General features: G+C 63.8%; 46 protein-coding genes and 1 tRNA gene (1 of these 47 running past the window's edge). 33 read left to right on the top strand and 14 right to left on the bottom strand.

All coding sequences use genetic code 11. The annotated features are described in order from the left end of the window. The 19 genes from C0Z19_RS09725 to lpxC all read left to right on the top strand — a co-directional run. Positions 1-332 (top strand): molybdopterin dinucleotide binding domain-containing protein (locus tag C0Z19_RS09725; protein WP_332882210.1); only part of this gene is annotated, 332 nt, incomplete at its 5' end. Positions 333-453: 121 nt separating this feature from the next. Further along, positions 454-2166, top strand: coding sequence for a long-chain fatty acid--CoA ligase (locus C0Z19_RS09720; protein WP_102609593.1), 1713 nt, complete (start codon positions 454-456; stop codon positions 2164-2166). 197 nt (positions 2167-2363) lie between these two features. Next, entirely contained in the window at positions 2364-3005 is a 642-nt protein-coding gene (coq7, locus tag C0Z19_RS09715) for a 2-polyprenyl-3-methyl-6-methoxy-1,4-benzoquinone monooxygenase (protein ID WP_102609619.1), read from the top strand. Between the two features lie 377 nt (positions 3006-3382). After that, positions 3383-3811, top strand: a complete 429-nt coding sequence (gene mraZ, locus C0Z19_RS09710) for a division/cell wall cluster transcriptional repressor MraZ (RefSeq protein WP_102609592.1) — start codon at positions 3383-3385, stop codon at positions 3809-3811. Between the two features lie 25 nt (positions 3812-3836). Next, entirely contained in the window at positions 3837-4778 is a 942-nt protein-coding gene (gene rsmH, locus C0Z19_RS09705) for a 16S rRNA (cytosine(1402)-N(4))-methyltransferase RsmH (RefSeq protein ID WP_102609591.1), read from the top strand. Beyond that, the gene (gene ftsL, locus C0Z19_RS09700; protein WP_102609590.1) at positions 4775-5185 is read left to right on the top strand and encodes a cell division protein FtsL; all 411 of its coding nucleotides are present in this window, start codon (positions 4775-4777) and stop codon (positions 5183-5185) included. The genes rsmH and ftsL overlap by 4 nt, the downstream gene beginning before the upstream one ends. Beyond that, positions 5182-7035, top strand: a complete 1854-nt coding sequence (locus C0Z19_RS09695; RefSeq protein ID WP_102609589.1) for a peptidoglycan D,D-transpeptidase FtsI family protein — start codon at positions 5182-5184, stop codon at positions 7033-7035. The genes ftsL and C0Z19_RS09695 overlap by 4 nt, the downstream gene beginning before the upstream one ends. Then, entirely contained in the window at positions 7032-8573 is a 1542-nt protein-coding gene (locus tag C0Z19_RS09690) for a UDP-N-acetylmuramoyl-L-alanyl-D-glutamate--2,6-diaminopimelate ligase (protein WP_102609588.1), read from the top strand. The genes C0Z19_RS09695 and C0Z19_RS09690 overlap by 4 nt, the downstream gene beginning before the upstream one ends. Next, positions 8570-10033: a UDP-N-acetylmuramoyl-tripeptide--D-alanyl-D-alanine ligase gene (locus C0Z19_RS09685; RefSeq protein ID WP_102609587.1), complete on the top strand. Its 1464-nt coding sequence runs from the start codon at positions 8570-8572 to the stop codon at positions 10031-10033. The genes C0Z19_RS09690 and C0Z19_RS09685 overlap by 4 nt, the downstream gene beginning before the upstream one ends. 15 nt (positions 10034-10048) lie before the next feature. Continuing rightward, on the top strand, positions 10049-11218 hold the full coding sequence (gene mraY / locus C0Z19_RS09680; protein WP_102609586.1) for a phospho-N-acetylmuramoyl-pentapeptide-transferase: 1170 nt from the start codon (positions 10049-10051) through the stop codon (positions 11216-11218). Between the two features lie 47 nt (positions 11219-11265). Further along, positions 11266-12795: a UDP-N-acetylmuramoyl-L-alanine--D-glutamate ligase gene (gene murD / locus C0Z19_RS09675; RefSeq protein WP_233196070.1), complete on the top strand. Its 1530-nt coding sequence runs from the start codon at positions 11266-11268 to the stop codon at positions 12793-12795. Then, a complete protein-coding gene (gene ftsW, locus C0Z19_RS09670) occupies positions 12792-14072 on the top strand; it encodes a putative lipid II flippase FtsW (protein WP_102609585.1) in 1281 nt (426 codons plus the stop codon). Before murD ends, ftsW begins: the two co-directional genes overlap by 4 nt. Beyond that, positions 14069-15175 carry an undecaprenyldiphospho-muramoylpentapeptide beta-N-acetylglucosaminyltransferase gene (gene murG, locus C0Z19_RS09665; protein WP_102609584.1) on the top strand — a complete coding sequence of 369 codons (1107 nt, stop codon included), beginning with the start codon at positions 14069-14071 and terminating at the stop codon, positions 15173-15175. Before ftsW ends, murG begins: the two co-directional genes overlap by 4 nt. Continuing rightward, positions 15172-16563, top strand: coding sequence for a UDP-N-acetylmuramate--L-alanine ligase (murC, locus tag C0Z19_RS09660; RefSeq protein ID WP_102609583.1), 1392 nt, complete (start codon positions 15172-15174; stop codon positions 16561-16563). The genes murG and murC overlap by 4 nt, the downstream gene beginning before the upstream one ends. 1 nt (position 16564) lies before the next feature. Then, on the top strand, positions 16565-17509 hold the full coding sequence (locus C0Z19_RS09655; protein ID WP_102609582.1) for a D-alanine--D-alanine ligase: 945 nt from the start codon (positions 16565-16567) through the stop codon (positions 17507-17509). A gap of 9 nt (positions 17510-17518) precedes the next feature. Then, positions 17519-18280 (top strand): cell division protein FtsQ/DivIB, encoded by a 762-nt coding sequence (locus tag C0Z19_RS09650; RefSeq protein ID WP_102609581.1) that lies wholly within the window; start codon positions 17519-17521, stop codon positions 18278-18280. Between the two features lie 27 nt (positions 18281-18307). Continuing rightward, positions 18308-19540, top strand: coding sequence for a cell division protein FtsA (gene ftsA, locus C0Z19_RS09645; RefSeq protein ID WP_102609580.1), 1233 nt, complete (start codon positions 18308-18310; stop codon positions 19538-19540). 146 nt (positions 19541-19686) lie between these two features. Then, entirely contained in the window at positions 19687-20892 is a 1206-nt protein-coding gene (ftsZ, locus tag C0Z19_RS09640) for a cell division protein FtsZ (protein ID WP_102609579.1), read from the top strand. Between the two features lie 639 nt (positions 20893-21531). Continuing rightward, complete coding sequence (gene lpxC / locus C0Z19_RS09630; RefSeq protein ID WP_102609577.1) at positions 21532-22449, top strand: UDP-3-O-acyl-N-acetylglucosamine deacetylase; 918 nt, start codon at positions 21532-21534, stop codon at positions 22447-22449. 42 nt (positions 22450-22491) lie between these two features. Here the strand turns inward: lpxC and C0Z19_RS09625 are convergent, their stop codons facing one another. Beyond that, the gene (locus C0Z19_RS09625; protein ID WP_102609617.1) at positions 22492-22977 is read right to left on the bottom strand and encodes a DciA family protein; all 486 of its coding nucleotides are present in this window, start codon (positions 22975-22977) and stop codon (positions 22492-22494) included. Between the two features lie 204 nt (positions 22978-23181). Between C0Z19_RS09625 and secA the strand changes: the two genes are divergently transcribed. From secA to C0Z19_RS09605, 4 genes are all read left to right on the top strand, one after another. Then, positions 23182-26001, top strand: coding sequence for a preprotein translocase subunit SecA (gene secA / locus C0Z19_RS09620; protein WP_102609576.1), 2820 nt, complete (start codon positions 23182-23184; stop codon positions 25999-26001). A gap of 14 nt (positions 26002-26015) precedes the next feature. Next, a complete protein-coding gene (gene argJ, locus C0Z19_RS09615; RefSeq protein WP_102609575.1) occupies positions 26016-27257 on the top strand; it encodes a bifunctional glutamate N-acetyltransferase/amino-acid acetyltransferase ArgJ in 1242 nt (413 codons plus the stop codon). 97 nt (positions 27258-27354) lie between these two features. Continuing rightward, positions 27355-28224, top strand: a complete 870-nt coding sequence (locus C0Z19_RS09610; protein ID WP_102609574.1) for an ATP-binding protein — start codon at positions 27355-27357, stop codon at positions 28222-28224. After that, positions 28221-28658, top strand: a complete 438-nt coding sequence (locus tag C0Z19_RS09605; protein ID WP_102609573.1) for an NUDIX domain-containing protein — start codon at positions 28221-28223, stop codon at positions 28656-28658. The genes C0Z19_RS09610 and C0Z19_RS09605 overlap by 4 nt, the downstream gene beginning before the upstream one ends. Before the next feature lie 49 nt (positions 28659-28707). On the opposite strand, the gene yacG is transcribed toward C0Z19_RS09605, so the two are convergent. From yacG to C0Z19_RS09570, 7 genes are all read right to left on the bottom strand, one after another. Then, the gene (yacG, locus tag C0Z19_RS09600) at positions 28708-28899 is read right to left on the bottom strand and encodes a DNA gyrase inhibitor YacG (protein WP_102609572.1); all 192 of its coding nucleotides are present in this window, start codon (positions 28897-28899) and stop codon (positions 28708-28710) included. Between the two features lie 3 nt (positions 28900-28902). Then, a complete protein-coding gene (gene zapD / locus C0Z19_RS09595) occupies positions 28903-29658 on the bottom strand; it encodes a cell division protein ZapD (RefSeq protein ID WP_102609571.1) in 756 nt (251 codons plus the stop codon). 193 nt (positions 29659-29851) lie between these two features. Next, positions 29852-30463: a dephospho-CoA kinase gene (coaE, locus tag C0Z19_RS09590; protein WP_102609570.1), complete on the bottom strand. Its 612-nt coding sequence runs from the start codon at positions 30461-30463 to the stop codon at positions 29852-29854. Positions 30464-30467: 4 nt separating this feature from the next. After that, a complete protein-coding gene (locus tag C0Z19_RS09585; RefSeq protein WP_102609616.1) occupies positions 30468-31394 on the bottom strand; it encodes a prepilin peptidase in 927 nt (308 codons plus the stop codon). Between the two features lie 25 nt (positions 31395-31419). Beyond that, complete coding sequence (locus C0Z19_RS09580) at positions 31420-32691, bottom strand: type II secretion system F family protein (RefSeq protein WP_102609569.1); 1272 nt, start codon at positions 32689-32691, stop codon at positions 31420-31422. Then, complete coding sequence (locus C0Z19_RS09575) at positions 32688-33905, bottom strand: GspE/PulE family protein (RefSeq protein WP_102609568.1); 1218 nt, start codon at positions 33903-33905, stop codon at positions 32688-32690. The genes C0Z19_RS09580 and C0Z19_RS09575 overlap by 4 nt, the downstream gene beginning before the upstream one ends. 103 nt (positions 33906-34008) lie before the next feature. After that, positions 34009-35304: an HlyC/CorC family transporter gene (locus C0Z19_RS09570; RefSeq protein ID WP_102609567.1), complete on the bottom strand. Its 1296-nt coding sequence runs from the start codon at positions 35302-35304 to the stop codon at positions 34009-34011. Between the two features lie 176 nt (positions 35305-35480). On the opposite strand from C0Z19_RS09570, the gene C0Z19_RS09565 reads away from it, so the two are divergent. Next, positions 35481-36233: a class I SAM-dependent methyltransferase gene (locus C0Z19_RS09565; protein WP_102609566.1), complete on the top strand. Its 753-nt coding sequence runs from the start codon at positions 35481-35483 to the stop codon at positions 36231-36233. 143 nt (positions 36234-36376) lie between these two features. Here C0Z19_RS09565 and C0Z19_RS09560 read toward each other — a convergent pair. Continuing rightward, positions 36377-36453: transfer RNA gene (locus C0Z19_RS09560), tRNA-Pro, on the bottom strand. Between the two features lie 40 nt (positions 36454-36493). Then, positions 36494-37486 (bottom strand): polyprenyl synthetase family protein, encoded by a 993-nt coding sequence (locus tag C0Z19_RS09555; RefSeq protein WP_102609565.1) that lies wholly within the window; start codon positions 37484-37486, stop codon positions 36494-36496. Between the two features lie 407 nt (positions 37487-37893). Between C0Z19_RS09555 and rplU the strand changes: the two genes are divergently transcribed. The 4 genes from rplU to proB all read left to right on the top strand — a co-directional run bounded on the left by rplU (position 37894) and on the right by proB (position 40952). Next, positions 37894-38205 carry a 50S ribosomal protein L21 gene (gene rplU, locus C0Z19_RS09550; RefSeq protein ID WP_102609564.1) on the top strand — a complete coding sequence of 104 codons (312 nt, stop codon included), beginning with the start codon at positions 37894-37896 and terminating at the stop codon, positions 38203-38205. Positions 38206-38229: 24 nt separating this feature from the next. Further along, the gene (gene rpmA, locus C0Z19_RS09545) at positions 38230-38493 is read left to right on the top strand and encodes a 50S ribosomal protein L27 (protein WP_102609563.1); all 264 of its coding nucleotides are present in this window, start codon (positions 38230-38232) and stop codon (positions 38491-38493) included. 148 nt (positions 38494-38641) lie between these two features. Beyond that, entirely contained in the window at positions 38642-39748 is a 1107-nt protein-coding gene (gene cgtA / locus C0Z19_RS09540) for an Obg family GTPase CgtA (protein ID WP_102609562.1), read from the top strand. Between the two features lie 85 nt (positions 39749-39833). Beyond that, complete coding sequence (proB, locus tag C0Z19_RS09535; RefSeq protein WP_102609561.1) at positions 39834-40952, top strand: glutamate 5-kinase; 1119 nt, start codon at positions 39834-39836, stop codon at positions 40950-40952. Positions 40953-41015: 63 nt separating this feature from the next. Here the strand turns inward: proB and C0Z19_RS09530 are convergent, their stop codons facing one another. Together C0Z19_RS09530 and C0Z19_RS09525 are read right to left on the bottom strand one after the other, a co-directional pair. Beyond that, a complete protein-coding gene (locus C0Z19_RS09530; protein WP_102609560.1) occupies positions 41016-41570 on the bottom strand; it encodes a CNP1-like family protein in 555 nt (184 codons plus the stop codon). A 167-nt stretch (positions 41571-41737) separates the two neighbouring features. Continuing rightward, complete coding sequence (locus C0Z19_RS09525; protein ID WP_102609559.1) at positions 41738-42379, bottom strand: RNA pyrophosphohydrolase; 642 nt, start codon at positions 42377-42379, stop codon at positions 41738-41740. 302 nt (positions 42380-42681) lie between these two features. Here C0Z19_RS09525 and C0Z19_RS09520 point away from each other — a divergent pair, with 302 nt between their 5' ends. Next, positions 42682-44442, top strand: a complete 1761-nt coding sequence (locus C0Z19_RS09520; RefSeq protein WP_102609558.1) for a proline--tRNA ligase — start codon at positions 42682-42684, stop codon at positions 44440-44442. A gap of 54 nt (positions 44443-44496) precedes the next feature. On the opposite strand, the gene C0Z19_RS09515 is transcribed toward C0Z19_RS09520, so the two are convergent. Together C0Z19_RS09515 and ffh are read right to left on the bottom strand one after the other, a co-directional pair. After that, on the bottom strand, positions 44497-45048 hold the full coding sequence (locus tag C0Z19_RS09515) for a hypoxanthine-guanine phosphoribosyltransferase (protein WP_102609557.1): 552 nt from the start codon (positions 45046-45048) through the stop codon (positions 44497-44499). Between the two features lie 91 nt (positions 45049-45139). Next, positions 45140-46507, bottom strand: a complete 1368-nt coding sequence (gene ffh, locus C0Z19_RS09510) for a signal recognition particle protein (protein WP_102609556.1) — start codon at positions 46505-46507, stop codon at positions 45140-45142. An 81-nt stretch (positions 46508-46588) separates the two neighbouring features. Here ffh and C0Z19_RS09505 point away from each other — a divergent pair, with 81 nt between their 5' ends. The 4 genes from C0Z19_RS09505 to C0Z19_RS09490 all read left to right on the top strand — a co-directional run. Further along, entirely contained in the window at positions 46589-47494 is a 906-nt protein-coding gene (locus C0Z19_RS09505) for a cytochrome C assembly family protein (RefSeq protein WP_102609555.1), read from the top strand. Positions 47495-47499: 5 nt separating this feature from the next. Then, positions 47500-47820 carry a PP0621 family protein gene (locus tag C0Z19_RS09500; RefSeq protein WP_102609554.1) on the top strand — a complete coding sequence of 107 codons (321 nt, stop codon included), beginning with the start codon at positions 47500-47502 and terminating at the stop codon, positions 47818-47820. Then, complete coding sequence (gene ampD / locus C0Z19_RS09495; protein WP_102609553.1) at positions 47817-48404, top strand: 1,6-anhydro-N-acetylmuramyl-L-alanine amidase AmpD; 588 nt, start codon at positions 47817-47819, stop codon at positions 48402-48404. The genes C0Z19_RS09500 and ampD overlap by 4 nt, the downstream gene beginning before the upstream one ends. A gap of 476 nt (positions 48405-48880) precedes the next feature. After that, positions 48881-50851, top strand: partial view of a ribonucleoside-diphosphate reductase subunit alpha gene (locus tag C0Z19_RS09490; RefSeq protein WP_102609552.1) — the 5' portion only. 1026 nt of this gene lie beyond the right edge of the window; 1971 of the gene's 2997 nt are visible here — the first part of the coding sequence; the start codon lies at positions 48881-48883; its stop codon lies beyond the right edge, outside the window.

Raw genomic sequence — 50851 nt, 5'->3', positions numbered from 1 at the left:
ACTTCCTGAACAGCACCTTCGTCAATATCGATAGCCTGCGCGACAGCGAGCGCGAGCCGCATCTGGATATTCATCCGACAGACGCGGTCGCGCGCGGCATCAGCGACGGCGAGATGGTGCGGATTCGTAACGATCGCGGCGCTTTCGTCGCGCGGGCGCGTGTCACGGACCGCGCGCGCGAAGGACTCGTCGTCGGCTTATCCATCTGGTGGAAAAAGCTTGCACCGGACGGGTGCAACGCCAACCAGGTCACGAGCCAGGCGCTGACGGACCTCGGCGGCTCGGCCACTTTCTACGATTGCCTCGTAGAGGTGGAGCCCGCAAGCGTCTGAATGTGGTGCAAGCAGTTCTTCAAAGTTCGAGGTCGGTATCTAATTCGGTTGTTTCGAGAGAGGCTACGGGCTAGGATGCGCCTTTTAGCACGACCATTCGAAAATGTCAGGGAGACGCCGCATGGAAAAAATCTGGTTGACTTCGTATCCGCCCGGCGTCCCCGCCGAGATCGATCCGTCGGCTTACACGTCAGTCGGCGAATTGCTCGAGGATAGCTTTCGGAAGTACCGTGCCGCGAAGGCCTTCGTCTGCATGGGCAAGTCGATTACCTACGGCGAACTCGACACGCTTTCGCAGAAGGTTGCTGCGTGGTTGCAATCGAAGGGGCTGGCCCGCGGCGCTCGCGTCGCGATCATGATGCCGAACGTGCTGCAATATCCCGTGGTCCTGGCGGCCGTCTTGCGCGCTGGCTATGTCGTCGTCAACGTCAATCCGCTTTACACACCGCGCGAACTCGAGCATCAGTTGAAGGATAGCGGCGCCGAGGCGATCGTCCTGCTCGAGAACTTCGCCGTCACGCTGCAGGCCGTCATCCGCAACTCAGCCATCAAGCATGTGGTCGTCGCCTCCATGGGCGATCTCATGGGCCTGAAGGGGCACATCGTCAACTTTGTCGTGCGTCGCGTGAAGAAGATGGTGCCGGCGTGGAGCCTGCCCGGTCACATCAGGTTCAACGACGTGCTCGCTCGGGGCGGGCGTCTGCCGTTCGCCCCGGCTGCGCTCACGCGCGACGACGTCGCTTTCCTGCAATACACAGGTGGCACCACCGGTGTGGCCAAGGGTGCCACGCTGACGCACGGAAACATCGTCGCGAACGTACTGCAATCGGCGGCTTGGCACGAGCCCGCTCACGCGCTGCATCCGGAGGTGACGCAGATCATCAACGTGATCGCGCTGCCGCTGTATCACATCTATGCACTGACCGTTTGCGCGCTGTTGACGGTCCGAACAGGCGGCCTCGGCGTCCTGATCCCGAATCCGCGCGACATCAAAGGCATGATCAAGCAATTGCAGGGCTTTCCGATCAATACGTTCCCGGCCGTCAACACGCTCTACAACGCCGTGCTCAATCATCCTGACTTCGACAAGCTCGATTTCTCGAAGCTGATGGTGGCGAACGCCGGAGGGATGGCGTTGCAGGAGGCGGTGGCCAAGCGCTGGTATGACCGCACGCATGTCCCTGTCATCGAGGGATATGGTTTGTCGGAAACGTCGCCGAGCGCTTGCTGCAATCCGGTTACGGCCACCGAATTCAGCGGGACCATCGGGGTGCCGATCCCGTCGACCGAACTTTCGATTCGCGACGACGACGGCAACGAATTGCCGATCGGGCAGGCGGGCGAGATCTGCATCCGCGGCCCGCAGGTCATGGTCGGCTATTGGAATCGCCCGGACGAGACCGCCAAGGTGATGACGGCCGACGGTTTTTTCAAAACGGGCGACATCGGCATCATGGATCAACGCGGCTATTTCAAGATCATCGACCGCAAGAAGGACATGATTCTCGTCTCGGGATTCAACGTGTATCCGAACGAGATCGAGGATGTCGTCGCCAAGCATCCCGGGGTGCTCGAAGTCGCCGCTGTCGGCGTGCCCGACGAGCATTCGGGCGAGGCGGTCAAGCTCGTGATCGTCAAGCGGGATCAGGCGCTTACGCAGGCCGATGTCATCGCCTTCTGCAAGGAACAGCTGACCGGGTATAAGCGGCCCAAGATTGTCGAGTTTCGCACGGAGCTGCCGAAGACCAACGTCGGCAAGATCTTGCGTCGCGAGCTGCGCGACGCCGACGCTGCGCGACCCACGGCGCCCGTCGTTCACGCACGCAGCGCTTAGCGCGCCGGTGCGGCAAAACAGCCGATCGCGTCGGTCGAACGCTATATGGGTCGTACAACATCGTCTAAAATGCACGATTAGCCGTCGTTTGCTCCGCATCAAGCGCGCACGTCACGCAATTCGGAGTGTCGGCGGCAGGTCGTCGCACAATGGCGCTCTCGGCGAGCGCCGCTTTGCTGCGTCGTATGGAGAGGCTGATGACGCTGGACGAGTTGATTACCGAGTTTGACCGTGGGTTGCGTTCGATCGCTGGCGTGAGCCGTATGAGCCGGCCCGTGCCTCAGCCCAGGAGCGGCGACGCGAACGGCGCCGCGACGAGCGAAATGACGCTGCCCGAGCGCGCACATGCGGCAGGGCTGATGCGTGTGAATCACGTCGGCGAGATTTGCGCGCAGGCGCTCTATCAAGCGCAAAAGATCGCCACGCGTTCGCCGCAGCTCAAGGACGCCTTCGAGCATGCCGCGCGCGAGGAGGAGGACCACCTTGCGTGGACAGCGGCGCGCTTGCGCGAACTCGACTCGCGTCCAAGCCTGCTCAATCCCCTCTGGTACACTGGGGCGCTTGCGATAGGGTTCGCCGCCGGCTGTCTTGGCGATAAGGTAAGCCTCGGTTTCATGGCCGAGACGGAGCGTCAGGTGGAGCGCCATCTGGAAGGGCATCTGCAGACGCTGCCCGAAGCCGATCGGCACTCGCGGGCAATCGTCGAACAAATGCGTGACGACGAGCGGATGCATGGCCAATCGGCCATCAATGCGGGCGGTGTGGAACTGCCCATGCCGGTCAAGGCATTGATGCGCGCCGCGTCGAAGGTCATGACGCAAACGGCTTATTACGTCTGAACTTGCAGTGGGAGCGGCGCGCTCGCGTCGCTCGTCGTTCGTTCTCGACCAGTTTCGCTTTTCATCCCACCGACCTCGGGTTCCGGGCTTATAAGCTCGGCGCCTGCCGCGAGCTTCTCACGTATCACATTCACATCACGCAGTAGTTCGTTCTTTTATAACGATTTTCGGTTTTCTGCTCTTACGCGAAAGAGCGCTCGTAAGTCCTTGTTCTTACAAACAAAATTCTCCGAAAAAGTGGTTTTCTCCCTTGACCGGCCTGGGGCGTTACTCTAAAGTGGGAGACAGTGTGAGAAAGTGTATTTTTGTGGATTGTTCGGATCTTTTCGGCCGGTTTTGTTGAGAGCGGGGCGTAGAGCCTCGAAGGGGAGCGAAGGGTGTTTCAAGGGGCGTCGGCGCTGACGCTCGATGCGAAGGGGCGCATGTCCGTGCCCTCTCGATATCGCGAGGCGCTGCAAGGCGAGGCACAAGGACGGGTGACGCTGACAAAGCACCCGGATGGCTGCCTGTTGCTGTTTCCCCGCCCCGAATGGGAAGTCTTCCGCACCAAGATCGCCGCATTGCCGATGGACGCCCATTGGTGGCGACGCATTTTTCTCGGTAACGCCTCCGACGTCGATCTCGACAGCGCGGGACGCATTCTCGTTTCGCCGGAATTGCGCATGGCCGCAGGGTTGGAAAAGGAAGTCATGTTGCTTGGCATGGGAAGTCACTTCGAGCTGTGGGACGCGCAAACCTACGCGGCCAAGGAGCAAGCGGCGATGGCCCAAGGCATGCCGGACGCGTTGAAGAATTTCACGTTTTGATCGCGGTTTGAAATAGGACGCTGCGATGGAAAACGAATTGCAGCACCGCACGGTGCTGTTGGATGAAGCGGTCAATGCGTTGGTCACGCGTGCGGATGGCGTCTACGTCGACGGCACGTTCGGGCGCGGCGGCCATAGCCGTGCCGTGCTTGCGCGGCTCGCGGAGCGCGGTCGCCTGATCGCGTTCGACAAAGACCCGCAAGCGATCGCGACGGCAAGTGCGATTGCGGATCCGCGTTTCGAGATCGTGCATGAGAGTTTCGCGTCGTTGGGGCCCGCGTTGGCGGCGCGAGGGGTCGAACGGGTAGCCGGAGTATTGCTGGACTTGGGCGTGTCGTCGCCGCAACTCGACGACCCGTCGCGCGGTTTCAGCTTTCGCGCCGACGGCCCGCTCGACATGCGGATGGACCCGACGCGCGGCGAATCTGCCGCCGAGTGGCTGGCGCGGGCGAGTCAGCAGGAACTGACGGAGGTCATTCGAGATTATGGGGAAGAACGGTTTGCTGTTCAGATTGCAAAGGCGCTTGTTGCTCGCCGGGCAGAGTCCGACCGTCTTGGGCCTCTCGTCAGCACGGGGGAGCTTGCCGAAATCGTGGCTCGCGCAGTCAAGACCCGTGAGAAGGGCAAGGATCCGGCCACCCGCACCTTTCAGGCTATACGGATTCACGTCAATCAAGAGCTTGCGGAGTTGCAAGTCGTTTTAGAGGCGGCGTTATCGTCGTTGGAGCAAGGGGGCCGGCTGGTGGTCATCAGCTTTCATTCGCTCGAGGATCGAATCGTGAAGCGATTCATGCAGGCGCAATCAGCCGCGCCTGCGGTCGACCGTCGCTTGCCGATTCGTGCCGTCGATCTGCCCTCCGCGCCCATGAAGATCATCGGGCGCGTTTTCGCGAGCGCCGCCGAAGTCGCCGCCAACCCGCGTGCTCGCTCGGCGGTCATGCGCGTCGCGGAGCGCGTCGCGCCATGAACCGCCTCAATATCTTCCTATTGATCGTCCTTTTGGGTTGTGCGCTTTCCGTCGTCAATGCCACGAATCAACAGCGGCAATTGTTCGTGCAACTCGAGCGCGCACAGTCGGAGGAGCGTCAGCTGCAGCAGGACTATGCGCAGTTGCAATATCAACAGAGCGCGCTGTCGAAGACGTCCCGCATCGAGCAGTTGGCTACCGATACCTTGAAGATGCAACCGGCGTCGACGGGCGACACGCAATTCCTGACGCTCGCGCCCGGCGCAAGTGTGGCCGCGAACGCACCGATCCCAACGATGCCGGCAAGCGCGCCCGCGCCAACCACCGCTCGTACGGTCAAGCGCCCCGCCTCTCGTGCCCCGTTGAGGCAGCCGAGCCGCCCCGCCAACCGCGGAGGCACGCGATGAAGCAGGTGTCGAAGACGAAAAGCGTCACGTTCTCGTCGAGCCCGGTCCTGTCCGTGCGCTTGCCGCTATGGCGTTCGAAGCTCGTCGTGTTCATGCTGTTCATGGCGTTCGTCGCGTTGGCCGCTCGCGCGTTCTGGATTCAAGGTCCCGGCAACGCGTTCTATCAAAAGCAGGGCGAAAGCCGTTACGAGCGCACGATCGAGCTGCCTGCCACGCGCGGCAAGGTGCTTGACCGCAACGGACTCGTCCTCGCGACGAGTTTGCCTGTGCGCGCTATCTGGGCGATCCCCGAGTCGGTTCCCGACGATATCGATCAGAGCAAGATCGCTGCACTCGGCAAATTGCTCGGCCTCACGCAGAAGGAGCTTCACGCGAAGCTGTCCGAGGACAAGACGTTCGTCTACGTCAAGCGTCAGGTCCCCCTCGATGTCGCTGAAAAAGTCGCGGCGCTCGATATTCCCGGGATTTATCAGCGTGACGAGTACAAGCGCTTTTACCCCGAAGGCGAAATTACGGCGCATCTGGTCGGGTTCACCAATATCGAAGACGAGGGGCAGGAAGGTGTCGAGCTCAGCGATCAGAAGATCCTGGCCGGTACGCCCGGCATGCGCCGCGTGATCAAGGATCGGATGGGGCACATCATTGAAGACGTGGACGAGCAGGTTGTCCCGCACAACGGCAGGGACGTTGAACTCTCGATCGACAGCAAGATTCAATACATCGCCTATTCGAACCTGAAGGCGGCCGTTGAAAAATCGAAGGCGAAAGCGGGTGCGGCCGTGGTCGTCGACGTGCGCACGGGCAATGTCCTCGCGCTCGTCAACTACCCGACCTACAACCCGAACGATCGCTCGCGACTGACGGGTGAACAGCTGCGCAATCGCACGCTGACGGACGTGTTCGAGCCGGGCTCGATCATGAAGCCGCTTACCATTTCGCTCGCGCTCGATCTGCATCGCGTGACGCCCAATACGCTCGTCGATACGGGCAACGGCCATTTCACGCTCGACGGTGCGAACATCACCGATGACAGCGCATTCGGGGTGCTCACGGTTGGCGGCGTGATTCAGAAGTCGAGCAACATCGGGGCGACGAAAATTGCGATGACGCTCAAGCCCGAAGAGATGTGGAATATGTTTACGAGTGTCGGGTTCGGGCAGGCGCCGAAAGTGGGTTTCCCCGGGGCGGCGGCGGGGCGGCTGCGTCCGTGGAAGAGCTGGCGCCGGATCGAGCAGGCGACGATGGCGTATGGCTACGGTCTGTCGGTATCGCTGTTTCAACTCGCGCGCGCCTACACCGCCATTGCGAACGACGGCCAGCTCGTGCCCGTGTCGATTTTTAAGACGGATCCGAACCAAGCGGTAACGGGCCCGCAAATCTTTTCGCCCACCACCGCGCGCGAAGTGCGCACGATGCTTGAATCGGTCGTGTCGTCGGCGGGGACCTCGCCCGAGGCCGCCGTGCCGGGCTACCGCGTCGGCGGCAAGAGCGGCACCGCCTACAAGCAATCCGGGCACGGCTACGATCATTCGAAGTATCGCGCGTCGTTCGTCGGCATGGCGCCGATGCCGAACCCGCGCATCGTCGTGGCGGTCTCGATCGACGAGCCGACTGCCGGTAGCCACTTCGGGGGCTACGTGGCGGGCCCGGTGTTCGCCGGCATCGTCGGCGATACGCTGCGTTCGCTGAATGTGCCGCCCGATATGCCGGTCAAGCAACTCGTCGTTTCGGATGATCCCGCCCAGGCCCCGGTCAAAGCGGCGGCCGAGACGAAGGCCGCAGCGCCGGTGGCGGCGCGCGCCATGACCATCTCGGCCGATACGCGCACTCATCCGGGGGTGGTTCGATGAGCACGCCGAACTTCGACGAACGCATGCAGCGCCAGGTTGCCGATACGCTCGACTGGTTGCGCCGGCACGCATCGCCGAGCGCCCTCATGCATAGCGATTCGCGCACGCTTGCCGCGGGCGACATCTTCTTTGCCTACGCTGTCGAGGGTGCCGACAACCGATCGTACATCGCGGCTGCGCTCGAGCGCGGCGCCAGTGCGGTGTTGTACCAGCCCGAAGGGTTCTCGGGGAATGTCGACCCCGCCTGCTCGCTCGCGGTAGCCGGGCTCGACCAGCTCGCCGGCGAGATCGCAAGCCGCTGGTGCGGCGCGCCGAGTGAATCGATGCGAATGATCGGCGTAACGGGCACGAACGGGAAGACGTCGTCTTCGCAATGGATCGCAGCCGCACTGACCGCGCTCGGCGAACCGTGCGGCGTGATCGGCACGCTCGGCTCGGGCGTGTGGGGACATCTGACCCATACGGGCTTCACGACGCCCGATGCACCGCAGACGCAGCGCTCGCTCGCGCAGCTCGTCGCGGCCGGCGCGCGCGCGTGTGCCATGGAAGTCTCGTCGCACGCTTTACATCAAGGACGCGTGAATGGAACGGCCTTCGACATCGCCGTCTTCACGAACCTGACGCAGGATCACCTCGACTACCACCACACCTTCGAAGCCTACGAGGCCGCCAAGGCGAAGTTGTTCGATTGGCCGACGCTCAAGACTGCCGTCATCAATCGCGACGACGCCGCGGGCCGGCGTCTCATCGCCCGCACTCAGCCGCGCCTGCCGACGATCGCGTACGGCATTGGCGTCGCCAGCGACGCGCCGAGCGCTCACGCGGCCCTCGTGGCGACGAACGTGCGCGCCACTGCGACGGGAACGGCCTTTCATCTGTCTTCGGATTGGGGCGTCGCCGATGTCGAGGTCGGCACCCTCGGCGAATTCAATGTCAGCAATCTGCTCGGCGTGCTTGGCGCGCTGTTGGCGGCCGACGTGCCGCTGGCCGATGCAATCGCGCAACTCTCGAAGCTCGAGCCCGTGAACGGGCGCATGCAGCGGCTCGGCGGACGGCTTGCCAATGACGAGCCGCTCGTCGTCGTCGACTACGCGCATACGCCCGATGCGCTCGAAAAGACGCTCGAAGCACTGCGCCCGATCGCGCAAGCGCGCGGCGGACAGCTCATCTGCGTGTTCGGTTGCGGCGGCGACCGCGATGCGACGAAGCGGCCGCTCATGGGGGCGATCGCCGAGCGATTGGCGGACGCCGTCGTCGTGACGAGCGACAACCCGCGCAGCGAAGATCCGCGTTCGATCATCGATCAGATCGTGGCGGGCATGGGCCATCCGGAGAGCGCGCGCCGCCTTGAAGATCGCGCGAACGCGATTTTGCAGACGGTGCGCGGGGCCGCGCGTGAGGACGTCGTCTTGCTGGCCGGCAAGGGACATGAAGCGACACAGGAAATCATGGGTAAGAAGCGTGTCTTCTCCGATCAGGATCACGCTCGCCTCGCGCTAGGCGCGCGCGCGACGCATTCGCGAGGGGGCGAGCAATGACGATGTGTGCTTTGCGCGAGGCCGCGCAATGGATTCCCGGCGCGGCGCTGCACGGCGACGGCGACGCCACGGTAGAACGCGTCAGCACCGATAGCCGGACCGTCGGCCCTGGCGATTTGTTCGTTGCACTCAAGGGTGATCGGTTCGATGCGCACGATTTCCTCCACGACGTCGCGGCGCGCGGCGTCAGCGCGGTGCTTGTCTCCCGCCTGCCCGATGGGTGGAAGGGGCCGGCGCTCGTCGTCGCAGACACGCGCGCAGGGCTCGGCGCGCTCGCGCGCGGTTGGCGTGGTCGTTTCAAGGTGCCGCTCGTCGCCGTCACGGGCAGCAATGGCAAGACGACGGTCAAAGAAATGATTTCGTCGATCTTTGCCGAGGCGGTCGGCGAATCGTCACGGCTCGCGACGGCCGGCAATTTCAACAACGATGTCGGCCTGCCGCTCACGCTGCTGCGTTTGAGCGCCGCGCACCGGCTTGCCGTCGTCGAGCTCGGCATGAATCACCCGGGCGAAACCGATCTGCTCGCGAAGATCGCTCTGCCGACGATCGCCGTCGTCAACAATGCGCAGCGCGAGCATCAGGAGTTCATGGCGACGGTCGAAGCCGTCGCGCTCGAACATGCGAGCGTGATTCACGCGCTGCCCGCCGACGGCGTGGCCGTGTTTCCGTTCGACGATCCGTATGCCGGCATCTGGCGCGTGGCCGCGACGGGGAACCGCATCATCGATTTTCTGCTCGAAGACGCTTCGAGTGCGAATGAGTCTTCTGCCGCGGCCGTCGTGGGTAGGCTCGAGGGAAACCGTTTGCACGTGCGTACGCCTGTCGGCGGGTTCGAGGCGACGCTGCAAGTGCTGGGCGAGCACAACGCACGCAATGCGTTGGCTGCCACGGCAGCGGCCATTGCAGCGCAAGTACCGCTCGACGCGATCGCGCGCGGGCTTGAAGCGTTCGCGCCCGTGAAGGGGCGGTTGCAAACGAAGCGGGCGTCGGTCGGTGCGCTCGCCGGCGCGACCGTCATCGACGACACCTATAACGCGAATCCCGATTCGATGCGCGCCGCGATCGACGTGCTGGCGGCACGCGCCGCACCGCGCGTGCTCGTGATGGGCGATATGGGCGAAGTGGGCGACCACGGCCCCGAATTCCATCGTGAAGTGGGGGCGTACGCGCGTGAGCGCGGCATCGATGCGCTGTTTGCGCTCGGCGACGCTGCTCGCGAATCGTGCGCCGCGTTCGCAGGCGCTTCGGCGGCCGGCGCAGGGCCGGGCGCACAGGCGAGCGGTACGCGTCACTTCGGCGAAGTCGCAGAGCTCGTCGAACACTTGCTGCAGGCGGGCTTCGGCGCGAGCGCAACCGTGCTCGTCAAGGGTTCGCGTTTCATGCGGATGGAGCGTGTCGTCGACGCGCTGACCGTTTCGCAATCACCCCAAGCGTCGGGCGGCTCGCCCGGCGCGTATTGAAAGAGAAGGACAAGCATGCTGCTGGTGCTGGCGCAATGGCTGCAGAACGACGCAAGCTTTTTGCGCGTATTCGGCTATCTGACGTTTCGTGCGGTGATGGCCACCATCACCGCGCTCGTGATCGGGCTCGTCTGCGGGCCCTGGGTGATTCGCAAGCTGACCGAGATGAAAGTCGGTCAAGCCGTGCGCACCGACGGGCCGAAGACGCACCTCGTCAAATCGGGTACGCCGACGATGGGCGGCGTGCTGATCCTGATCGGCATCGCCGTGTCGACGCTGCTTTGGGCCGATTTGACGAATCGCTTCATTTGGATCGTGATGCTCGTGACATTCGGCTTCGGCGTGATCGGCTGGGTCGACGATTATCGCAAGGTCGTATACAAGGATCCGCGCGGCATGTCGTCGCGCGAAAAGTACTTCTGGCAGTCCGTGATCGGTGTTTTCGCGGCCGTTTATCTTGCTTTCAGCGTGTCGGAGGCAAGCAACGTGCGCGTCTTCGACCTGTTCATGGCGTGGGTGCGCAGCGGCTTGTCGATGGGCCTGCCCGCCCGCGCCGATCTGATGCTGCCGTTCCTGAAGTCGATCAGCTATCCGCTCGGCGTGTGGGGCTTCATCGCGCTGACCTACTTCGTCATCGTCGGCGCGAGCAATGCCGTCAATCTGACCGACGGCCTCGACGGGCTCGTGATCATGCCCGTGGTGCTCGTCGGCGCTTCGCTGGGCGTCTTCGCCTATGTGATGGGCAGCTCGGTCTATTCGAAGTACCTGCTGTTTCCGCATATCCCGGGCGCGGGCGAGCTGCTGATCTTCTGCTCGGCGATGGGCGGAGCCGGCCTCGCCTTCCTTTGGTACAACACGCACCCGGCGCAGGTGTTCATGGGCGATGTCGGCGCACTCGCGCTCGGCGGCGCGCTCGGCACGATCGCCGTCATCGTTCGTCAGGAGATTGTCCTGTTCATCATGGGCGGCATCTTCGTGGCAGAGACGCTGTCGGTCATGCTGCAGGTCGTCTGGTTCAAGTACACGAAGCGGCGCTACGGCGAAGGCCGGCGCATCTTCAAAATGGCGCCGCTGCACCACCACTTCGAGTTGTCGGGGTGGAAAGAGACGCAGGTGGTCGTGCGGTTCTGGATCATCACGTTGATGCTCTGTCTGTTCGGGCTCTCGACGTTGAAGTTGCGCTGATCGGCTGATGTGCCACGCAAATACACGGGAATAAGGGAAAGCAAGTGATGTTCGGCGAGATGTTTGGAGATCGGCAAAAGCCGATGGTGCTCGTGCTGGGGCTCGGTGAATCGGGCCTTGCGATGGCGCGCTGGTGTGCACGCCAGGGGTGCCGCTTGCGCATCGCCGATACGCGCGAGGCGCCGCCGAAGCTGTCGGCCCTGGCGCAGCACGACATCGACGCCGGGTTCGTCGGCGGTCCTTTCTCGCCGGCTTTGCTCGATGGCGGCGTCGAACTCGTCGCCCTGAGCCCGGGTCTGTCGCCGCTGGCGCAAGACCTGGCGCCGTTGATTGCCGGTGCGCAGGAGCTCGGCATTCCGGTTTGGGGCGAAGTCGAGTTCTTCGCGCGCGCGCTTGCCCATCTGGGTGAAAGCGGCTACGCGCCGAAAGTCATTGCGATCACCGGCACGAACGGCAAGACGACCACGACGAGCATGGCCGGTCAGCTTTGTGAGCGAGCCGGCAAAAAGGTGGCGGTCGCCGGCAATATCAGCCCGACGATGCTCGATCGGCTGATGGATGCGATCGACGCAACCGCGCTGCCCGACATCTGGGTGCTCGAACTGTCGAGCTTCCAGCTCGAAACGGCGCGCACGTTCGCGCCGGATGCCGCGGCTGTGCTCAACATCACTCAAGACCATCTGGATTGGCACGGCGGATTTGACGCCTACGCCGCCGCCAAAGGCCGCATCTTCGGACCGGGCACGGTGCGCGTGCTGAACCGCGACGATGCGCGAACGATGTCACTCGTGCCGGGTTCGGACGGGCAGGCAGAAACGAAAGCGCCATACGTCACATTCGGGCTGAACGAGCCCACGCGCCTTGGCGATTACGGCATCGTGCGCGAGAACGGCATCAACTGGCTCGTGCAGGCGCGCGAGCGCGAGCCCGCCGACGAAACGACGAGCCCGCGCCGCCGCAAGCAGGACGCGGCCGCGCCGGCCGATCTTGCGTTGACGCGCTTGATGCCGGCCGACGCCTTGCGCATTCGCGGCTTGCATAACGCGGCCAACGCGGTCGCCGCATTGGCGCTGGCGCGCGCGATTGGATTGCCCGCGGCGCCGCTGCTGCACGGGCTGCGCGAGTACCGCGGCGAGCCGCATCGCGTCGAGTCGATCGCAGCGATCGACGGCGTCGACTACGTCGACGACAGCAAGGGAACGAACGTTGGCGCGACAGTCGCCGCGCTCGACGGATTGGCCCAGCGCGTCGTGCTGATCGCAGGCGGCGACGGCAAGGGGCAGGACTTCGCGCCGCTCGCCCGGCCGGCGGCACGTTGGTGTCGTGCCGTCATGCTGATCGGTCGCGACGCTCCGCGCATTCGCGAGGCGCTGGCTGACACCGGCGTGCCGCTCGTCGATCAGCCGACGCTCGAGGCAGCGACACGTGCTGCCTGCGCACTCGCGCAACCGGGCGATGCGGTGCTGCTTTCCCCGGCCTGCGCGAGTTTCGATATGTTCGACAACTACGCGCATCGAGCGGCCGTGTTTCGCAGCGCGGTTGAAGAGATCGCGGCCGAGCGGGGGACGATGCTATGAGCTGGACCGATCGCCTTGGTTCGCGACTGATGCCGCAACGACAGGCAGCGGGCGGCAAATCGTCGAAGATGGCCGGCGCGGCGGCGTCGGGCCTGGGCGGGCTGGCCAGCGCCGTCAGCGGCATGCGGCCCACGCGCTCGCGCATGCTCGACTACGATCACGCGCTGCTCTGGGTCGTCATTGCGCTGCTGGCGCTCGGTGTCGTGATGGTGTACTCGGCGTCGATCGCCATGCCCGATTCGCCGAAGTACGCGGCCTATCGCTCGTACGCATTTCTGTTGCGCCATGTGATTTCGCTGGCCGTGGCGATGGTCGTCGCGATCGTGACGTTCCGCATCCCCGTTTCCGTCTGGGACAAATACGCGCCGAAGCTGTTTCTGCTCGCACTCGCCGCGCTCGTCGTCGTGCTGATTCCGCATATCGGTAAAGGCGTGAACGGCGCGCGCCGCTGGATTTCGCTCGGGCTCATGAACATGCAGCCGTCGGAAATCATGAAGCTCGCCGTGACGATCTACGCTGCGAACTACACAGTGCGCAAACAGGAATACATGCAGAGTTTCGCCAAAGGCTTTTTGCCGATGGGCTTTGCCGTCGGCGTCGTCGGTGCGCTGTTGCTGCTGGAGCCCGATATGGGCGCGTTCATGGTGGTTGCGGCGATCGCCATGGGCGTGCTGTTTCTCGGTGGCGTGAACGGCAAGCTGTTCGGTGGTCTCGTCGCAACGGCCGTCGGCACATTTACGCTGCTCGTCTGGGCGTCGCCGTGGCGGCGCGAGCGGATCTTCGCTTACCTCGACCCGTGGGACGACCGCTACGCGCAAGGGAAAGCGTATCAGCTGACGCACTCGCTGATCGCGTTCGGCCGTGGTGAATGGTTCGGCGTCGGGCTGGGCGGTAGCGTCGAAAAGCTCAACTATCTGCCTGAAGCGCACACCGACTTCATTCTCGCCGTGATTGGCGAGGAACTTGGCTTTGTCGGTGTGCTCGTCGTCATCCTGCTGTTCTATTGGATCGTGCGCCGCTCGTTCGAGATCGGCCGGCAGGCGCTCGCGCTCGATCGTACGTTCGCGGGCCTGATGGCCAAGGGCATCGGCTTGTGGTTCGGTGCGCAGACCTTCATCAACATGGGCGTCAATCTGGGCCTTTTACCGACCAAAGGACTGACACTCCCGCTCGTCAGCTATGGCGGTTCGGGCATCGTGCTCAACTGCGTGGCGTTGGCCGTATTGATGCGCGTCGATTATGAGAACCGGGTGCTGATGCGGGGGGGCAAGATATGAGCACCACGCCGCAGCACACGCTGATGGTGATGGCCGGGGGCACCGGGGGGCATGTGTTCCCCGGGCTCGCGGTCGCCCATCGCATGCGGGCGTGGGGCTGGCGCGTCGTGTGGCTCGGCAATCCGTCCGGCATGGAGGCGTCACTCGTGCCCAGGCATGGCCTGCCGATCGAATATGTCCGCTTTGGCGGGCTGCGCGGCAAGGGCCTGAAGACGAAGCTGATGCTGCCGCTCAACCTGTTGCGCGCGTGTATCGACAGCGTGCGCGTGTTGCGGCGCGTGCAGCCTGACGTCGTGCTCGGGATGGGCGGCTATATCACGTTCCCGGCCGGCGTCATGACGGTGCTGACGGGGCGCCCGCTCGTGCTGCACGAGCAGAACTCCGTTGCCGGCCTTGCCAACAAGGTGCTGGCCAAGCTCGCGCGGCGCGTGCTCGTCGCGTTCCCCGACACGCTGCCGGGCGCCGAATGGACCGGCAATCCGCTGCGCGACGAGATTTGCCACACCGCCGAGCCGAAGGTGCGCTATTCGACGCGCACGGGTCCGTTGCGCGTGCTCGTGGTGGGCGGCAGCCTGGGCGCCGCCGCGCTCAACGAATGCGTGCCGCGCGCACTCGCGCTGCTCGCCCCGAACGAGCGCCCGTACGTGATTCATCAAGCCGGCGCGAAGCACATCGAAGCGTTGCGCGCGAACTACGCGCAGGCGGGCTTCGAGCCGGGCGAATCCGTGCGCCTCGTGCCGTTCATCGACGACATGGCTGCGGCCTATGGCGACGCGGATCTCGTCATCTGCCGTTCGGGCGCCATGACGGTGGCCGAAGTAGCTGCCGTGGGCGTCGCGGCGCTGTTCGTCCCATTCCCTTATGCGGTCGACGATCATCAAAGCACGAATGCGGGCTTCCTGGCTGCCGAAAATGCGGCCGTGCTCGTGCAACAACGTGATCTGTCGCCCCAAAACCTCGCGGATTGGCTGCGCAGCCAGACGCGCGAGACGCTCGCCGACATGGCCGAGCGCGCGCGCCGGCTCGCCAAGCCCGAGGCCACCGATCGCGTCGCGCAGGTGTGCGCGGCCGTGGCGCTCGCGCGCCAGGAAGGAAAGCAATGAAACACATCGTCAAACACGTCCACTTCGTCGGCATCGGCGGCGCTGGTATGAGCGGCATCGCTGAAGTGCTGGTCACGCTCGGCTATTGCGTGAGCGGCTCCGACCTCTCGCGCAGCGCGTCGACCGACCGGCTTGCCTCGCTCGGCGCCCGGATCGCCATCGGGCATGACGCTGCCAATATCGAAGGCGCGGACGCCGTCGTCGTGTCGACGGCCGTGCGCAGCGACAATCCCGAGGTGCTGTCGGCGCGTCGCAAGCGCGTGCCGATCGTGCCGCGCGCTGCGATGCTTGCCGAGCTCATGCGCCTGAAGCAGGGCATCGCGATTGCCGGCACCCATGGCAAAACCACGACGACGAGCCTCGTCGCGAGCGTGCTCGCAGCGGGCGGGCTCGATCCCACGTTTGTCATCGGCGGCCGCTTGACCAGCGCCGGCGCGAACGCCCGCCTGGGGACGGGCGATTTCATCGTCGCGGAAGCCGACGAATCGGATGCGTCGTTCCTGAATCTGCTGCCCGTGATCGAAGTCGTCACGAACATCGACGAAGATCACATGGACACTTACGGGCACGATTTCGCGCGCCTGAAGCAGGCGTTCATCGAATTCACGCACCGGCTGCCGTTCTACGGCATCGCGGTGCTGTGCGTCGATTGCGCGAACGTGCGCGAGATCCTGCCGTTTGTTTCGAAGCCTGTGATCCGCTACGGTTTTGCGCCCGATGCACAGGTGCGCGCAGTCAACGTGTTCGCGCGCGACGGCAAAATGCATTTCACGGCAATGCGCGAAGGCGCAGCGCCGCTCGACATCGTCTTGAACATGCCGGGCACGCACAACGTGCAAAACGCGCTCGCGGCCATTGCGATCGCGACCGAGCTGGAGATCGCCGATGCCGACATTCAGCGTGCGCTCGCCGAATTTACGGGCGTCGGGCGGCGCTTCCAACGCTACGGCGAGATGCGCGTGGCCGGCGGCGGCAGCTACACGCTGATCGACGACTACGGTCATCACCCTGTCGAAATGGCGGCGACGATCGCCGCCGCACGCGGCGCATTCCCGAACCGGCGGCTCGTGCTTGCGTTTCAGCCGCACCGCTATACGCGGACGCGCGACTGCTTCGAAGATTTCGTCGGCGTCCTGTCGAGCGTCGATGCGCTCGTGCTGACCGACATTTATGCAGCCGGCGAGGCGGCGATCCCGGGCGCGGACGGCCAGGCGCTCGCGCGAGCGATCCGCGCCGCGGGCAAGGTGGACCCGGCGTTCGTCGAGACCGTCGACGAAGTGCCGCAGGCGTTGTCGGCACTCGTGCGCGACGGCGATGTGGTGATCACGATGGGTGCAGGCTCGATCGGCGCGGTGCCGGGTCGCCTGGCTCAGGAATTGAGGGTGTGAGATGAGTGTGGGTATCGATCCGAAACGCTTCGGCAAAGTGGCCGTCCTCTTCGGCGGGGAATCGGCCGAGCGCGAGGTATCGCTGAAGTCGGGCACGCTCGTGCTGAAGGCGTTGCGCGACGCCGGCATCGACGCGCATCCGTTCGACCCGGCCGAGCGCCCGCTGTCGGCATTGAAGGACGAAGGCTTCGTGCGTGCGTTCAACGCGTTGCACGGCGGCTATGGTGAAAACGGCCAGATTCAGGGCGCGCTCGACTTCTACGGGATTCGCTACACGGGTAGCGGCGTGCTCGGTTCGGCGCTCGGACTCGACAAGTTCCGCTCGAAGCTCGTCTGGCAGCAGTTGGGCGTGCCGACGCCGCCGTTCGAAGCCGTGCTGCGCGGCGACGACTACGCCGCACGCGCGGGCGAGATCATCGCCAAGCTCGGCCTGCCGCTGTTCGTCAAGCCGGCGAGCGAGGGGTCGAGCGTCGCGGTCATCAAGGTGAAAAGCGCCGACGCATTGCCGGCCGCGCTCGAGGAAGCGGCGAAGTTCGACAAGATCGTGCTCGTGGAAAAAAGCATCGAGGGCGGCGGCGAGTACACCGCCTGCGTCGCGGGCGACCTTGACCTGCCGATCATCCGCATCGTGCCTAAGGGCGAGTTCTACGACTACCACGCGAAGTACATCGCCGAGGACACGCAGTACCTGATTCCGTGCGGATTGTCGGCGCAGGAAGAAGCGCGGTTGAAGGTGCTGTCACGGCGCGCGTTCGACGTGCTCGGCTGCACCGATTGGGGCCGCGCCGATTTCATGCTCGACGCGAACGGCGATGCTTACTTCCTCGAAGTGAACACGGCGCCGGGCATGACCGATCACTCGCTCCCGCCGAAGGCGGCGCGTGCGGTGGGCATCAGCTATCAGGAACTCGTCGTCGGCGTGCTGGCGCTGACGCTAAAGGATTGATTGCGAGCCATGTGGAATAACGTCCGCCAACTGAACCTTGCTGCCAATGCGCTCTATGCGCTGTTGGCGCTCGTGTTGTTGGGTGCGGGCGCGTACTGGTTGACCCAGCGTCCGTCCTTTGCATTGCGCGCGATCGCGATCGGCGGCGACGTCGAACACATCAATGCGCCGACGGTACGCGCGAGCGTCGTCGGCCATTTGAAGGGCAACTTCTTCACGGTCGATCTCGACAATGCACGTCAGGCGTTCGAGCAGATGCCGTGGGTACGCCGTGCGAGCGTGCGGCGCGTGTGGCCGAACGCGCTCGCCGTCACGCTCGAAGAATACAAGCCGCTTGGCACCTGGGGCAGCGATGAACTCGTCAGCGTCGACGGCGAGTTGTTCACAGCCAACCAGGGCGAGCTCGATGCCGATCTACCGGCATTCGACGGGCCGAACGGCACGGAGAAGGAAGTCGTCGCACGCTATTTCGATTTCAAGAAGTGGCTGGCGCCGCTGGGCGCATCGCCGGACGAGGTCACGCTCTCGCCGCGCTATGCATGGACGGTGAAACTGTCGAACGGCACGCAGATCGAATACGGCCGTGAACGCAATCCGCAAACGCTTGCCGAACGCAGTCATCGACTGACGGCGGCGTGGGAGGCGGTCACGGCTCGATGGGGCAAAGACATCGAATACGCAGATCTGCGTTATCCGAACGGCTTTGCAATCCGCGCAGCGGGGATGCGCTTCATCGGCAACGCGACCGCGGGCAAATCCGCGGCGAAGTAATAAGACACCACACGCAATGAGCACGCTATGAGTAAAGACTACAAGGATCTGCTGGTTGCCCTGGACATCGGCACGGCCAAGGTCGTGGCGGTCGTCGCCGAATTGCGCGGCGAGGGTCACTACGAAGTGATCGGGCTCGGGCAAAGTGAATCGAAGGGTCTGAAAAAAGGCGTCGTGGTGAACATCGAGGCCACGGTGCAGTCCATTCAGCGCGCGCTCGAAGAAGCCGAGCTGATGGCCGATTGCAAGATCACCAATGTATTCACGGGGATCGCGGGCAGCCATATCCGCAGCTTCAATTCGAGCGGAATGGTCGCGATCAAGGATAAGGAAGTGACGCAAGCCGATGTGGCGCGCGTGATCGAGACGGCCAAGGCGATCAATATCCCGACCGATCAACAGGTGCTGCATATCCTGACGCAGGAATTCATCATCGACGGTCAGGAAGACGTGCGCGAGCCGATCGGCATGAGCGGCATTCGTCTCGAGGTGAAGGTGCATATCGTGACGGGTGCCGTGTCGGCTGCGCAGAACATCGTCAAGTGCGTGCGGCGCTGCGGACTCGAAGTCAACGACCTGATCCTGCAGCCGCTTGCGTCGTCGCTGGCGGTGCTGACCGAAGACGAAAAGGAACTCGGTGTCGTGCTCGTCGATATCGGCGGCGGCACGACCGATATCGCGATCTTCAGCGAAGGCGCGATTCGCCACACGGCCGTGATTCCGATCGCGGGCGATCAGATCACGAGCGATATCGCGATGGCGCTGCGCACGCCGACGCCCGACGCCGAGGACATCAAGGTCGGCTACGGCATTGCGAAGCAGGCGCTTGCCGATCCCGACGAAATGATCGAAGTGCCGGGCCTCGGCGAGCGCGGTCCGCGCACGCTGTCGCGTCAGGCGCTGGCTGCCGTGATCGAGCCGCGTGTGGAAGAGCTGTTCTCGCTCGTGCATCAGGTCGTCCGCGAGTCGGGTTACGAGGAACTCTTGAGCTCGGGTGTGGTTCTGACGGGCGGTGCATCGATGATGCCGGGCATGGTCGAACTCGGCGAAGACATTTTCTTGAAGCCGGTGCGTATTGGCGTGCCGGAATACGCGGGCGGTCTCGCCGACGTCGTGCGCAATCCGCGCTATTCGACGGCGATGGGGCTGCTCGTCGAAGGTTCGTCGCAACGGATGCGCGGTCGCAAGGTCGCGGTGCAGGCAGGTTCGATGGGGCAGGTTTTTTCGCGGATGAAAGACTGGTTTTTGGGCAATTTTTAATCTCAAACGGGCCCAACGCGCGTTGATGAAATGCGCTTCGGGCAGGCGGTGAAAGCGCGGGTGCCGGCGGCTCGCGTGCGACGAAGGGTTGCCCGACCTTTCGTCGAATAACGCCGATCAGCAGGATTTTTCTTGACGGAGGCAATATGGAATTCCAGATGCTGGAAACGGAAACCAACGGCACCATCATCAAGGTGGTGGGCGTTGGCGGTGCGGGCGGCAATGCCGTTGCGCACATGATCAGCAAAGGTGTGCAGGGCGTCGATTTCGTCGTCATGAACACCGATGCGCAAGCGCTGTCGCGTTCGCGTGCGCCGAATGTGATTCAGCTCGGCAACACTGGCCTTGGCGCGGGTGCGAAGCCCGAGATGGGACGTGCGGCGGCCGAAGAAGCGCGCGAGCGGATCGCCGATTCACTGCGTGGCGCGCACATGGTGTTCATCACGGCCGGTATGGGCGGCGGCACGGGAACGGGTGCAGCGCCCGTGGTCGCGCAGATCGCCAAAGAGATGGGCATTCTGACCGTCGGCGTCGTGAGCAAGCCGTTCGAATTCGAAGGCGGCAAGCGCATGCGCGTGGCGGAAGCTGGTTCGCAGCAACTGGAGGATCACGTCGACTCGCTGATCGTCGTTCTGAACGACAAGCTGTTCGAGGTGATGGGCGATGACGCCGAGATGGACAAGTGCTTCCAGTGCGCAGACGACGTTCTCAACAACGCAGTGGCTGGCATTGCCGAAATCATCAACGTCGACGGTCTCGTGAACGTCGACTTCGAAGACGTGAAGACGGTGATGGGCGAGCAAGGCAAGGCGATGATGGGCACGGCCACGGTGGCCGGTGTCGATCGCGCGCGCCTCGCGGCCGAACAGGCCGTCGCAAGCCCGCTGCTCGAAGGCGTCGATCTGTCGGGCGCGCGCGGGGTGCTCGTGAACATCACGTCGAGCCGCTCGCTGCGTCTGTCCGAAACGCGCGAAGTGATGAACACGATCAAGAGCTATGCGGCCGAAGACGCGACGGTGATTTTCGGTGCCGTGTACGACGACGCGATGGGCGACGCGCTGCGCGTGACGGTGGTCGCAACGGGGCTCGGACGCACGGCGGCGAGCGCGGCGAAGAAGCAGCAGGCGGCGCCGATGACGCTGCTGCGCACGGGCACCGACAATCAGCCCGTGATGCAGCATGGCTACGCTCCGCAATCGTCGCATGCGAACACGGCCGACTACGGCGCGTTCGACACGCCGGCCGTATGGCGTAATTCGCGCGAGACGGCTGCTTCGCACGTGCAGGCGCTGCAGGAAAAGGGCGTCGATACGTACGACATCCCGGCGTTCTTGCGTAAGCAGGCGGACTGAGCGCGGTGCATTCGTCACGCGCGGCGCAGTTCGCTGCCGCGTCGACGAAAGGACGGCAAGATGAACGGCAACGGCGTAAGAAGGCTTCGGCCTGTCGGACGACCGGACAGCGTCTCCCGCAGGGTTCAGACAACGCGGGTGGATCGGTTGTCGGCGCGTCCAAGGTCGGGCGGAGCGGCGCGTGCGAGCGCATCGGTTCGCACGCACAGGGTCGCTTCGGCCTGCGACAGGCGCAGTTGGCAAAGGGCGAGCCGGTGAGCAGATGCGCCGCGATCGGCAGCGCGATGGTGAGTGGCTATCGGCGCTGAGCGAGGGTGGCGCGGGCGCACCGCGGGCAAGGTGCGCCGATGGCGACGTCGATGAGAGCTGGCAAGCGATATGCGTCGCTTGCAGGCGAAGCGCGCGCCGTTTTTCGGTGTTGCGCACCGGCAACGCTCGCGCCGTCGTTTTGTGACGGTCCATTACGGGGCCGGCGACCGGGAATGCCTCCGTTCCGGGCGTCGGCCTCGCTTCATTCCTCATGCGTAATCGGAGGAAACAGATTGATACGTCCGCGGAAATGAAGGCTTTCGCGAGATGGAGTATACTCTGTGCTATGAACCTAAAAATGCCGATTGAGAATACCAATCGAACAGGACCATGTTGAAGCAACGCACCATCAAATCGATCGTCAAAACCGTCGGTATCGGCTTGCACTCCGGGCGCAAGGTCGAGCTGACGCTGCGCCCCGCTGCCGCGAACACCGGCATCGTGTTTTCGCGCGTCGATTTGGCGACGCCGGTCGACATTCCGGCTTCGGCGCTGTCGATCGGCGACACGCGTCTGGCGTCGGTCCTGCAGAAAGACGGTGCGCGCGTGTCCACCGTCGAGCATTTGATGTCGGCCTGCGCCGGGTTGGGCATCGATAACCTGTACGTCGATGTCACCGCGGAAGAAATTCCGATCATGGACGGCAGTGCGTCTTCGTTCGTGTTCCTGATGCAGTCGGCCGGCATCGAAGAGCAGAACGCGCCGAAGAAGTTCATCAAGGTGAAAAAGCCGGTTGAAGTGCGCGACGGCGACAAATTCGCGCGCCTCGATCCCTATTTCGGCTTCAAGCTCAAATTCACGATCGATTTTCGTCACCCGGCCGTCGACAAGACCGGTCAGGCATTGGAAGTCGATTTTGCGACGACCTCCTACGTGCGGGAAATCGCGCGTGCGCGTACGTTCGGCTTCGCCCATGAAGTGGAAATGATGCGCGAACTCGGCTTGGCGCGTGGCGGCAGCATGGATAACGCGATCGTCCTCGACGAGTATCGGATCCTGAACAACGACGGCCTGCGCTACGACGACGAGTTCGTGAAGCACAAGATGCTCGATGCAATCGGCGACCTTTACGTTGTCGGTCATCCGCTGCTTGCGTCGTACACGGCCTACAAGTCGGGGCACGGTCTGAACAATGCGCTGCTGCGCGAATTGCTCGCGCATGAGGATGCCTACGAGGTGCTGACGTTTGACGACGTGGCGCAGGCGCCGCGCGGTTTCGGCTACGATGCGCAGACGGCTTTCGCCTAACCTACCGGCAACGATTGTCAAAATGAGCGGCTTTGAGGCCGCTCATTTTTTTTGATCTGTGGATTTCCCGTGTCGCTCGGCCATCGTGGCGAGCGCTGCCTGCAGGGGCGAAGGCGGCAGCGAGCGGCTAAGCGCCTGCAATGCAGCGGCGCCCGCCGGGGACATCCGCGCTTGTTTGGGCGCCGGCGGTTCCTGCACGTCGCGCAGGCGAATCTTGACGGCGAGCGTGCGCACCGGCCAACCGCGTTGCTGCAGCGACGACAGCAGCCGATCCTGCACCTGCCGCAGCCGTGCTGCCAACGCGCCGTGCGCGGCGAACAGCGTCAGCGTGCCGTCCTTGATGAAGCCGGGTTCGACGTTCGAGGCGAGATAGTCGGGCAAAAGCTGCGCGAGATCGCGCTCGAGCGCGGCGATCTGCTCGACGCCCGCGCGCAGCGCGGCGAACGCATCGGTGCGCCCGAGAACTTCGGCGACCGGCTGCGGCCGACGCGCCGAAGCAAACTTCGAAAAAGACGAAAAACGGTTCATGGCGCGATTGTACCGGCTGCGGGCGGGCATTGGCAGGTTCGCCGGGGCGCCGGTCGACACGGTACATTAAGGCTCGCGTGCTAAAATGCGCGATTCGAATTCACACATGGAATAAGCCGCCGAGGCCCTCCGAAACCCGGCGTCCGCCGTGGCCGTACAAGCCGCGCGGGCGCTTGGCCGAAGCCGCGACGCATACTCGACCCGATGACCACCGGTTTTCTCCAAAAGATCTTTGGCAGCCGCAACCAGCGGCTCGTCAAGCAGTATCAAAAGACCGTCGCGGTGATCAATGCGCTCGAGCCGCAAATCGAGCAATTGACGGATGATCAACTGCGCGCGAAGACGGACGAATTCCGCCAGCGCGTCGCGAGCGGTGAGTCGCTCGACAAGCTGCTGCCCGAAGCGTTCGCCGTCTGCCGCGAGGCCAGCCGCCGCGTGCTGAAGATGCGTCACTTCGACGTGCAGCTGATCGGGGGCATGGTGCTGCATTACGGCAAAATCGCCGAAATGCGCACAGGCGAAGGTAAGACGCTCGTCGCAACGCTGGCCGCGTACCTGAACGCGCTTTCGGGGCGAGGCGTTCACGTCGTGACGGTCAACGATTACCTCGCGCAGCGCGACGCCGAGTGGATGGGCCGGCTCTACAACTTCCTCGGTCTCTCTGTCGGCATCAACCTGTCGCAGATGGATCACGAGTCGAAGCAACAGGCGTACGCGGCCGATATCACGTACGGCACGAACAACGAGTTCGGCTTCGACTACCTGCGCGACAACATGGTCTACGAGACGAGCGCGCGGGTGCAGCGTTCGCTGAATTTTGCAGTCGTCGACGAGGTGGACTCGATTCTCATCGACGAAGCACGGACGCCACTCATCATCTCGGGCCAGGCCGAAGATCACACTGAGCTGTACGTGCGGATGAACGCGTTGCCGCCGCTGCTCGAGCGGCAAATCGGCGAGGAGCGCGCGGACGGCACGGGCGTTGAGAAACCAGGCGATTACACGCTCGACGAAAAGGCTCGCCAGGTATTCCTGACCGAATCGGGGCACGAAAAGGCCGAACGTCTGTTGGCCGAGTGGGGCTTGATCGGCGAGGGCGAGAGCCTCTATGCCGCGCAGAACATCACGCTCATGCACCACGTGTATGCCGCGCTGCGCGCGCATACGCTGTTCTTCCGCGACCAGCATTACGTCGTGCAGAACGGCGAAGTCGTCATCGTCGACGAATTCACCGGCCGGCTGATGGCGGGGCGCCGCTGGTCGGACGGCCTGCATCAGGCCGTCGAGGCGAAGGAGCACGTCAAGATCCAAAGCGAGAACCAGACGCTCGCCTCGATCACGTTCCAGAACTACTTCCGGATGTACGCGAAGCTGTCGGGCATGACCGGCACGGCCGACACGGAAGCGTACGAATTCAACGAAATCTACGGGCTCGAGACGGTCGTCATCCCGACGAACCGGCCGCCGAAGCGGATCGACAAGCAGGATCAGATCTACAAGACGGCCAAGGAGCGGTACGACGCTGTGATTCGCGACATTCGCGAATGCTACGAGCGCGGCCAGCCGGTGCTAGTCGGTACGACGTCGATCGAAAACTCCGAGGTGCTGTCGAACCTGCTGACCCAGGCGGGCTTGCCGCACGAAGTGCTCAATGCGAAGCAGCATGCACGGGAAGCGGCGATCGTCGCGGAAGCCGGGCGCCCGAGGCGCATTACGATTGCGACGAATATGGCCGGCCGCGGCACCGACATCGTGCTCGGCGGCAATGCGGAAAAGCAAGCGTCGCTGCTCGAAATCGACGAAACGGTTCCCGCGGAGGAAAAGGCAAGCCGCATCCAGGCGCTCCACGACGAATGGCAGACGCTGCACGATCAGGTGAAGGCTGCGGGCGGCTTGCACATCATCGGCACCGAGCGTCACGAATCGCGCCGTATCGATAATCAGCTGCGCGGCCGCGCGGGTCGTCAGGGCGATCCGGGTTCCTCGCGCTTCTATCTGTCGCTCGAGGATCCGCTGCTGCGCATCTTTGCGGGCGACCGCGTGCGCGCGATCATGGATCGCCTGCGCATGCCCGAAGGGGAGGCGATCGAAGCGGGCATCGTCACGCGTTCGATCGAATCGGCGCAGCGCAAGGTCGAGGCGCGCAACTTCGACATCCGTAAGCAACTGCTCGAATACGACGACGTCGCCAACGATCAACGGAAGGTGATCTATCAGCAGCGCAACGAGTTGCTCGAAGCGCATGACATCACCGAGACCATCACGGCGATGCGACATGCTGTCGTCACCGATGTCGTTCACGAATTCGTCCCGGCCGGCAGCATCGAAGAGCAGTGGAACGCGCCCGAACTCGAAGAAGCGCTGCGCAAGGACTGGCAGCTCGACCTCGCGGTTCAGGAAATGATCAACGAATCGCAGTCGCTCGATGCCGACGACATTCTCGAAGCCGTGATCGGTGCAGCCGACGAGGCTTACGAAGCGAAGGTGGCGCTCGTGGGCCGCGAATCGTTCAGCGCCTTCGAGCGCTCGGTTATGCTGCAGACGCTCGATCGCTGCTGGCGCGAGCATCTCGCCGCGCTCGATCATTTGCGTCAAGGCATCCATCTGCGCGGCTATGCGCAGCAAAACCCGAAGCAAGAGTACAAGCGCGAGGCGTTCGAGTTGTTCGAGGCGCTGCTCAATATCGTGAAGACGGAAGTGACGCGCATTGTCATGAACGTCCAGATCCAATCGCCCGAGCAGCTCGAGGAGGCGGCCGAGCAGTACGAGGAGCAGGGCAGTCAACTCGGCAACGTCGAATTCCGCCATGCGGAGTTTGCCGAAGCCGCGGCCGTAGCGGCACCGGCTGCCGCGGCGGCGGGCGATGCCGCTACGGCCGAGATGGTCGGCCAGGCGATGAGTCACGGTGCGCACACGCCAAGCGCACCGGTCGTCGCAGGCGGCGTGCCGAAGGTCGGGCGCAATGATCCTTGCCCTTGCGGTAGCGGCAAGAAATACAAGCAGTGTCACGGTAAGTTGGCTTAATCGGATTCGCGACCATGGCTGTCAATTTTCCTTCGATCGATCCCGCGCAACTTCATCCCGTCGCCGGTGTGGCGCTGGGCTATGCCGAGGCGAATATCCGCAAGCCGAACCGCAAGGACGTGCTCGTGATTTCGCTCGACGAGGGGGCGACGGTAGCGGGCGTCTTTACGTCGAACCGCTTTTGCGCCGCACCCGTCACCGTTTGCCGAGAGCATTTGGCGAAGGTGCGCGAGGGCGGCAAGGGCATTCGCGCGCTGGTCGTCAATACGGGCAATGCAAACGCCGGTACGGGCGAGTCGGGCCTCGCGCATGCGCGCGAGACTTGCACGGAACTCGCGCGTCTGGCCGGCATCGCGCCAGAGCAGGTGCTGCCGTTTTCGACGGGCGTGATTCTCGAGCCGCTGCCGATCGACCGGCTCAAGGCGGGGCTGCCCGCGGCGCTGGAGTGCCGCGCGGCCGCGCACTGGTTCGAGGCGGCCCAGGCGATCATGACGACCGACACGCTGCCGAAAGCGGCGTCCAGGCAGGTGACGATCGACGGTCATACCGTTACGCTCACGGGCATCAGCAAGGGCGCCGGCATGATCAAGCCGAATATGGCGACGATGCTCGGCTTCCTCGCGTTCGACGCTGCGGTTGCGCAAGACGTGCTCGATGCACTCGTCAAAGACGTCGCGGACCGCTCGTTCAACTGCATCACGATCGACGGCGATACGTCGACGAACGATTCCTTCATGTTGATCGCCACCGGCAAATCGAGCCTACCGGCGGTTACGTCGACCAATACGCCCGCGTACGCAGCGTTGCGCGAGGCTGTCGTTGCGCTTGCGCAGACGCTTGCGCAGTTGATCGTGCGTGACGGCGAAGGTGCGACGAAGTTCATGACGGTGCAGGTCGAAGGCGGGGCGAACGAAGGCGAGTGCCGCCAAATCGCCTATGCGATCGGCCATTCGCCGCTCGTCAAGACGGCCTTCTACGCGTCCGATCCGAACCTCGGCCGCATCCTGGCCGCGATCGGTTATGCGGGCATCGCCGACCTCGATGTGGCGAAGATCGAGCTTTACCTCGGCGATGTCCACGTTGCTACGAAGGGCGGGCGCCATCCGGCTTACCGGGAAGAGGACGGCCAGCGCGTCATGAAGGAGAGCGAGATCACGATTCGCGTGCAGCTCGGGCGCGGCTCGGCGCAGGCGACGATCTGGACGTGCGACCTGTCGCACGATTACGTGTCCATCAACGCCGATTACCGCTCCTAAAGTACGGGCGGCCCGCGTCAGGGCGGCCCGCCGCGCTTTCTGTCTTCCACGAACGCGCCGCACCGTGTGATGTGGCGCACCACGCTCCCCATCGTTCATGGACAAACTCGAACAGTTTCTGACCCGCGCCGAAGCGCTGCTCGGCCGTCTCGAAGCGGTGCTGCCGCCGGCTGCGCCGAACGTCGACTGGTCTGCCTCCGTGGCCTTTCGTTGGCGCAAGCGCCAAGGGCGTGGCTATCTGCAGCCGGTCCCGGCTATTTCCTCGATCACGCTGGCGGACTTGCAAAACATCGACCGTCAAAAGGGCTTGATCGAACAGAACACGCGGCAGTTCGTGAATAACCAGCCCGCCAATAACGTGCTGCTGACCGGTGCGCGCGGGACGGGAAAGTCGTCGCTGATCAAGGCGTGCCTCAATGCATATTCGAAAAACGGCCTGCGCCTGATCGAAGTCGACAAAGACGACCTGCACGATCTCGGCGACATCACAGAGCTCATCGCCTCGCGGCCCGAGCGGTTCATCGTGTTTTGCGACGATCTGTCGTTCGAAGAGGGGGAGTCGGGCTACAAGGCATTGAAGGTCGCGCTCGACGGCTCCGTCTCGGCGCAATCCGACAACATCCTCATTTACGCGACGTCGAATCGGCGCCATTTGTTGCCCGAGTACATGAGCGACAACGAGACGTACAAGCACACGTCGGACGGTGAAATCCATCCGGGCGAAGTCGTCGAAGAAAAGATTTCGCTCTCGGAGCGGTTCGGGCTCTGGGTGAGCTTCTACCCGTTCAAGCAAGACGACTACCTGACGATCGTCGGCCACTGGCTCCGGCATTTCGGCTGCAGCGACGACAATATCGCCAGCGCTCGCGGCGATGCGCTCGTCTGGGCGCTCGAACGCGGGTCGCGTTCGGGTCGCGTGGCATGGCAATTCGCCCGCGACTGGTCTGGCCGTAGGGCGCAAGCATGACGGCGGCTCAAAACGACGTGCAAGCGGTCGATCGCTCACCGACGGGCCGACCCGTGACAGAGGTCGCCGTCGGCGTCATGGTGCAGTCCGATGGACGCTACCTGCTCGCACAGCGGCCTGCCGGTAAACCGTACGAAGGTTACTGGGAGTTTCCTGGCGGCAAACTCGAGCCCGGCGAGACAGTCGAAGCCGCGCTTGCCCGAGAGTTGCATGAGGAACTTGGCGTCGTCATCACCGCCTGCCACCGCTGGCACACGCTCGAGCATGATTATCCGCACGCGTACGTACGGCTGTACTTCTGCAAGGTGACGGCGTGGACCGGCGAGCCCCATGGCAAAGAGGGCCAGGCGTTCAGCTGGGAGCACCTGCCGGTGCGGGTTGCGCCGTTGTTGCCCGCTGCCATCCCGGTGCTGGACCTGCTCGCGGCGGATTGAGGCCGGCTCGGCACCGCCCGGCCTTGCATTCGACGCCCGCAGGATCAGATCAATTCAGATCGCCGTGCTTGTCGTCATCCGACGGCGGCTCTTCGTCGGCGCCGCCGATCCGGTATTTCTCACTCGCCCACGCGCCCAGATCGACCTGCTTGCAACGTTCGGAGCAAAACGGCCGAAAGCGATTTTCGGGTGTCCAACGGACATCTTTGCCGCAGGTCGGGCATTTGACGACGGTAACCATTGTTCAAAGGCTGCAAAGCGTCAATTGGAACGGCACGTCGACATCGACGGCCCGCGGACGCAGATCGCCATCCTGTACCGTGAAGCGCACCCAAAGCATGTATTTGTTGGCGCTTGCCTCGGGGATCACGCGCAACTCGGGAGAGATGCGCACTTGCATCAACTGATAGGTGCGGCCCGACAGCATCTGTTGGTAGCTGCCTTGCATGGCCATGACTTTGGAAGCCTGGCCCGATTCGCGCGCGAGCCGTAACACAATCGAGGCGGCGTCACGCAGCGGCAGCAGCGGGGTGATCCACTTGGCGATATCCTGCCGACGTTGATCGGGATGCAACTGCTGCCAAGCATAGTACGATGGTAGATCGAACTCGCAGGTGCCGCCTGGGATGATTGCGCGGCTGCGGATGCTGGCCAGCCATTCGTTGTCCGACAGATGCTGGCCCGTCTTGCCCTGCATCTGCGCCAAACCGGCAAGCGTCTGCTCGATTTCGCCAAGGACGGCTTCGAGCGCATTTTGTTCGATGCCCGGATTGCCGCGGAACGGCGCGAGCGTCTGCCGCTGCCGCTCGAGCTCTTTCATCAAATCGGATTTCAGATCCGCCCGCCCCGTCACTTCGGCAATTTCGAACAGTGTCGTGAGCGCGACGTGATGTTCCCTCGCGTCGTCTTGATTCAAAAAGAAGGTGAAGCGCTCGAAAAGATCTTCGAGACGCAACAGCGTGCGAATTCGCTCGTTGAACGGATACTCGTAAAGAATCAAGCGGGCTCGCCCCTGACGTCGTGGGTGGTGGGATTGCAGGACATTCTAATGCCGTGGATTGCCCCCGGCAATCGCGGAATCGGGCACTTTTTACTGCTTTTCGTACGAAACGACGATTTTGGGGAACGGGCAGGCTTATTCCGGCCGACAATTCCACATCGAGGGTTTCGGTGCGCGTTGCGCAGGTGACCATTCATGCGCGGCCCGCCCCTGCAAGCGCCAGATAGCGTTGGTGCAAGCGTTGTACCTGCTGCGTCAATTGTTCGAGCGGCGCGTTGTCGTTGACGATGACATCGTCCGCTGCGGCGAGCCGCTCATCGCGAGTGGCTTGCCGCGCGATGATCGCCAGCACCTGCTCGCGCGAGAACGCGTTTCGCCGCATGACGCGGGCGATCTGCGTCTCGACGCTGCAATCGACCACAAGTACGCGTTCGACGCGCGACTTCCACGTGCCCGATTCGACGAGCAGCGGCACGACGATCACCACGTATGGGCCGGCCGACGCCTCGCGCTCGCGTTCGGTCTCTGCGCGAATGAGCGGATGCGTGATCGCCTCGAGTCGCGCTCTGGCCGCATCGTCGGAAAACACGAGCGCCCGCATCCTGGCACGATCGAGCGAGCCGTCCGGTGCGACGAATTGAGGGCCGAACGCCTGCGCGATCAGCGGCATGGCGGCGCCCCCAGGCGCCGTGATGCGATGCGCGATGACGTCGGTGTCGACGATCGCGACGCCGTGCGTGGCGAACAGATCGGCAACGGTCGTCTTGCCGCTGCCGATCCCTCCTGTGAGCCCCACGGCGAACATGTCGTCAGCCTCCCAGCAGATGAAAGCCCGAGGCGCCGCTAAACAGCGTCACTGCTCCGCCGAGCGCGAGAAAGGGACCGAACGGCAGCGGCTCGTCGAACCGGAGACGACCTGACCACATCGCGATAAGGCCGGCGAGCGCGCCCGTCACGGCGGCGATGAGCACGATTTGCGGCAGCGCAGCCCATCCAAGCCACGCGCCGAGTGCCGCAAGCAGCTTGAAGTCGCCGTAGCCCATCCCCTCGACCCCGCGTGCGAACCGGAACAGCCAGTAGATGGACCACAGAAACACGTATCCGGCGATCGCACCGGCGACGGCCGCGTGCAGCGTTGCAAAGGTATCGTCGAAATTGACGATGAGCCCTGCCCACAAGAGCGGGAGCGTGAGCGAATCGGGCAACAGCCGGGTCTGAGCATCGATTGCGCTCATCGCCAGCAAAGTCGCGGTAAGGCCGAAGGCGGCCAGGCTTGTACCGGTCGGGCCGAAGGCCGCGAGCGTCCCTGCCGCCAATGCGGCGCTCGCGAGTTCGACCAGCGGATAGAGAGCGCTGATGCGCGCCCCGCACGCCGAGCATCGGCCGCGCAGCAGTAGGTAGCTGAGCACGGGGATGTTTTCATGGACGCGCAGCGTATGGCCGCAGTGCGGACAAGCGCTGCCCGGCACGCAGAGGTTGTAGCGGGCCGGCAGTTCGTCCGCGGGCGCCGGCTCGCCAGTGGCTTCGCCGATCTCGAGACGCCAGGCGCGCTCGAGCATGATCGGCAGCCGATGCGCTACGACGTTGACGAAGCTGCCGATCACCAGCCCGAACACGATCGCGAAGGCGAATTGCCAGGCGTGCGGCAGTCCGCCGAACGTGGCGCCGATGCCCAGGGACAGTCGCGAGAATGGATCGCTGATAAGTGGAGCGTACACGGATGGAGTCGTGATCATGGCCGAATGGCGAATGGGGGGCATGCTACACCACGTTGCCCAGTTCGATGACTGGCAGATAAAGCGCGACGACGAGAGAGCCGATTGCGAGCCCGAGCACGAGCACGACGATCGGCTCGGCACACGCTGACGCGAGTGCGAGTTTCTCGTCGACCGCGCGCTCAGCGAGCGCCGCGCAATCGGGCAGCATGGCATCGAGTGCGCTCGATTCCTCCGCGATTGCCAACGGCTCGACGAGCGCCGCGGGAAAGCAGCCGACCGCCCGCATGGCGCAGGCGAGTCCTTCGCCGCGCCGCAGCCGAGCCTCGATCTGCGCGTTCGCCGCGTCGAAGACAGTATTGCCGGCGACGTGCGCGAGTGCGCCGAGGGCATCGGCGAGCGGCGTACCGGCCGCGAGCAGCGTGCCCAATGCGCGCGACCAGCGGGCCGCGGCGATAGCGCGCGCCAGCGGCCCGACCACGGGCACTGCGAGCATCAGACGATCGCGTACGGCGCGCGCACGTGGCCAGTGGCGGACGAGACGTGCGACGACGAGCGCGCTGGCAGCCGATACGGCGAACAGCAACAGGCCCCAGCGCAGCATAAAGTCGGAGAGCGCCATGACCGCACGAGTGGGAGCAGGCAGTGCTGCGCCGAACCCCTCGAACACCTGCTCGAACGTAGGCACGACGAACCCGAGCAGCGCCGCCGTGACGCCCAGGGCGAGCAACAGCACCGCGCACGGGTAGGCGAGCGCGGCGCGAAGCTTGGCGCGCTGGGCGGCGGCGCGTTCGCGCTGATCGGCGAGCCGCGCGAGCGCGCTCGCCAGCGTACTCGTGGCTTCGCCGATAGCTGCGAGCTCGCAGTAGAGCCGGTCGAACTGCATCGGATAAGCCGAGAGTGCCTCGGAGAAATGTTGACCGGCCGAGATGCGGCGAGCGAGGCCTAGTGCGACGCGCGGCACGGCGCTGTTCGACGAAGACCGCGCAAGCAGTTCGAGCGCCTGCACGAGTGCGAGCCCCGCGCTCAGCAAGGTGGCGAGTTGCCGTGTGAACGCTGTCACTTCGCGCGCCGTTGTGCGCGCGGGCTTGGCCAACCCGCGTTCGTCGAGTTCCGCCGCGACGATGCCATCTGCGCGCAGCAGCGCGCTTGCCGTTGCCGCGTCGGGGGCGGTGAGCCGGCCGCTTCGATGCCTGCCCTCGCCTGTGACGCCGCGCCAGTGAAAGCGACGATCATCGAGCGCCGAAGCGGCGGGGCAGTCGCCCGATTGGACGGACGCTGGCGCGCGCCCTTCCGATGCCGGTGCGATGGCATTCATGCGTCGTCCGTCGCGGCGAGGGCTTCTGCCACGCTGGTCAGGCCCTCGCGTACACGCGCGAGCGCGGCTTCGCGCAGCGATGCGGCGCCCTCGGCTCGCGCCTGGCGCCTGATGGCCTGCATGCTTGCGCCAGCGCCGATCAGCTCGCAGAGGCTCCGGGATGCGGGCATGACTTCGTGAATGCCGATGCGCCCCCGGTACCCGACGCCGTGACAAGCCGGACACCCCCGAGCCGCGTACGGTGTCCAGGCGGCAGAGGGCTGGCCCGTGGGTGTAGGCACGATCGACGCCAAGCAGGGGCGTTCTGCCGGCGTTCGACAATGCGCGCACAGCCGACGAAGAAGCCGCTGCGCCGTGATCAGACGCAATGCCGCTGCGAGGTTGTACGGTGCCACGCCGATGTGGATCAGGCGTGCAATTGCGCCAGGCGCGTCGTTCGTGTGCAGCGTCGACAACACGAGGTGCCCGGTTTGCGCCGCCTTCAGCGCGACGTCGGCCGTTTCGGCGTCGCGAATCTCGCCGATCATGATGACATCGGGATCTTGGCGAAGCAGCGCGCGCAATGCGGTTGCGAACGTCAGTCCCGCCTTCTCGCGCACGCTGACCTGATTGACGCCTGCAAGCTCGATTTCCGCCGGGTCTTCGACGGTGCAGATGTTGCGAGAGCCTTGATTGAGCATTTGCAGGAACGCGTAGAGCGAAAGCGTCTTGCCGCTGCCGGTGGGCCCCGTCACGAGGATGAGTCCATGCGGCGCCTGTACGGCCGCTTCGACGAGCGGCGTTTGCGCTGCATCGAAGCCCAGGGACGCGAGCGACAAGTCGGCTGGTAGCGCTTCGAGACGACGCAGCACAAGCTTTTCGCCATGCACGGTCGGCAGCGCGCTGACCCGATAGTCCTCGACCTTGCCGGGCGCCACGGCAAGCCGCAGGCGGCCGTCTTGCGGCACGCGTCGTTCCGCAATATCCAGACGTGCGAGCACCTTCACCCGGGTGACGAATGCATCGCGCAGGTGCGCGGGAGGACTTGGCAGCTCATGCAGTGTGCCGTCCACTCGCAGCCGAATGCGCCAGCTGTGCTCGCTGGGCTCGACGTGAATATCCGAGGCTGCGCGTCGGGCCGCTTGGTCGAGCGTTTGCGCGAACAGCCGGGCAGCGGGGCCCTCGTCGGGCAACTGCGTAGCGACGAGTGGTGAAAACGACGGAGAGGTAGACATCGACAACCGGCATGGCGCCGTCGAAAAGCGATACGGCGATCATCGCTCGGGCGCGGACGGCGCGCCATTTGGCCGGTCGGCCAACGAAGCCGACCTTGGCGCGCTATGCCTGCGGAGCTTTGGCGGTCGCGCGCGGGCGCGGTTTGAAGAGCTTGACCGTCCGCACGGCTTGGTCGTCGCTTTGCAGCACTTCGAGTTGCACGTCGCCGATCTGCAGGCAGACGTCTCCTTCGGGGATTTCCGCGAGGGTTTCGAGGATGAGGCCGTTCAGCGTTTTGGGGCCGTCGGTCGGCAGCGTGAGTTGCAGCCAGCGATTCAGTTCGCGCAGCGGCATGCTGCCGGCGACGATGCATTCGCCGCCCTCGGTCCAGCCCGTACGCGAACCCGCGCTGCGCGGAATCGACGTCGTGAACTCGCCGATCAGCTCTTCGAGAATGTCTTCGGGCGTGACGAGCCCTTCCAGTTCGCCGTACTCGTTGACGACGAGCGCCGTCCGTTGCCGCGTTTCCTGAAAGTATTGAAGTTGCTGGAACACGGGCGTGCCCGACGGCACGAAATACGGATCGGTCAGCAGCGCTTGCAGCGTTTCTCGCGTCAGTTCCTGCTTATGGAGGGCGGCCAGCGTCTTGCGCACGTGCAGGACGCCGAGCACGCGATCGATGTCCCCTTGATAGACGATCAGCTTGTTGTGGTAGCACGTTTCGAGCTGATGCAGGATGTCCTCGAACGGCGCGTCGAAGTCGAGCGACTCGATCCGGCGGCGCGGAATCATGACGTCATCGACGGAGATGTTTTCCAGATCGAACAGGTTCAAGAGGATGCTGCGGTGCTTGGTGGGCATGAAGCTGCCCGATTCCAGCACGATCGCGCGCAGCTCTTCGGTGCTGAGCCGCTGGTCGCGGCCGCCTTTGGTGTTGATGCGCAGCGCAAGCAGGATCGTGTTCGAGAACAGATTGACGAACCAGACGACGGGTTTGAGAAGGCGCATCAGCGGTGCGATGAGAACGCTGGCGGGCAGAGCGATCTTCTCCGGATACGTTGCGCCGACGATCTTCGGCGTGATTTCCGCGAAGACGATGATGAGGAACGCCACGATGCCCGTCGCGACCGACAGGACGAGGTTATCGCGCCCGAACGTACGCAGTGCAATCGATGTCGTCAGTACCGGAATGATTGTGTTCAGCAGGTTGTTGCCGATCAGGACAACGCCAAGCAGTTGATCGGGTCGCGCCAGGAGGCCCTGCGTCGTGCGCGCGCCGAATGCGCCCTTGCCCGCAAGGTACTTCAGCCGATGGCGGTTGAGCGCCATCATCGACGTCTCCGAGATCGAGAAAAAGCCGGAGCAGAGAAGGAGGACGAAGACGGCGCCGATTTGCGCCCACAAGGGAATTTGATCCACGCGTCGTGCCGGATGGGGATGAAAAGGGATGGCAAGAATATAGCAGAGCGCGTTCGGCCGCCGCGGGCGCGGTCGAACCGGCGGGGCGCCGGATAGATGAGAAAGCGCCTATTGCGGTCGAATGCACTCGGCTCCGATAATCGAACGAGGTTTTTTCCCGAGGGGGCGTGTCGCCGATGGAACATCGCTTCGAACATCTTTTTTCGGCGCAATCGGACGCGTACAGCGCCAACCGCCCGACATACGACCGAGCCCTCTTTGCGTGGCTGGCGGAGCGCAGCCCCGCGACGGCGCTGGCCTGGGACTGTGGCTGTGGCTCGGGGCAGGCGACACGTGACCTGGCACAGTGCTTCGAGCGCGTCATCGCCACGGATATCAATGCCGGGCAACTGTCGCATGCCCCGGAATTGCCGAATGTCGATTACCGGCGCGAGCCCGCGGAAGCCGTATCAATCGACGATGCGAGCGTCGATCTGACCTTCGTTGCTCAGGCGCTTCACTGGTTCGACGCCGATCGCTTCTATGAGGAAGTGCGGCGCGTTTCGAAACCGCGCGCGCTGCTGGCCGTGCTGTCGTACAACGTCTGTACGATCAGTCCCGAGCTCGATGCGCTCGTCTGGGAACTCTATCGGGACCGCGTCGGGCCGTATTGGGCCGCCGAACGCAGGCATGTCGAAACCGGCTACGCCGATATCCCTTTTCCGTTCGAAACGATGGAGGCACCCGATGCGGTGCTCGCGGTGTCGTGGGATATGCCTCGCTTGCTGGGGTACATGGAAAGCTGGTCGGCCGTCGCATCGTACCGCCGGGCGACAGGCAACGATCCCGTCGAGGCGATGCGTGAAGCTTTCACGCAGGCGTGGGGCGAACCCGGCAGTTGCCGTAGGGTCGCGTGGCCGTTGACGATCAAGGTGGGGGTCGTCGCGTAGGTTGCTGTGTTCGGCTGAACCGGCCATTACAGGCGGTTGAGCTCGCGCGCAAAACCCGTTGCCCAAAACAAAAAACCGCCCGGCAAGCCGGACGGTTTTTTGTTTTATTTCGATCCTGATTCGCAATGAACCAAGGAGAATTCTGGTCGGGGTGAGAGGATTCGAACCTCCGGCCTCTACGTCCCGAACGTAGCGCTCTACCAGGCTAAGCTACACCCCGAATCTGAACTACTTGGACTCGATCAACCGATCAGTCTCGTTCAAGACTGCCGCGCCGTCGAGTAAAAACATAATTCTAGCAGGCTTTCTTTGTAAATGGAATCCGGGAACGAAGAAATCGCTTCGGCGGCGGCTTGCGCCTCGCGCTTGGCGCATTCGAGCGTGTGGTCGAGCGCGCCCGAGCGCGTGATTGCCTCGAAGATCGTCTCGAAACGGTCGGTGCCACCTTGTTCGATGGCCTCGCGCGCGAGCGCCGATTGCTCCGGAGTGCCGCGTTCGATCAGATAGATGAGCGGCAGCGTGGGTTTGCCTTCGCGCAGATCGTCGCCGGCGTTCTTGCCCATCGATTCGGCGGTGCCGGTGTAGTCGAGCCAATCGTCCATGATCTGGAATGCCGTGCCGATGCGGCGGCCGAATTCCGCAGCAGCCGCTTCCGTCGGCGCATCGACGCCCGAGATCACGGCACCGAGCTGCGCGGCCGCCTCGAACAGCTTGGCCGTCTTGTAGCGAATGACCTGCATGTACCGCGCTTCGTCGACATCGGCGTCGTGCATGTTCAGAAGCTGCAGCACCTCGCCTTCGGAGATGATGTTCGTCGCTTCAGCAAGAATTTCCATGACGCGCATCTTGCCGATGCCGACCATCATCTGGAACGAGCGCGAATAGAGGAAATCGCCGACGAGAACGCTCGCCGCATTGCCGAACAGCGCGTTGGCCGTTTTCCGGCCGCGCCGTAGATCCGACTCGTCGACGACGTCGTCGTGCAGCAGCGTTGCCGTATGAATGAACTCGACGATCGCCGCGAGCTCGTGCCGGTGGCCTGTCGTATCGCCGAGCGCGCCCGCCACGAGGAGCAACAACGCGGGGCGCAGCCGCTTGCCGCCCGCACCGATGATGTATTCCGAGATCTGATTGATGAGCATCACCTCGGAGGCCAAACGTTGCCGGATGACGCGATTGACCTGCTCCATGTCTTCCGAGATGGGAGCGAGCAGGTTGGCGGCGCTGGGGGAGGAGGTGGCGGTCGACGACATGATCAAAAAATTGGGTGGTGCCGCGGATTATAAAGGGTTATGGGGCTTCCAGAGGCGGCTGCCTCCGCTCGGTGTGGTACGTGCGCGGGAGGCCCCGGCACGCGGGCGCGTCGACTCTGGACAGCAGGGCGCCGGAAGGGGCGAATCGTTGCCCGGAACCAGAATTACCTGCGGGGGGCTTGGGGGCGGCGAAGCGACCTTGCAAAGCGGGGCGGCAAAGCGCTTTGACTGCGCGGCTAACTCTATGTATAATCACGCGTTTTCACGCACGGTGCGTGGAGAAAGGCGCAAAAAAGCGCGAAAAAAGCAAGCGAACAAGCTGAGCGCGGGTGGCGAAGGCCGCCGTAGGTAGGTTTGTTTGAAAAGCGGCCGCGCAAGCGGGCGCACTCAGAGTGAGGTTCTCAACAATGTACGCGGTCATAAAAACCGGCGGCAAGCAGTATAAGGTTGCTGTCGGCGAAAAATTGAAAGTAGAACAGATACCGGCAGACATTGACGCTGAAATCACGCTCGACCAGGTTCTCGCGGTAGGCGAAGGCGAATCGATTCAGTTCGGTACGCCGCTGGTCAGTGGGGCTTCCGTCAAGGCTACCGTCGTATCGCATGGGCGGCATGCCAAAGTGACGATCTTCAAGATGCGTCGCCGGAAGCACTACCAGAAGCATGCTGGTCATCGCCAGAACTACACCGAACTGCGCATCGACGCGATCAACGCGTAAGCGCACCGGTTAAGGAGCAATCAGATGGCACACAAAAAAGCAGGCGGGTCTTCCCGCAACGGCCGCGACTCCGAGTCGAAGCGCCTGGGCGTCAAGGTGTACGGCGGCCAAGCGATCAACGCGGGCGGCATCATCGTGCGTCAACGCGGCACGCGCATGCATGCTGGCGATAACGTCGGCATGGGCAAGGATCACACCCTGTTCGCATTGACGGACGGCCACGTGAAGTTCACGACGAAGGGCGCCGACAAGAAGCACACGGTTACCGTCGTCCCGGCTGCGGTCTGACATCGATCAGACACGGGAGCGACAGAGTAAGAAGGCCCCGCGTGGTTGGCGGGGCCTTTTTTCTTCTGTGCTCGGATTTTTCGCGCCCCCATGGTGCGGGCGCGGTGCCAGCGGCAAAATATCGGGAAAGTACGGGACGGAGCGATAGATGAAGTTCATTGACGAAGCGCGGATCGAGGTAATCGCCGGCGACGGCGGCGACGGCAGCGCGTCGATGCGCCGCGAGAAATTCGTTCCGTTCGGCGGCCCCGACGGCGGCGACGGCGGTCGTGGCGGCAGCGTTTATGCGGTCGCGGACCGCAATATCAACACACTGATCGATTATCGGTACGCGAAGAAGCACCAGGCACGCAACGGCGAAAACGGCCGTGGTTCCGACTGCTACGGCAAGGGCGGCGACGATATCGTTCTGCGCATGCCCGTGGGCACGGTCATCAACGATATGGATACCGGCGAACTCATCGCCGATCTGACCGAGCACGAGCAGACCGTTCTCATCGCCAAGGGCGGGGCGGGCGGCCTCGGCAATCTGCACTTCAAATCGAGTACGAACCGTGCGCCGCGGCAGAAGACGGAAGGCAAGCCCGGCGAACGCCGTATGTTGCGACTCGAGTTGAAGGTGTTGGCCGACGTCGGCTTGCTCGGCATGCCGAATGCCGGCAAATCCACGTTCATCTCGTCGGTCTCCAATGCCAAGCCGAAGATCGCCGATTATCCGTTTACGACGCTCGCGCCGAATCTCGGCGTGGTGCGGGTAGGGCCGAGCAAAAGCTTCGTCATCGCCGATATTCCCGGTCTCATCGAAGGGGCCGCTGAGGGCGCGGGTCTCGGTCATCAGTTCTTACGTCACCTGCAACGCACCGGGTTGCTGCTGCATCTCGTCGACCTGGCGCCGTTCGACGAGAGCGTCGATCCCGTTGCCGAAGCGAAGGCGATCGTCGCCGAGTTGCGCAAATACGATGAGGCGCTCTATCAAAAGCCGCGCTGGCTGGTGCTCAACAAGCTCGATATGGTCGCAGAAGAGGACCGGGAAGCCCGCGTAGCCGATTTCGTCGAACGCTTCGAATGGGACGGCCCGGTTTTCCAGATTTCGGCCTTGACCGGACTCGGTTGCGAGAATCTCTGTTACGCGGTCTTCGATTATCTGGTCGAGCACTCCGACGCTCACCGCGCAGAGCGCGCGGAGGATCACGCGGCCGATGTCCGCTTCCGGGATGAACCGCCGACAGGCGAGAACGACGCCCCGAAGGCCTGACCGCTTGCCGAATGGGCGCCGGATGGCCGGCGTCCGCCGCCGCCTGACGGCGGGCTCACCGATCACTGAGGGAGACTTTCGCACGATGCGCTCTGTCATCGCCGATTCGAAGCGTTTGGTTGTCAAGGTGGGATCGAGTCTCGTCACGAACGAGGGGCGCGGGCTCGACGAGGTGGCGATTGGCCGCTGGGCCTCGCAAATCGCTCAGTTGCGCGAGCGCGGCAAAGAAGTCGTGCTGGTCAGCTCGGGGGCGATCGCCGAGGGCATGCAGCGTCTCGGGTGGAGCAAACGCCCGCGCGAGATCGACGAACTGCAGGCGGCGGCCGCGGTAGGCCAAATGGGGCTTGCCCAGGTCTACGAAAGCCGCTTTGCGCAATATGGCATTCGCACGGCGCAGATTCTGCTCACGCATGCGGACCTGGCCGATCGCGAGCGTTATCTGAACGCGCGCTCGACGCTGCTGACGCTGCTGCGCCTGGGCGTCGTGCCCATCATCAACGAGAACGATACGGTTGTCACCGATGAGATCAAATTCGGCGACAACGATACGCTCGGGGCGTTGGTCGCGAACCTGATCGAAGGCGATGCGTTGATCATCCTGACCGACCAGCAGGGTTTGTTTACGGCGGATCCCCGCAAGGACCCATCGGCGCAGCTCGTGCGCGAGGCGGACGCGGGCGCGCCCGAACTCGAGGCGATGGCCGGCGGCGCCGGCTCCGCCATCGGTCGCGGCGGCATGCTCACGAAAATACTCGCCGCCAAGCGCGCGGCCGGCAGCGGGGCGAACACGATCGTTGCGAGCGGCCGCGAGCCTGAAGTGCTCACGCGGCTTGCGACGGGCGAGGCGATCGGCACGCAACTCGTCGCGCGCACGGCGCGCCTTGCGGCCCGCAAGCAATGGATGGCCGACCATCTGCAGGTGCGGGGGCACGTCGTGATCGACGATGGCGCGGTCGAAAAAGTGACGGTTGGCGGCAAGAGCCTTCTGCCAATTGGCGTGGTCGATGTCCAAGGCGCGTTCGCACGCGGCGAGGTCATTGCATGCATGAATACGGCAGGGCGTGAAGTCGCACGCGGGCTCACCAATTACAGCAGTGCGGAGACAAAACGGATCGCCCGGCACGCGAGCATGGATATCGAACCGATTCTCGGCTACATGCTCGAGCCGGAACTGATCCACCGCGACAATCTCGTCGTCGTTTGAGGGCGCCCTCCGAGCGGCCGCACGGGGCCGCCCGACGGAGCGGCCCCGCGCTTCAAACGCACTTTAGCGAACGAGCGACGTCGCGATCCGATGGTGACGCAGATTGTCGACGATCCACTTGGCCGTCCCGGTGGGCGCCTTGTTCGCGCAGAAGTAATCCTGATACAGCGACGCCTGATAGGCATTGAGGTTGCCGTTCTCGATGCGCATCCAGTCGTTCGCGACCGTCCGGTCCCAGCCGTCGTGATCGGCGTTCAGTCCCGCATAAAGGCGCCAATCGTAGGTCTCGCAGCGAATCCCTTCGTAATTGACGTTGTGTGCGCCGCTCGGGCTCGTAATCACCACCGTGTAACGCACGACACCATCCGAACCGACGCTGAGCGACTTGGCGTCGATCGAGAACTTTAGCGGCGTATTTTGCGAGACGTCGAATGCGATCAGGTCTTGCTCATGCGGCAAGGGGGGGAGCGTCTCCACCTTGTTTTCAGCCCATTCCGACTTGCGATCGAGCAGGTACTGAAACGTGCTGTCGTCTTTCGGATTGGCGGGCATGTGCGAGCAGCCGGCAAGGATGGCGCCGCCGGCCAGGCAGGTCAGCGCAAGAACAATCGCTTTCAATGTGAATACCTCGAGATGGGGCGCAAAGAGTCGAAGACTCGCATGATAGCGCCCGCGCGCGGCCTGTGAGCGCCGCGCGTGAGCGCATCGGACAAGCGCAGCGATCCGGCGCTTCCCTGAGCAAATGCAACCGGGCAGCCTGCGAGCCCATGCGGCGAAGGCGCCGTTTAGTCTGGCAGGATCAGAATTGACGCGGAGCAGGGCGACGTTTCGGCATTACCGTTGGGCGCTTGGAGGAGCTCGCCGTCCGCATCCGGCAATTGCGCCGAAGGCGACATGCGCGGGTACCGATGCCCATGATGCGGCGGGCCGCGCGGCTTATCGGTCCGCGGCACGGCGCGCCGCAAGAACCGCGACAGTTCCGTCAACGCCAACTGATAGACATCCCGCTTGAACTCGATCACAGCATCGAGTGGCACCCAGTACTCGTTCCAGCGCCACGCGTCGAATTCCGGGTGATCGGTGGCGCGCAGGCAGATGTCGCAGTCGCGGCCAACCATCCGAAGCAGGAACCAGATCTGTTTCTGGCCGCGGTAGTGGCCGCGTACTTCGCGCTTGATGAACTTGTCGGGCACCTCATAACGCAACCAGTCGCGCGTGCGACCGATGATCTTGACGTGCTCCGGACGCAAGCCGGTTTCTTCGTGTAACTCCCGATACATCGCTTGCAATGGGGTCTCGCCATACTTGATGCCCCCTTGCGGAAACTGCCAGGAATGTTCACGCAGCCGCTTGCCCCAAAACACCTCGTTGTGCGCGTTCAAGAGGATGATGCCGACGTTCGGGCGAAAGCCTTCGCGATCCAGCATACAACCACCTTCGAATCCTTTAAAATTGCTTTGATTATAAACAGATAACGAGCCTTTGGCATCGGCATGCACCAGAAGAGGTCCGGGCGGGGCATCAATCATGCCCGGTGCTGCCGTTCGCTTGTCTGACGAATCGCGCCGCACTGCGCTGGTGTAATGTTCGAGGCTGAGCAGAACCGGCAGCGCGCGCTTGGGTTGGGCTGTTGCGCTTGTGCGGCGGCGCTTCTCGTCGATGTCCCAAAATCACTCGTTCCCCTCTCCCGGCGGCTCGCTGCGGGCTGCCGCTTTTGGAAAATTGTTGAATGAAAGCCACCCGTTTTTTTATCGGCACCCTGAAGGAAGCTCCTGCTGACGCGGAAGTCGTCAGCCACAAGTTGATGCTGCGCGCGGGCATGATCCGGCGCGTGGCTGGTGGCGTCTACAGCTATCTGCCGGTGGGCTTGCGCTCGATTCGCAAGGTCGAGGCGATCGTGCGCGAGGAGATGAATCGCGCGGGCGCGCTCGAACTCCTGATGCCGACCGTGCAGCCGGCCGAACTATGGCAGGAGTCGGGTCGCTGGGAGCAATACGGGCCGGAGTTGCTGCGTTTCAAAGATCGCAGGCAGAGCGATTTCGTTCTTGGGCCGACCCACGAAGAAGTCGTCACCGACATCGCGCGCAATCAGATCAAGAGCTATCGGCAGATGCCCGTGAACTTCTATCAGATTCAGACGAAGTTCCGCGATGAGATTCGCCCGCGCTTCGGCGTGATGCGCGGCCGCGAGTTCACGATGAAAGACGCGTACTCGTTCGACAAGGACCAGGCCGGCCTGCAAGAGTCGTATCAGAAGATGTTCGACGCCTACGTGCGGATTTTCACGCGGATCGGCCTCGAGTTTCGCGCCGTCGCGGCCGATAGCGGCGCCATCGGCGGCAATCGCTCGCAGGAGTTTCACGTGATCGCGTCGACGGGTGAAGATGACATCGCCTACTGCCCGACTTCCGATTTCGCCGCCAACATCGAGGCGGCGGAAGCTCTGCCGCTCTACGCCGAGCGCGCCGCGCCGCGCGAAGCGATGCAAAAGACGGCCACGCCCGGCAAGGCCAAGTGCGAGGCCGTCGCCGAGTACCTGAACATTCCGCTCGAGCGGACGATCAAGTCGATCATCCTGGCAACCGACAACGAAGGCGCCGAGCCGACGGTCTGGTTGTTGATGCTGCGCGGCGATCACGATCTGAATGAGGTCAAGGTCGGCAAGCTGCCGGGGCTCGCCGGTTTCCGTTTCGCCACGGAGGCGGAGATCGTCGAATGGTTCGGCACGCCGCCGGGATATCTCGGGCCGATCGGCACGAAGAAGCCCGTGAAGGTGGTCGCCGACCGCACGGTCGCGAACATGAGCGACTTCGTCGTCGGCTCGAACGAAATCGACTATCACACGACCGGCGTGAACTGGGGGCGCGATCTGCCCGAGCCCGTCGTCGCCGATATCCGCAATGTCCGCCCCGGCGACCCCTCGCCCGACGGCAAGGGCACGATCGAAATCTGCCGCGGCATCGAAGTCGGCCACGTGTTCCAGCTTGGCACGAAGTATTCCGATGCGATGGGCGCGACGTTCCTCGACGAAACAGGCAAGCCGCAGCCGATGGTGATGGGCTGCTACGGCATTGGCGTGACGCGGATTCTGGGCGCCGCCATCGAGCAGAACTTCGACGAGCGCGGCATCATCTGGCCCGAAGCCATCGCGCCGTTCGAAGTCGTCCTGTGCCCGATGGGATACGACCGCAGCGAAAGCGTGCGCGCCGAGACGGACAAGCTCTATGCGCAGTTTATCGAAGCGGGCGTCGATGTCATTCTCGACGATCGCGGCGAGCGTCCTGGCGTCATGTTCGCCGATTGGGAGTTGATCGGCGTGCCGCATCGCCTCGTGATCGGCGAGCGCGGGCTCAAGGAAGGGAAGGTCGAGTATCAGGGCCGCCGCGATGAGCAGGCGACGCTGTTGCCGGCCGAGCAAGCGGCGGCATTCGCAACGGCGAAAATCCGCGCGGCGCTCGGCGCTCAGCAGATGGCCGCTGAGCGAAGCTGACTTGAAGAACGATTTTGGTCAGGGCGGACAGCATGTCAAGACCTGACCCGCGGCTTACGCCCCTTCGGTCAGTGCGCGGATCGTGGGCAGGTTGCGCCAGTAGCCTTTCGCATCCATGCCGCAACCGAACACGTAGCGATCCGGCACTTCGAAGCCGCAGAAGTCCGGACGCAGCGGCTTCGGTTTCGCAATCTGCTTTTCGCACAGCACGGCGCTCAGGAAGCGCTTCGCGCCCATCGCGAGGATGCGGTCACGGATTGCAGCCATCGTCTCGCCCTCGTCGAGGATGTCGTCGAGCACCAGTACGACGCGGTCCTTCACAGATTCGGCCGGGGCCACGCGCCACTGCATATCGGCGCTGCCCTTCGTCGTGTTGCGATAGCGCGTCAGGTGGATGTAGTCGAATTCGAGCGGGAAATCGAGGTGCGGCAACAGCATGCCCGTAAAGACGGCTGCCCCGCCCATCACCGATAACAGCAACGGAAATTCCTCGCTCACTTCGGTGCGGATGGCCGCGGCCATGCGCGCGATCGAGGCATTGACCTCCGAGGCCGACACGATCTCCTCGGAATGCTGAAAGATATGGAGAGCTTCTTCGCGATTCATGGCGTTCAGCGAGCAGTGACTGTATACATAGTGTGGAACGGCGCGCGGGTGCGCGCCACGGCATTAACCCGTGCGGGCAGTGACCCTGCGCTTATCGCATGCCCGGCAGCATGCCCTTCATGCCGCGCATCATCTTTTGCAGGTTGCCGCCTTTGAGCTTCTTCATCATGGTGCGCATCTGCTCGTACTGGTTCAGCATCCGGTTCACTTCCTGCACCTGCACCCCTGCGCCGGCCGCGATACGGCGCTTGCGCGTCGCCTTGATCAGTTCGGGCTTCGCGCGCTCGGCCGGCGTCATGGAGTTGATGATGCCCTCCATACGGCGCATTTGCTTTTCGGCCTGGCCCATGTCGGCTCCGGCCGCCGCTTGTTGAAACTGCGCAGGGAGCTTGTCCATCAATGTGGACAAACCGCCCATGTTTTTCATCTGCGACAGTTGGGCGCGGAAATCGTTGAGGTCGAAGTCGCCGCCCTTCTTTACCTTGTCGGCGAGCTTTTGCGCGGCTTTGACGTCGACGTTGCGCTGCGCTTCCTCGACGAGCGCGAGAATGTCGCCCATGCCCAGGATGCGGTTTGCCATCCGCTCGGGGTAGAACACCTCGAGCCCGTCAAGCTTCTCCGCCACGCCGACGAACTTGATCGGCTTGCCCGTCACGTGACGCACCGACAGCGCCGCGCCGCCGCGCGAATCGCCGTCGAGCTTCGTGAGCACGACGCCCGTGAGCGGTAGCGCGTCGTTGAATGCTTTGGCCGTGTTCACGGCATCCTGACCGAGCATCGCGTCGACGACGAACAGCGTTTCCACCGGCTTCACCGCGGCATGCAGGGCCGCGATCTCCTGCATCATCGCTTCGTCGATGCCCAGACGGCCGGCCGTGTCGACGATGAGTACGTCGTGGTAGTGGCGCTTGGCCCAGTCGAGCGCGGCCAGCGCGATGTCGACCGGCTTTTGATCGGGCTCGGAGGGGAAGAAATCGGCCCCGACCTGCTCCGTCACCGTCTTGAGCTGTGCGATCGCGGCGGGCCGGTAGACGTCGCAGGAGACCGTCAGCACCTTCTTCTTATATTTCTCGCGCAGCAGTTTCGCGAGTTTGCCCGAGGTGGTCGTTTTACCGGCGCCCTGCAAGCCCGCCATGAGGATGACCGCGGGCGGCGCGACAGCCAGATTCAGTTCCGCCGCCTGGCCCTCGTAATCGCCGCCGATGATGTTCGTCAGTTCGCGCTGCACGACGCTGACGAGCGCCTGCCCCGGCGAGAGGCTCTGCAACACTTCTTCGCCGAGCGCCTTTTCCTTGACCTTGGCGACGAAGTCGCGCACGACTGGCAGCGCGACGTCGGCTTCGAGCAGCGCGAGACGCACTTCTCGCAGCATGTCCTGCGTGTTGGCTTCGGTGAGGCGGGCTTCGCCGCGCAGCGTCTTGACGACGCGCGCCATCCGTTGGGTGAGTGTGTCGAGCATGGGGAGCGGTTGGGCAAGGCGGCCGCGTCTCGCCGATCGCTCAAGCGGGGCGGGAAGGGCGGCCTAGTGTAAACTTGGGACATGGATATTGTACTGTATGCCCTCACCGCGCTTCTGTACGGCGGCTTGGCCCTGGCCGGCTGGCGCGTGCGCCGGATCGAGAGCGCGCCTTCGATGCTTTCCAGCGTGCCGCCCGTGCCGACGGCGCGCGATGCGTTGTTGCCAGGCGGCATGCGCAGCACGCGTCTGCTGCCGCGCGCGCTGTTGTTCGTCGCGATCGTCGCCCACGGGGTGTTGCTGCATACGACGATCTTCCCGCGCGATGCGATGGTCTTCGGGTTCGCGTTCGCGCTGTCGGCCATGTTCTGGCTGGGCGCCTGTATTTACTGGATCGAGAACTTTTTCTTTCCGCTCGATAGTCTCGGGTTGCTTGTGCTGCCCTTCGCGTGCGTCGCTTCGCTGATGCCGCTCGCATTCGGCGGCGTGCAGGTGCTCCCGTACGCGGCGGCGCCGCTGTTCAAGATGCATTTCATCATCGCGAACATCGCATACGGGCTGGCCGCGATCGCCGCGCTGCATGCCCTGATGATGCTGTTTGCCGAGCGGCGTCTGCACACGTTGAGCGGCGCGCTCGATCGAAATGGCTGGGTCGCCAGTTGGCTCGATACGTTGCCGCCGCTGCTTACGCTCGAAAAGCTGCTGTTTCGCCTGATCGGCGCCGGCTTCGTCCTGCTCACCCTGACGCTGATTTCGGGCGTGCTCTTCAGCGAGCAGTTGCTGGGTCGTCCCCTCGTGTTCGATCACAAGACCGTCTTCGCGGTGCTGTCCTGGCTGATGTTCGGCGGCCTGCTGACGGCGCGCAAGGTCTCGGGCTGGCGTGGGCGGGCGGCGCTGCGTTGGGTGCTCGCGTCGTTCGTCGCCTTGCTTCTCGCCTATGTGGGCAGCCGCTTCGTGTTCGAAGTGCTGCTCCATCGTCCCGTGGTTTGATCCTCATGCGACAGATTCTTCTTCTCTTCGTCTTCGTGTTGGCTGCACGCTGGTTGGTGAAGACGATGCGCGCCGCGCAGACGCAAGCGGCCATGCGTGGAGCAGGGCGTGCCGACGCACCGCGCAGCGGCGCTGCCGGCACCGGCAGCGCGCGATCCCAACCGCGGGCCGAGCCGCGGCAGCTCGCCGAGCCGATGGTGCGCTGCGCTGCCTGCGGCGTGCATGCACCGAAGAGCGATTCGATCCTCGCCGGAGCGCAGTACTTCTGCAGCGCCGAGCATGCGCGGCGCTATGCCGCGCGAACGGGCGGCCGCGAGGGCCGATGAGCGCCATGGCGTTTGCCGTCGATGACGACGGCTGGGTGCGCGGTGCGCGCGTGCTGCCGTCGCCGAATGTCGAGGCGCGGCCGGTCGGCGCCATCCCCACACTGATCGTCATTCACAACATCAGTCTGCCGCCGGGAGAGTTCGGCGGCGGCGCGATCGCCGATCTCTTCCTCAACCGCCTCGACTGCGATGCTCACCCGTACTTCGACGCCCACCTGCGCGGCCTGCGCGTGTCTTCGCACTTCGTGATCTGCCGCGACGGCGCGCTCGAGCAATTCGTCTCGTGCAACGAGCGCGCGTGGCATGCGGGCGTGTCGAGCTTTTTCGGGCGCGAACGTTGCAATGACTTCTCGATCGGGATCGAACTCGAGGGCACCGACGTAAGACCCTTCGAAGACGCGCAATACGCGGCACTCGGCGCGCTCGTCGGTGCGCTCGTCGCGCGCTATCCGATCGAAGCGTTGGCCGGTCATTCCGACATCGCGCCCGGTCGAAAGACCGATCCGGGGCCGCACTTCGATTGGGTCCGGGCGCAATCCGCCGCCGCGCTCGACGATCGGTATTTCCCCTATCAACGCCCTTGACCGTAGGCCGGACGCTGATCGGTGCGCAGGCCGCAAACCCGCGCGCCGCTTGCGTTTCGGGTAAGTCCTTGTCCCGACTCGCTTAATGAAAAGTCAAGGTCCCACCCCCAAATAAACCGTTTTGATTTGACCCATAGGTCCACTATACTTGGTAGAACAACGACGCAATTGCACTAGATGTTGTGTCGACACACCGGGGCGTCCTAACGTCGAACAGGGCGCCGGAACCGTAAGGGCGGTGTGCAAATCATGCAAGTGGAACGCCGGGCGCTGCTCGGCGTTCTGTCTTCGGGGAAAAACGGGGCGGGCAAAGGTCGCAAAACAATGACGAGGACCATCGTCTTTTTCGGCTCGGGCTGCCACGCAGCGCGATCGCTCCGTTTCTTCTCCCGCACCTCATCGCCCGCGCTCGGGGTGGCGCGGCGGTTGTTCCAATCCGCGGTTTGACCGCACATCCAAGATCAGGAGCTTTGCACATGCAAACGACCGACAACATGACGAGCCAGCAGGAAGGCGCACTGAGCGCGCGCGCCGGCAGCGGACAGGGCGCTTACGCGCAGCCGCTCGCGCCGCAGGCGACCTTCGCGGACTACAAAGTGATCCGCCGCAATGGCAGTGTCGTGTCGTTCGAGCCGTCCAAAATCGCGATTGCCGTCACGAAGGCGTTCCTGGCCGTCAACGGCGGCCAGGGCGCTGCGTCCGCGCGCGTGCGCGAGCTCGTCGAGCAACTGACGCAAAGCGTCGTGCGCGCACTCGTGCGTAGCCGCCCGAACGGCGGCACGTTCCATATCGAAGACATCCAGGACCAGGTCGAACTCGCGCTCATGCGCGGCGGCGAGCACAACGTCGCGCGCGCCTACGTCCTTTATCGCGAAAAGCGTACGCAGGAGCGCGGCCATGCGCAGGAAGAGGCCGCAGCGCCGTCGTCGGGGCTGAACGTCGTCGACAACGGCATTACGCGGCCGCTCGATCTGCAGGCGCTCAACGGGCTGATCGCATCGGCCTGCGACAACCTGGGTGACGCCGTGAGCCCGGCGCCCATCGTCGCCGAGACGGTCAAGAACCTCTACGACGGTGTGCCGTTGAGCCAGGTCTACGACTCGGCGATCCTCGCGGCGCGCACGATGATCGAAAAGGACCCGGCCTACAGCCAGGTGACGGCGCGCATCCTGTTGCACACGATTCGCCGTGAGATCCTCGGCGAAGAAGTGATGCAAGGCGAAATGGGCGAGCGTTACGTCGAATACTTCCCGCAGTTCATCAAGCGCGGCGTCGAAGCCGAACTGCTCGACGAGAAGCTGTTGCAGTTCGATCTGAAGCGCCTCGGTGCTGCGCTCGACGCGAGCCGCGACCTGCAATTCGGCTACCTCGGCCTGCAGACGTTGTACGACCGTTACTTCCTGCATGTGGAAGGGGCGCGTATCGAAATGCCGCAGGCATTCTTTATGCGTGTCGCAATGGGTCTCGCTTTGAATGAGATCGACCGCGAAGCGCGGGCGATCGAGTTCTACAACGTGCTTTCGACGTTCGACTTCATGAGCTCGACACCGACGCTGTTCAATTCGGGCACCCGCCGCTCGCAGCTGTCTTCGTGCTACCTGACGACGGTGGCCGACGATCTCGACGGTATCTACGAAGCGCTGAAGGAAAACGCCCTGCTGTCCAAGTTCGCCGGCGGCCTTGGCAACGACTGGACGCGGGTGCGCGCGCTCGGCTCGCACATCAAGGGCACCAACGGCAAGTCACAGGGCGTCGTGCCGTTCCTGAAGGTCGTCAACGATACGGCCGTGGCCGTGAACCAGGGCGGCAAGCGCAAGGGCGCCGTCTGCGCGTACCTGGAGACGTGGCACCTCGACATCGAGGAGTTTCTCGAACTGCGCAAGAACACGGGCGACGACCGTCGCCGGACGCACGACATGAACACGGCGAACTGGATTCCCGATCTGTTCATGAAACGCGTGATGGAAGGCGGCGACTGGACGCTGTTCTCGCCGTCGACCTGCCCGGATCTGCACGACAAGTTCGGCGCCGACTTCGAGAAGACTTACACGGCGTATGAAGAAAAGGTCGCGCGCGGCGAGATCAAGCTCTTCAAGAAGATCCCCGCCGCTCAGCTCTGGCGCAAGATGCTCGGCATGCTGTTCGAGACGGGCCACCCGTGGATCACGTTCAAGGATCCGTGCAATGTGCGCTCGCCGCAGCAGCATGTGGGCGTCGTCCACTCGTCGAACCTTTGCACCGAGATCACGCTGAACACGAGCGACACCGAGATCGCGGTGTGTAACCTGGGTTCGGTCAACCTCGTCGCGCACCTCGTGAAGCAGGCCGACGGCAGCTACGTGCTCGATCACGACAAGCTCAAGCGTACCGTCAGCGTGGCGATGCGCATGCTCGACAACGTCATCGACATCAACTATTACGCCGTGCCGAAGGCGCGCAACTCGAAC

The sequence above is a fragment of the Trinickia soli genome, from assembly GCF_002879855.1.
GTDB lineage: Bacteria > Pseudomonadota > Gammaproteobacteria > Burkholderiales > Burkholderiaceae > Trinickia > Trinickia soli.
This window is presented reverse-complemented; position numbering and strand designations above follow the sequence as displayed.

Excerpts from the sequence above, each read along its gene's own strand:
- ampD (WP_102609553.1), top strand. The coding sequence starts at position 47,817 with ATGAGCGCCATGGCGTTTGCCGTCGATGACGACGGCTGGGTGCGCGGT.
- coq7 (WP_102609619.1), top strand. The coding sequence starts at position 2,364 with ATGACGCTGGACGAGTTGATTACCGAGTTTGACCGTGGGTTGCGTTCG.
- C0Z19_RS09515 (WP_102609557.1), bottom strand. The coding sequence starts at position 45,048 with ATGAATCGCGAAGAAGCTCTCCATATCTTTCAGCATTCCGAGGAGATC.
- C0Z19_RS09690 (WP_102609588.1), top strand. The coding sequence starts at position 7,032 with ATGAGCACGCCGAACTTCGACGAACGCATGCAGCGCCAGGTTGCCGAT.
- C0Z19_RS09525 (WP_102609559.1), bottom strand. The coding sequence starts at position 42,379 with ATGCTGGATCGCGAAGGCTTTCGCCCGAACGTCGGCATCATCCTCTTG.
- C0Z19_RS09605 (WP_102609573.1), top strand. The coding sequence starts at position 28,221 with ATGACGGCGGCTCAAAACGACGTGCAAGCGGTCGATCGCTCACCGACG.
- ftsZ (WP_102609579.1), top strand. The coding sequence starts at position 19,687 with ATGGAATTCCAGATGCTGGAAACGGAAACCAACGGCACCATCATCAAG.
- yacG (WP_102609572.1), bottom strand. The coding sequence starts at position 28,899 with ATGGTTACCGTCGTCAAATGCCCGACCTGCGGCAAAGATGTCCGTTGG.
- C0Z19_RS09505 (WP_102609555.1), top strand. The coding sequence starts at position 46,589 with ATGGATATTGTACTGTATGCCCTCACCGCGCTTCTGTACGGCGGCTTG.
- lpxC (WP_102609577.1), top strand. The coding sequence starts at position 21,532 with ATGTTGAAGCAACGCACCATCAAATCGATCGTCAAAACCGTCGGTATC.
- argJ (WP_102609575.1), top strand. The coding sequence starts at position 26,016 with ATGGCTGTCAATTTTCCTTCGATCGATCCCGCGCAACTTCATCCCGTC.
- C0Z19_RS09655 (WP_102609582.1), top strand. The coding sequence starts at position 16,565 with ATGAGTGTGGGTATCGATCCGAAACGCTTCGGCAAAGTGGCCGTCCTC.
- secA (WP_102609576.1), top strand. The coding sequence starts at position 23,182 with ATGACCACCGGTTTTCTCCAAAAGATCTTTGGCAGCCGCAACCAGCGG.
- C0Z19_RS09565 (WP_102609566.1), top strand. The coding sequence starts at position 35,481 with ATGGAACATCGCTTCGAACATCTTTTTTCGGCGCAATCGGACGCGTAC.
- ftsW (WP_102609585.1), top strand. The coding sequence starts at position 12,792 with ATGAGCTGGACCGATCGCCTTGGTTCGCGACTGATGCCGCAACGACAG.
- rplU (WP_102609564.1), top strand. The coding sequence starts at position 37,894 with ATGTACGCGGTCATAAAAACCGGCGGCAAGCAGTATAAGGTTGCTGTC.
- proB (WP_102609561.1), top strand. The coding sequence starts at position 39,834 with ATGCGCTCTGTCATCGCCGATTCGAAGCGTTTGGTTGTCAAGGTGGGA.
- ftsL (WP_102609590.1), top strand. The coding sequence starts at position 4,775 with ATGAACCGCCTCAATATCTTCCTATTGATCGTCCTTTTGGGTTGTGCG.
- C0Z19_RS09685 (WP_102609587.1), top strand. The coding sequence starts at position 8,570 with ATGACGATGTGTGCTTTGCGCGAGGCCGCGCAATGGATTCCCGGCGCG.
- murC (WP_102609583.1), top strand. The coding sequence starts at position 15,172 with ATGAAACACATCGTCAAACACGTCCACTTCGTCGGCATCGGCGGCGCT.
- murG (WP_102609584.1), top strand. The coding sequence starts at position 14,069 with ATGAGCACCACGCCGCAGCACACGCTGATGGTGATGGCCGGGGGCACC.
- rsmH (WP_102609591.1), top strand. The coding sequence starts at position 3,837 with ATGGAAAACGAATTGCAGCACCGCACGGTGCTGTTGGATGAAGCGGTC.
- C0Z19_RS09610 (WP_102609574.1), top strand. The coding sequence starts at position 27,355 with ATGGACAAACTCGAACAGTTTCTGACCCGCGCCGAAGCGCTGCTCGGC.
- mraY (WP_102609586.1), top strand. The coding sequence starts at position 10,049 with ATGCTGCTGGTGCTGGCGCAATGGCTGCAGAACGACGCAAGCTTTTTG.
- ffh (WP_102609556.1), bottom strand. The coding sequence starts at position 46,507 with ATGCTCGACACACTCACCCAACGGATGGCGCGCGTCGTCAAGACGCTG.
- C0Z19_RS09520 (WP_102609558.1), top strand. The coding sequence starts at position 42,682 with ATGAAAGCCACCCGTTTTTTTATCGGCACCCTGAAGGAAGCTCCTGCT.
- C0Z19_RS09695 (WP_102609589.1), top strand. The coding sequence starts at position 5,182 with ATGAAGCAGGTGTCGAAGACGAAAAGCGTCACGTTCTCGTCGAGCCCG.
- C0Z19_RS09580 (WP_102609569.1), bottom strand. The coding sequence starts at position 32,691 with ATGAATGCCATCGCACCGGCATCGGAAGGGCGCGCGCCAGCGTCCGTC.
- murD (WP_233196070.1), top strand. The coding sequence starts at position 11,266 with ATGTTCGGCGAGATGTTTGGAGATCGGCAAAAGCCGATGGTGCTCGTG.
- C0Z19_RS09720 (WP_102609593.1), top strand. The coding sequence starts at position 454 with ATGGAAAAAATCTGGTTGACTTCGTATCCGCCCGGCGTCCCCGCCGAG.
- C0Z19_RS09500 (WP_102609554.1), top strand. The coding sequence starts at position 47,500 with ATGCGACAGATTCTTCTTCTCTTCGTCTTCGTGTTGGCTGCACGCTGG.
- C0Z19_RS09575 (WP_102609568.1), bottom strand. The coding sequence starts at position 33,905 with ATGTCTACCTCTCCGTCGTTTTCACCACTCGTCGCTACGCAGTTGCCC.
- ftsA (WP_102609580.1), top strand. The coding sequence starts at position 18,308 with ATGAGTAAAGACTACAAGGATCTGCTGGTTGCCCTGGACATCGGCACG.
- C0Z19_RS09625 (WP_102609617.1), bottom strand. The coding sequence starts at position 22,977 with ATGAACCGTTTTTCGTCTTTTTCGAAGTTTGCTTCGGCGCGTCGGCCG.
- C0Z19_RS09555 (WP_102609565.1), bottom strand. The coding sequence starts at position 37,486 with ATGTCGTCGACCGCCACCTCCTCCCCCAGCGCCGCCAACCTGCTCGCT.
- coaE (WP_102609570.1), bottom strand. The coding sequence starts at position 30,463 with ATGTTCGCCGTGGGGCTCACAGGAGGGATCGGCAGCGGCAAGACGACC.
- C0Z19_RS09585 (WP_102609616.1), bottom strand. The coding sequence starts at position 31,394 with ATGATCACGACTCCATCCGTGTACGCTCCACTTATCAGCGATCCATTC.
- cgtA (WP_102609562.1), top strand. The coding sequence starts at position 38,642 with ATGAAGTTCATTGACGAAGCGCGGATCGAGGTAATCGCCGGCGACGGC.
- rpmA (WP_102609563.1), top strand. The coding sequence starts at position 38,230 with ATGGCACACAAAAAAGCAGGCGGGTCTTCCCGCAACGGCCGCGACTCC.
- C0Z19_RS09650 (WP_102609581.1), top strand. The coding sequence starts at position 17,519 with ATGTGGAATAACGTCCGCCAACTGAACCTTGCTGCCAATGCGCTCTAT.